Origin of the sequence: Pontibacterium sinense, assembly GCF_015209595.1 — a bacterium.
Classification (GTDB): Bacteria; Pseudomonadota; Gammaproteobacteria; order Pseudomonadales; family Balneatricaceae; genus Pontibacterium; species Pontibacterium sinense.
Genome location: NZ_JADEYS010000003.1, coordinates 1 through 57,671, shown reverse-complemented (window position 1 = coordinate 57,671; position 57,671 = coordinate 1). Strand labels below are relative to the sequence as shown.

Annotated in this window: 49 protein-coding genes and 1 tRNA gene (1 of these 50 running past the window's edge); 7 read left to right on the top strand and 43 right to left on the bottom strand. The window is 49.7% G+C overall.

The genetic code is table 11. The features are described 5' to 3' along the window. The 16 genes from fliP to IOQ59_RS03805 all read right to left on the bottom strand — a co-directional run. A protein-coding gene (gene fliP / locus IOQ59_RS03880) for a flagellar type III secretion system pore protein FliP (RefSeq protein WP_193951951.1) crosses the window boundary here: on the bottom strand, positions 1 to 654 show its 5' portion. The gene continues 87 nt to the left of window position 1, outside the view; the window shows 654 of its 741 coding nt (coding positions 1-654); the start codon lies at positions 652 to 654; its stop codon lies off the left edge, out of view. After that, entirely contained in the window at positions 651 to 1,130 is a 480-nt protein-coding gene (gene fliO / locus IOQ59_RS03875; RefSeq protein WP_193951950.1) for a flagellar biosynthetic protein FliO, read from the bottom strand. Before fliO ends, fliP begins: the two co-directional genes overlap by 4 nt. A gap of 7 nt (positions 1,131 to 1,137) precedes the next feature. Beyond that, on the bottom strand, positions 1,138 to 1,575 hold the full coding sequence (gene fliN / locus IOQ59_RS03870) for a flagellar motor switch protein FliN (protein WP_193951949.1): 438 nt from the start codon (positions 1,573 to 1,575) through the stop codon (positions 1,138 to 1,140). 25 nt (positions 1,576 to 1,600) lie between these two features. Then, positions 1,601 to 2,593, bottom strand: coding sequence for a flagellar motor switch protein FliM (fliM, locus tag IOQ59_RS03865; protein ID WP_193951948.1), 993 nt, complete (start codon positions 2,591 to 2,593; stop codon positions 1,601 to 1,603). Between the two features lie 7 nt (positions 2,594 to 2,600). Then, a complete protein-coding gene (locus IOQ59_RS03860; RefSeq protein ID WP_228050675.1) occupies positions 2,601 to 3,158 on the bottom strand; it encodes a flagellar basal body-associated FliL family protein in 558 nt (185 codons plus the stop codon). Positions 3,159 to 3,253: 95 nt separating this feature from the next. Further along, entirely contained in the window at positions 3,254 to 5,038 is a 1,785-nt protein-coding gene (locus IOQ59_RS03855) for a flagellar hook-length control protein FliK (RefSeq protein WP_193951946.1), read from the bottom strand. 66 nt (positions 5,039 to 5,104) lie between these two features. After that, the gene (gene fliJ / locus IOQ59_RS03850) at positions 5,105 to 5,548 is read right to left on the bottom strand and encodes a flagellar export protein FliJ (RefSeq protein WP_193951945.1); all 444 of its coding nucleotides are present in this window, start codon (positions 5,546 to 5,548) and stop codon (positions 5,105 to 5,107) included. Then, positions 5,549 to 6,916 (bottom strand): flagellar protein export ATPase FliI, encoded by a 1,368-nt coding sequence (gene fliI / locus IOQ59_RS03845; protein ID WP_193951944.1) that lies wholly within the window; start codon positions 6,914 to 6,916, stop codon positions 5,549 to 5,551. Then, on the bottom strand, positions 6,916 to 7,722 hold the full coding sequence (locus IOQ59_RS03840; RefSeq protein ID WP_193951943.1) for a FliH/SctL family protein: 807 nt from the start codon (positions 7,720 to 7,722) through the stop codon (positions 6,916 to 6,918). Before IOQ59_RS03840 ends, fliI begins: the two co-directional genes overlap by 1 nt. Next, a complete protein-coding gene (gene fliG / locus IOQ59_RS03835) occupies positions 7,722 to 8,738 on the bottom strand; it encodes a flagellar motor switch protein FliG (protein WP_193951942.1) in 1,017 nt (338 codons plus the stop codon). Before fliG ends, IOQ59_RS03840 begins: the two co-directional genes overlap by 1 nt. Continuing rightward, positions 8,731 to 10,416 (bottom strand): flagellar basal-body MS-ring/collar protein FliF, encoded by a 1,686-nt coding sequence (gene fliF, locus IOQ59_RS03830; protein WP_228050674.1) that lies wholly within the window; start codon positions 10,414 to 10,416, stop codon positions 8,731 to 8,733. The genes fliG and fliF overlap by 8 nt, the downstream gene beginning before the upstream one ends. A gap of 28 nt (positions 10,417 to 10,444) precedes the next feature. Further along, the gene (gene fliE, locus IOQ59_RS03825) at positions 10,445 to 10,798 is read right to left on the bottom strand and encodes a flagellar hook-basal body complex protein FliE (protein WP_193951941.1); all 354 of its coding nucleotides are present in this window, start codon (positions 10,796 to 10,798) and stop codon (positions 10,445 to 10,447) included. A gap of 185 nt (positions 10,799 to 10,983) precedes the next feature. Beyond that, positions 10,984 to 11,613: a 3'-5' exonuclease gene (locus IOQ59_RS03820; RefSeq protein ID WP_193951940.1), complete on the bottom strand. Its 630-nt coding sequence runs from the start codon at positions 11,611 to 11,613 to the stop codon at positions 10,984 to 10,986. A gap of 3 nt (positions 11,614 to 11,616) precedes the next feature. Beyond that, positions 11,617 to 13,449 carry a putative nucleotidyltransferase substrate binding domain-containing protein gene (locus IOQ59_RS03815; RefSeq protein ID WP_193951939.1) on the bottom strand — a complete coding sequence of 611 codons (1,833 nt, stop codon included), beginning with the start codon at positions 13,447 to 13,449 and terminating at the stop codon, positions 11,617 to 11,619. Between the two features lie 81 nt (positions 13,450 to 13,530). Further along, positions 13,531 to 15,339, bottom strand: coding sequence for a sodium:solute symporter family protein (locus IOQ59_RS03810; protein WP_193951938.1), 1,809 nt, complete (start codon positions 15,337 to 15,339; stop codon positions 13,531 to 13,533). Between the two features lie 36 nt (positions 15,340 to 15,375). After that, the gene (locus IOQ59_RS03805; protein WP_193951937.1) at positions 15,376 to 15,636 is read right to left on the bottom strand and encodes a DUF4212 domain-containing protein; all 261 of its coding nucleotides are present in this window, start codon (positions 15,634 to 15,636) and stop codon (positions 15,376 to 15,378) included. A gap of 275 nt (positions 15,637 to 15,911) precedes the next feature. Between IOQ59_RS03805 and IOQ59_RS03800 the strand changes: the two genes are divergently transcribed. After that, a complete protein-coding gene (locus IOQ59_RS03800; protein WP_193951936.1) occupies positions 15,912 to 19,850 on the top strand; it encodes a hybrid sensor histidine kinase/response regulator in 3,939 nt (1,312 codons plus the stop codon). A 64-nt stretch (positions 19,851 to 19,914) separates the two neighbouring features. Here IOQ59_RS03800 and IOQ59_RS03795 read toward each other — a convergent pair whose 3' ends face one another. From IOQ59_RS03795 to IOQ59_RS03755, 9 genes are all read right to left on the bottom strand, one after another. Beyond that, positions 19,915 to 20,580 (bottom strand): response regulator transcription factor, encoded by a 666-nt coding sequence (locus tag IOQ59_RS03795; RefSeq protein ID WP_193951935.1) that lies wholly within the window; start codon positions 20,578 to 20,580, stop codon positions 19,915 to 19,917. Positions 20,581 to 20,726: 146 nt separating this feature from the next. Next, positions 20,727 to 22,682: an acetate--CoA ligase gene (gene acs / locus IOQ59_RS03790; RefSeq protein WP_193951934.1), complete on the bottom strand. Its 1,956-nt coding sequence runs from the start codon at positions 22,680 to 22,682 to the stop codon at positions 20,727 to 20,729. A 336-nt stretch (positions 22,683 to 23,018) separates the two neighbouring features. Next, positions 23,019 to 24,395 carry a sigma-54-dependent transcriptional regulator gene (locus IOQ59_RS03785; protein ID WP_193951933.1) on the bottom strand — a complete coding sequence of 459 codons (1,377 nt, stop codon included), beginning with the start codon at positions 24,393 to 24,395 and terminating at the stop codon, positions 23,019 to 23,021. 24 nt (positions 24,396 to 24,419) lie between these two features. Beyond that, the gene (locus IOQ59_RS03780; RefSeq protein WP_193951932.1) at positions 24,420 to 25,511 is read right to left on the bottom strand and encodes a sensor histidine kinase; all 1,092 of its coding nucleotides are present in this window, start codon (positions 25,509 to 25,511) and stop codon (positions 24,420 to 24,422) included. A 6-nt stretch (positions 25,512 to 25,517) separates the two neighbouring features. Then, entirely contained in the window at positions 25,518 to 26,954 is a 1,437-nt protein-coding gene (locus IOQ59_RS03775) for a sigma-54 dependent transcriptional regulator (RefSeq protein ID WP_193951931.1), read from the bottom strand. Positions 26,955 to 27,174: 220 nt separating this feature from the next. After that, positions 27,175 to 27,594: a flagellar export chaperone FliS gene (gene fliS, locus IOQ59_RS03770; RefSeq protein ID WP_193951930.1), complete on the bottom strand. Its 420-nt coding sequence runs from the start codon at positions 27,592 to 27,594 to the stop codon at positions 27,175 to 27,177. A 66-nt stretch (positions 27,595 to 27,660) separates the two neighbouring features. After that, a complete protein-coding gene (gene fliD / locus IOQ59_RS03765) occupies positions 27,661 to 29,694 on the bottom strand; it encodes a flagellar filament capping protein FliD (protein WP_193951929.1) in 2,034 nt (677 codons plus the stop codon). Between the two features lie 37 nt (positions 29,695 to 29,731). After that, positions 29,732 to 30,136, bottom strand: coding sequence for a flagellar protein FlaG (locus IOQ59_RS03760; RefSeq protein ID WP_193951928.1), 405 nt, complete (start codon positions 30,134 to 30,136; stop codon positions 29,732 to 29,734). 71 nt (positions 30,137 to 30,207) lie between these two features. Further along, complete coding sequence (locus IOQ59_RS03755; protein ID WP_193951927.1) at positions 30,208 to 32,697, bottom strand: flagellin N-terminal helical domain-containing protein; 2,490 nt, start codon at positions 32,695 to 32,697, stop codon at positions 30,208 to 30,210. 225 nt (positions 32,698 to 32,922) lie between these two features. On the opposite strand from IOQ59_RS03755, the gene fliT reads away from it, so the two are divergent. Continuing rightward, a complete protein-coding gene (gene fliT, locus IOQ59_RS03750; protein ID WP_193951926.1) occupies positions 32,923 to 33,237 on the top strand; it encodes a flagellar protein FliT in 315 nt (104 codons plus the stop codon). A gap of 189 nt (positions 33,238 to 33,426) precedes the next feature. Here fliT and flgL read toward each other — a convergent pair whose 3' ends face one another. The 13 genes from flgL to IOQ59_RS03685 all read right to left on the bottom strand — a co-directional run bounded on the left by flgL (position 33,427) and on the right by IOQ59_RS03685 (position 47,544). Next, complete coding sequence (flgL, locus tag IOQ59_RS03745) at positions 33,427 to 35,268, bottom strand: flagellar hook-associated protein FlgL (protein WP_193951925.1); 1,842 nt, start codon at positions 35,266 to 35,268, stop codon at positions 33,427 to 33,429. Between the two features lie 12 nt (positions 35,269 to 35,280). After that, positions 35,281 to 37,302 (bottom strand): flagellar hook-associated protein FlgK, encoded by a 2,022-nt coding sequence (gene flgK, locus IOQ59_RS03740; RefSeq protein ID WP_193951924.1) that lies wholly within the window; start codon positions 37,300 to 37,302, stop codon positions 35,281 to 35,283. A gap of 48 nt (positions 37,303 to 37,350) precedes the next feature. Beyond that, positions 37,351 to 38,433 (bottom strand): flagellar assembly peptidoglycan hydrolase FlgJ, encoded by a 1,083-nt coding sequence (gene flgJ / locus IOQ59_RS03735; protein ID WP_228050673.1) that lies wholly within the window; start codon positions 38,431 to 38,433, stop codon positions 37,351 to 37,353. A gap of 2 nt (positions 38,434 to 38,435) precedes the next feature. Next, a complete protein-coding gene (locus tag IOQ59_RS03730; protein ID WP_193951923.1) occupies positions 38,436 to 39,527 on the bottom strand; it encodes a flagellar basal body P-ring protein FlgI in 1,092 nt (363 codons plus the stop codon). A 12-nt stretch (positions 39,528 to 39,539) separates the two neighbouring features. Then, positions 39,540 to 40,226 carry a flagellar basal body L-ring protein FlgH gene (gene flgH, locus IOQ59_RS03725; protein ID WP_307726989.1) on the bottom strand — a complete coding sequence of 229 codons (687 nt, stop codon included), beginning with the start codon at positions 40,224 to 40,226 and terminating at the stop codon, positions 39,540 to 39,542. A 22-nt stretch (positions 40,227 to 40,248) separates the two neighbouring features. Further along, positions 40,249 to 41,034 (bottom strand): flagellar basal-body rod protein FlgG, encoded by a 786-nt coding sequence (gene flgG, locus IOQ59_RS03720; protein ID WP_193951921.1) that lies wholly within the window; start codon positions 41,032 to 41,034, stop codon positions 40,249 to 40,251. 28 nt (positions 41,035 to 41,062) lie between these two features. Continuing rightward, a complete protein-coding gene (gene flgF / locus IOQ59_RS03715) occupies positions 41,063 to 41,806 on the bottom strand; it encodes a flagellar basal-body rod protein FlgF (protein ID WP_193951920.1) in 744 nt (247 codons plus the stop codon). 113 nt (positions 41,807 to 41,919) lie between these two features. Then, positions 41,920 to 44,010 (bottom strand): flagellar hook-basal body complex protein, encoded by a 2,091-nt coding sequence (locus IOQ59_RS03710; RefSeq protein WP_193951919.1) that lies wholly within the window; start codon positions 44,008 to 44,010, stop codon positions 41,920 to 41,922. Between the two features lie 9 nt (positions 44,011 to 44,019). Beyond that, on the bottom strand, positions 44,020 to 44,706 hold the full coding sequence (locus tag IOQ59_RS03705; RefSeq protein ID WP_193951918.1) for a flagellar hook capping FlgD N-terminal domain-containing protein: 687 nt from the start codon (positions 44,704 to 44,706) through the stop codon (positions 44,020 to 44,022). A 28-nt stretch (positions 44,707 to 44,734) separates the two neighbouring features. Continuing rightward, positions 44,735 to 45,166: a flagellar basal body rod protein FlgC gene (gene flgC / locus IOQ59_RS03700; protein WP_193951917.1), complete on the bottom strand. Its 432-nt coding sequence runs from the start codon at positions 45,164 to 45,166 to the stop codon at positions 44,735 to 44,737. A gap of 2 nt (positions 45,167 to 45,168) precedes the next feature. Beyond that, entirely contained in the window at positions 45,169 to 45,567 is a 399-nt protein-coding gene (gene flgB / locus IOQ59_RS03695) for a flagellar basal body rod protein FlgB (RefSeq protein ID WP_193951916.1), read from the bottom strand. 161 nt (positions 45,568 to 45,728) lie between these two features. After that, a complete protein-coding gene (locus tag IOQ59_RS03690; RefSeq protein ID WP_371871823.1) occupies positions 45,729 to 46,598 on the bottom strand; it encodes a CheR family methyltransferase in 870 nt (289 codons plus the stop codon). A 4-nt stretch (positions 46,599 to 46,602) separates the two neighbouring features. After that, a complete protein-coding gene (locus tag IOQ59_RS03685; RefSeq protein ID WP_193951915.1) occupies positions 46,603 to 47,544 on the bottom strand; it encodes a chemotaxis protein CheV in 942 nt (313 codons plus the stop codon). A 64-nt stretch (positions 47,545 to 47,608) separates the two neighbouring features. Between IOQ59_RS03685 and flgA the strand changes: the two genes are divergently transcribed. The 4 genes from flgA (at position 47,609) to IOQ59_RS03665 (ending at position 49,373) form a co-directional block, all read left to right on the top strand. Next, positions 47,609 to 48,301: a flagellar basal body P-ring formation chaperone FlgA gene (gene flgA / locus IOQ59_RS03680; protein WP_193951914.1), complete on the top strand. Its 693-nt coding sequence runs from the start codon at positions 47,609 to 47,611 to the stop codon at positions 48,299 to 48,301. Between the two features lie 111 nt (positions 48,302 to 48,412). Continuing rightward, positions 48,413 to 48,730 carry a flagellar biosynthesis anti-sigma factor FlgM gene (flgM, locus tag IOQ59_RS03675; protein WP_193951913.1) on the top strand — a complete coding sequence of 106 codons (318 nt, stop codon included), beginning with the start codon at positions 48,413 to 48,415 and terminating at the stop codon, positions 48,728 to 48,730. A 10-nt stretch (positions 48,731 to 48,740) separates the two neighbouring features. After that, positions 48,741 to 49,226 carry a flagella synthesis protein FlgN gene (locus IOQ59_RS03670; protein ID WP_193951912.1) on the top strand — a complete coding sequence of 162 codons (486 nt, stop codon included), beginning with the start codon at positions 48,741 to 48,743 and terminating at the stop codon, positions 49,224 to 49,226. 70 nt (positions 49,227 to 49,296) lie between these two features. Next, positions 49,297 to 49,373 (top strand) — tRNA-Arg (locus IOQ59_RS03665). A 28-nt stretch (positions 49,374 to 49,401) separates the two neighbouring features. Here IOQ59_RS03665 and IOQ59_RS03660 read toward each other — a convergent pair. Further along, positions 49,402 to 51,006, bottom strand: a complete 1,605-nt coding sequence (locus IOQ59_RS03660; protein ID WP_371871822.1) for a tetratricopeptide repeat protein — start codon at positions 51,004 to 51,006, stop codon at positions 49,402 to 49,404. 291 nt (positions 51,007 to 51,297) lie between these two features. Here IOQ59_RS03660 and IOQ59_RS03655 point away from each other — a divergent pair, with 291 nt between their 5' ends. After that, entirely contained in the window at positions 51,298 to 52,221 is a 924-nt protein-coding gene (locus tag IOQ59_RS03655) for a histone deacetylase family protein (protein WP_193951911.1), read from the top strand. Between the two features lie 103 nt (positions 52,222 to 52,324). Here IOQ59_RS03655 and IOQ59_RS03650 read toward each other — a convergent pair whose 3' ends face one another. The 4 genes from IOQ59_RS03650 to thiI all read right to left on the bottom strand — a co-directional run bounded on the left by IOQ59_RS03650 (position 52,325) and on the right by thiI (position 57,446). Next, a complete protein-coding gene (locus IOQ59_RS03650; protein WP_193951910.1) occupies positions 52,325 to 53,626 on the bottom strand; it encodes a sodium ion-translocating decarboxylase subunit beta in 1,302 nt (433 codons plus the stop codon). Between the two features lie 11 nt (positions 53,627 to 53,637). Continuing rightward, a complete protein-coding gene (gene oadA, locus IOQ59_RS03645) occupies positions 53,638 to 55,425 on the bottom strand; it encodes a sodium-extruding oxaloacetate decarboxylase subunit alpha (protein ID WP_193951909.1) in 1,788 nt (595 codons plus the stop codon). A 54-nt stretch (positions 55,426 to 55,479) separates the two neighbouring features. Next, complete coding sequence (locus tag IOQ59_RS03640) at positions 55,480 to 55,722, bottom strand: OadG family protein (protein ID WP_193951908.1); 243 nt, start codon at positions 55,720 to 55,722, stop codon at positions 55,480 to 55,482. Between the two features lie 263 nt (positions 55,723 to 55,985). Next, the gene (thiI, locus tag IOQ59_RS03635) at positions 55,986 to 57,446 is read right to left on the bottom strand and encodes a tRNA uracil 4-sulfurtransferase ThiI (protein WP_193951907.1); all 1,461 of its coding nucleotides are present in this window, start codon (positions 57,444 to 57,446) and stop codon (positions 55,986 to 55,988) included. Positions 57,447 to 57,671 lie beyond the last annotated feature (225 nt).

Genomic DNA, 57,671 nt, shown 5'->3' with positions numbered 1-57,671 from the left:
GATAATGACCGGGGACAACATCATCATACCCATAGCCATCAAGACACTGGCCACCACCATATCAATCACCAAAAACGGAATAAATAACATAAACCCGATCTGGAAGGCGGTTTTCAGTTCACTCGTCACAAAAGCAGGTACCAGCACCGAAAACGGAATCTCATCGGCACCATTTACTTTAGGCGTCTTAGAGATTTTCATAAACATATCGAGATCACTTTCACGCGTCTGTTTCAGCATAAACTCACGAAAAGGACCACTTGCTGCCTCCAGGGCCTGGAATACCCCCATCTGCTCTTCCATATAGGGTTGAACAGCCTGAGTGTTCACTTTTTCGAGTACTGGCGTCATGATAAATAAGCTGAGAAACATCGCTAAGCCCACCATCACCTGATTCGATGGTGTTTGCTGCAAACCTAATGCCTGACGCAAAATTGCAAAAACGATAATGATTCGGGTAAACGACGTCATCATCATGACCATGGCTGGCAAGAACGTCAGCATGGTCATCAGCGCAAGGATCTGGATGGTTACGCTGTAATTTTCGACACCATCCTCACCTGAAGTCACGCTGATTGCGGGAATACCGACATCAGCAGCAACAGCGGTAGTACTCCAGCCCAGTAAAATGACAACGGCCAATAACGCCCTCAAGAGTCCGATCTCCGCTGTAACGCTTCAACTAACCGTTGCCCAAACGCACCTTCAGGCTCAGCACTGTCCACGACAGGCTCTTCAAAACGAGTAATCAAGTTAACTCTTCCTGGCGCGACGCCCAACAGCATCTGCTCTTTTCCCACTTCAACCAACACGACTTTTTCGCGTGCCCCTAAAGGCAATCCTGTAATAACACGCATATGCCGACCAGTCTGAGTTACGCCTAAAGATCGCCGCGCAATCCAAGCCAACAGAAAAATCAGTGCAATAACAAACAACAAACCAACAAGCAGCTGAAGAATGGCTTCAGTAGAGAAAGGATCAGACACAGTTATAGGTGTCACGCCCCGAGCGGAACTTTCACCTGACTCGGGCGTTTCTGGCGCAGATAAGGCCTCATCAGCCGCTATCGCGTATTGAGCAAAGAGACCGATAAACAGCAAAGAGAGAGCTGAGGATATGCGGCTGAACATAACCACCTTATTTGAGACGCTTAATGCGCTCCTGCGGACTGATAACATCAGTCAGACGAATACCATAACGGTCATTAACTACAACAACCTCCCCGTGAGCAATCAGCGTTCCATTGACCTTCACATCCAACGGCTCACCCGCAACACGGTTCAGCTCGATCACCGATCCCTGATTGAGCTGCAGCAAGTTGCGGATTGCAATATCGGTCTCACCGACTTCCATGGACAACGTCACAGGAATATCCAGAATTACATCCAGCTTGGGATCGTCCACAGGATTTGCATCGTCCCGGAGTTCATCAAGCTCTACAGACTCACCTACACCAGCATCGGCGCTAGCCGCACCTTCAGCTCCTGACTCCGAAGTTAGCTGCTGCTCCATAGCCGCAGCCCACTCATCAGCCATCGCCTGCTGGTCTACGTCCTGATTATTTTCATCGCTCATTCAATTGCTCTCCAGCCACTATCTGCTACTTATCCAGACGTAGCTCTTCTTTCACCTGACCGACAAGCTTGATCGCCAGATTTCCTCGCGAAACACCCAACTTACCTTCAAACACAGGTACTTTATTCACTTTCAGCCGCAAGTTTTCCGGAATTTCCACAGGGATAACGTCCCCCTCTTCCAACTCCAGAACATCTCGTAATGTTAATTCCTTCTCAGCCAAGGTAATCTGCAAATTCATCCGCGCCATTAAAATGTCGCGTCTCATGGCCGTTTGCCAACGCTCATCAGAGTGATCTTCGCTGTTCTGAACCCCAGCTACCAGCTTGTCACGAATCGGCTCCAGCATGGAGTAAGGCATAGCAACATGAAATTCGCCGCTACCATTATCCATATCGACCTGAAAGCTACTGATAACGATTACATCCCCCGGATTGATGACATTAGCCATCGCCGGGTTCACTTCATGTCCCAAATACTCAAAGTCGACATCCATCACTGGCGCCCAGGCTTCTTTCAGGTCATGGAAGAACTGACCAATCACCTTATGCACCAGACGTGTTTCTGTCGGCGTAAACTCGCGCCCTTCAATTTTGGCATGACGTCCATCACCGCCAAAAAAGTTATCCACAAGCTTAAATACCAGCTTGGCATCCATGATAAACAAAGCTGTGCCGCGCAGCGGACTCACCCGCACCAAATTCATACTCGTCGGTACGTATAGGGTGTGTACATAGTCGCCGTACTTCATGACCTGAATACCCCCTACAGCAACATCTGCAGTACGGCGCAACAAGTTAAATAGGCTCAAACGGGTATGACGAGCGAAACGCTCATTGATCATTTCAAGCGTTGGCATCCGGCCACGCACGACTCGGTCGTGACTGGCCAGATCATAGGGACGAACCTCTTCATCGGATTCAGGTTCAGACTCTTCCGATGTTTCTACGCCGCCGTCGTCCACACCGTGCAACAGCGCATCGATTTCGTCCTGAGAGAGGAGGTCTTTTACCGACATCTAAGGATCACTGCATTACAAAGTTAGTAAAGAGCACCGTTTCCACTCCAGGTCTACCGATTTTCTCCATCATAACCTCGCGTACCTCATCAACTGCCTGCTGTCTCAACTCACTACGCCCCTCTTTAGTTTGCAATATTTCAAACTCTTGTGAGGAAAACATTTTGTTGAGACGAGATACAACCACAGGCATATGCAATTTGAGTGCAGCTTCCACTTCCGGGTTACGCGTTTTGGCTTCCACATACGCCTGCATATAGTGGCCACGCCCTGCGCGGGTTTTTTCCTTACTACGCAGTGGCACAACAAACATCGGGCGCCCTTCCATTGAACGAACTTTCACATAGATCGCCGGGCCACGCACCGGCTCAACAACTTCCGCTTCCTTCTCAGCACTTTCTTCCGTATTAGGCTCTGCCAACAAAAGAAAATATGCCGCAGCACCACCGCCACCCAGTACCAACAGCGCAACCACAATAATGATGATTAGCTTCAGTTTGGACTTCTTTTTACCGCCTTCTTCTTCACCGTTTTCAGCCGCTGCAGCCTGATCTTCAGCCATCATCAATCTCCCGTGACAGAGTGCCGAATAATATACTTAAGGGACTATCCCTTTTTACAGCGCTAACTATAACACACTGTTTTTCAGGCTGAAGCTACTCAGGCATAGTAATCAACAAGCGATATTCCTTCTCCATCCGCGGCTATAGAAACCTGCTCTTCCGAACCTGCAGACATGTCATCCCCATTCCCCGATGCGAAGCGTTCCTGACGCCCTTCATCACCCGAACCTGAAGACTGATCGTTCACCGAAGATTCGCCCAGATTTAATCCTTGTTGCTCCATCATTTCTCGCAATCGAGGCATACTTTGCTCCACGGCATCCCGAACCGATGCGTGAGGTGAAACAAAGCTAACGCTGACCTGATCCTGGCCAACCTGAAGTCTGACTTTTAATGACCCCAACTCCGGCGGATCTAACTGAATTTCTGCAACCTGATTATTTTGCGCCGTCATGACCATGATGCGTTCACTCAGAGCATTACTCCAAGGTGCGGAGCCCATTTGTCCCTGTCCCGCCAGAGTGAATGCTGTTTGCGAGGGGGTCATTTTAGCCGCCGCATCCGCGGTGCTTGTAGTTTGAGCCGCTGTACTCAATATAGAAGAGAACCCTCGCCCATCTGCCCGCAGCCCGCTGTCTGCCTTATCTCCACCTCCCGGAGTGCCTTCGCCACTTGCGCGTTCTGCCCGCAATAGGTCAGCAGATTCACCCGATGTTAAGCGCATATCTCCGGTCATAGCAGCTCCGTCTACAGACGCTGCCGGAGGGAGTGATCCAGATACACCCGTGGCATTAGTTGGCGGAGAAACCAGTTGAGTCACCACAGCTCCCGCTCCAGTCGAGCCTTTGTTATCTGCGTTCATCAACGATGGTGATGCGGGTCGATTATCGCCGGTAGCCGAAGACTTAGATACTGTCGTACTTCTCGGCATCTGATCCGTAGTTACAGGCATCACAGGTGCTGCAGGAACAACATTAGGACTATCCATTGAAGGAGGTTGTACGACTTGTTCAGGAGTCTCTGACTGGGATGAAACGCCTGGAACAGCCTCTGAAAGAACACTAAAGCGGGAAGACTGAGTTTCAGTGCCGGTATCTGGTCTATCAATTGTGGTCTCAGAAAACGGAGAGACCGGCAACACTGACTGACTAACGAGTCCTTCGACACTTTTCGTCTCCGATCCCGTTCCTCTCAGAGAAGTAACGACTTCAGATGTGGAAGGCAACGCCCTGTTAGCACCACCTTCATTGACCACAGCTTCCGTAGCAGCATTAGCAGCATTAGCAGCATTAGCAGCATTAGCAGCCATATTATTCGCTGCAGCTTCGAGAGACACGACGCTCACATCAACAGGCGTATTTCCCGTATCACCTTCGATCAACGCATCTGGCCGTGTCTGATGAATCTCTGGCCTTAACTGAGCAGACTGCTCAGTCATAATATCCTGCATAAGCGTCACAACTTCCGGCGCCTGCACATCAAACTCGCTATTGTGCGGAGTCAGACCTAACCACTGGTCTTTAACAACCACACCTTCATGCAGACTTTCGGCTTCACCAAGCACCGGCCCCAACAGATCTCCGTTAGGCGACTCACTTGTTAATTCGGATAGTTCTGGTGCACGACCTTCTGCTGCCAAGCGTGCCTGAATTTGTGCCAACATTTCACCGGACGGTGGCAATCCTTCACCCATCTGCGGCAATGGCTGGCCGTTAGCATCAACCTGAGAGGGATACGCGCCTGCCGTCTGCGCTTGCATAACCGAACCAAACGGAAGTGCTGAATCACCAGCCCCGGAAGCGGGCTGTCCCGGTGCAACTGGCGCAACATTCAACATCCCAAGCAGGCCGGAAGCGCCTGCGTTAGATAGCTGGTTACTCATTTTTCACTCCTGAAACGAAGAACATTGAGTACTACTCAACCAAGAACCAGCAAAAAGGAGGCCAACTTAGATAAAGTTTGATTTGATCATTTGTGCACGCTCGTCAAGCTGCTGCTGTAACTTCTTATCTTCGAGCTTCCGCTCCTGATCCTGCGCCTTATCTACCAGCTTATCCATTGCGACAACCTGGCCGTAACATTGAGTCCAGTGACGTTCAACAGCAGACAGCTCGTTTTCATTCATACGCAGTGCGTTCTTTTGCTGGTTTAACGCCGTCGCTATCTTACGGATAAAGGACTGATAGACCTCAAGCTTCGAGATACCAAATCCCTGACGCCCCGCGTCTTCATATTGACGCTGATAATCGGCAAGAAAGGCTTCCAGCTGTACAATTTGCTGCTTATCCTTTTCCACACGTGCCCGACTGGCTGCCAGCAACTGATCTGCCTGTTTTTTCTTGCGCTCGGCAAGATCAAGCACCACTCTCAAGCGCTGAGATCGCTTTGCCATTTACTGCACCACAGCTGACGTTGGATTTGCATTCGCATTTGGCATCGGTGTTAATACCATTGAAAGTTGCTGAATACAGGGCTGCAGCGGCATAGGGTCAGACATCGACTGACGCAACAGCTCGTTCATAACGGGCATTCGCTCCATTGCAAAATCCGTATCAGGATCACTGCCCCTCACATAAGCACCAACAGAGATCAGATCTTCGTTCTGCCGATACTTTGAATATAGCTGCTTAAAGCGCAGTGCGGTCTTTAGATGATCAGGATGGATAATCTGCGGCATCGCTCGACTGATCGATGCCTCGATATCAATCGCCGGATAATGCCCCTGTTCAGCGAGATGTCGGGACAATACAACATGCCCATCAAGAATCGCACGCGCGGAATCCGCAACGGGATCCTGCTGATCATCACCTTCCGTCAGGACTGTATAGAAAGCAGTAATTGAACCTTCCCCGGGCAAACCGTTGCCTGCCCGTTCGACCAGCTTGGGAATTTTGGCAAAGACCGACGGTGGATAACCTTTCGTCGCGGGCGGCTCCCCCACAGCCAGAGCAATCTCTCGCTGTGCCTGGGCGTAGCGAGTTAGAGAATCCATCAGCAATAAAACGTTTTTACCCTGATCTCGAAAATGCTCAGCAATACGCGTTGTTAACTGAGCAGCCCGCAAACGCATCAAAGGGGAATCGTCCGCAGGTGAAGCAACAACAACCGAACGTTTCAATCCTTCGGTGCCCAAGCTGTGCTCGATGAACTCTTTCACTTCTCGACCACGCTCACCGATCAGGCCCACAACGACGATTTCGGCTTCGGTAAAACGCGTCATCATACCTAATAGGACCGACTTACCCACACCACTGCCGGCAAACAAGCCAAGACGCTGACCACGCCCCACGGTTAGCAAGGAGTTGATGGCCCGAATACCCACATCCAAGGTATCTTTGATCGGATCACGAGATAATGGGTTGATAATATCTCCCGCTAGCGACACCTCATCGACGTCTCTAAGCTCACCGAGAGAGTCGATGGGATTGCCAATACCGTTGATCACCCGCCCCAGTAACGCATCCCCAACTGGTACCTGACCTGAATCGGCCAACGGGTAAACCTTAGCCCCCTGTTTCAGACCCTCGATGGGATAAAGCGGCATCAAATATAAGCGATCGCCAGAAAAACCAACGACTTCAGCTTCAACCGCACTCTTATCATTCAACACGATACGACAACAGTCACCCACAGCTGCCTGAACCCCAACAGCTTCCAGCGTCAGGCCGATCATTCGGGTAATACGTCCTTCGATAATAGGAGACTGTCGCTTGAGCGTCACATCCGCACAGCGAGATAAACGGGACAGAAGGTCAGCCATCAGGCCTCCGGATTCTGTTGGGTCAATGAAGCAAAAAGCTGTTCAGAGAGCAGCTGAAACTGCTGTTGAATATCAGATTCGATCAAACTATCACTGGTGTGCAATCGGAAGCTGCCGGGAGAAATAGAACCATCTGCAGTAACAGATACAGGAAAAGACAGGCGACCCGCAATAGGCTCCACATGCGGTAAGTCGGCGGGTGAAACCTCGATCGTTAACGCACCGCCGCCCTGTGGCAGCTGCTGAAGCGCATCACGAATCGAATTTTGTATAATTTCAGGGCGCGTGTTTAACTCAACATCGATGACTGCACGGGATAACTTAACCACTAAACCCGAGATTAAGGACTCCAATGTTTGTCCCTGCTGCGCCAATGGCTGGTGCAGTGCCTGTACCATTTCAGCCAGATTGGCGACCGCCTGATCAATTTCAGCCTGCCCCTGGGTCAGCGCATCCTGATAGCCTTGCTCTTTCCCTTCGAGCAAGCCTTTTTCTAAACCTTCAGGATATCCCTGCTCTCGCCCTTCAACCAATCCTTGCAATAGACCCTCTTGATGCGCAGCCTTACGGATGGATTCAGCTTCAGATACGGTAACAACGTCTTTAGGGGCTTTTTCACGCTGAAGGGCTAAACCAACATCACGCAGATCAGCTTCAGGTAAAGCGGGCTTTTTCTTTGGCTGGCTTTTCGTTTCAAGTGCCACAAGATGATCACCAGACACTTCCGGCAACGTCCAAGGCGTTAACGCCACCGCATCGGTAGAGCGGATTCGTACATCACCCTCTGATCCGCTTTTATTACTCATCAGATCATCTCATCGCCGCCACCGCCCAGAAGGATCTCACCTTCATCAGCCAAACGGCGAGCAGTAGATAGTACGTCACGTTGCGCTTCTTCCACTTCACTAACGCGCACAGGTCCTTTCGCTTCGAGATCATCCCGCAGCAGTTCTGCGGCTCGTTTAGACATATTGCGAAATATTTTTTCCTGCAGAGCCGTATCAGCCCCCTTGAGCGCCAGAACCAATACATCGGTGGAGACTTCACGCAATATTGCCTGAATACCTCGGTCTTCCACGTCGATAAGATTCTCAAAGACGAACATCATGTCCGAAATCTTATTCGCCATAATCTCGTCGGCTTCCTTAATACCATCCATCACCTCAGCTTCAATATTGCTGTCGATGAAGTTCATGATACTCGCGGCAGACTCCACACCACCCAGATTGGAAACTGTATTGGTTCCTCCTCCACCGGTAAGCTGACGTTCCAAAATGTCGTTTAACTCCTGCAACGCAACCGGCTGGATGCTATCCAGGGAAGCAACACGCATGACAATATCGAGACGGACTTTTTCGTCAAAAAACGAAAGCACAGCCGCGGCAACGTCAGGCTCAAGGTAGGAAATAATAACGGCCTGAATCTGAGGGTGCTCATAATGGATAATTTCGGCGATTTGCCGTGGTTCCATCCAGCGCAGTGTATCCAAACCAGAGGTATTCTTGCTAATCAATATCCGATCAAGCAGCGTTTTAGCCTTTTCCTCGCCCAACGCTTCGTTCAGCATCGCACGGATATAGGCATCGTTGTTGATACCGATGCCGGTCTGATCGCCCAGCAAGCCCAGGAAATCCGTCACTACAGATTCCACTTTGCTTTGGGGTATGTTGTCGAGCGCCGCCATTGCCTGACCAATGCTCTGAACCTGCTTCGGACCTAAGTGCTTCAGGATTTCCGCCGCATCAGATTCCCCCAGACTGATCAGCAAAATCGCCGCCTTATCCAGGTTTGTCAGCTCACCATCTAGGGTTTCATCACTCATCTTCCGCGATCCACTGTCTTACCGCCTGCGCTACTTTTGCAGGATCTTCCGCCACCATACTGCGAATAGCATTAACCTGATAATCAAAGCTTTCATTCGGAGTTGGGAGCAACTCATCATCAGCACCAAACGTCACCTGATCTGCCGCCATACCTGCAGCATCCAACCCTTCCAGCTCAGCTGCGACATCACCTGCCGCGCCTAGACCAGCCACACTACTTGCCGATCCGGTATCCGCAAGATTACGCAATATCGGTCGCAAAATACCAAATACCAGCACCAAGACAAACAGTGCGGCCAGCACCTGCTTAACAATTTCCCACACCCAACCTTGCTGCCAGATCGGTGTCTCTTCCGTATCCATCTTCTGTGCGGCAACAAATGGCGAGTTAATCACATTGACACTATCACCACGGCGGGCAGAGAACCCGACGGCATCCTGCACCAGCAAACGTAAGCGTTCCAGTTCATTTTCTGTCCACGGTGTGCGATTCGGCGCGCCAGTCGCCGGATCGATACCGGACAGATCATCAACCACCACCGCAACACTCAAACGGCGTACCCGCCCCTGCTGATGACGGGTATAGCTGATGGAGCGATCCAATTCATAATTTCGCGTTGCCTGATCCCGACTGCTCCCAGGCTGTTTCGTTTCAGGTGTTGGCTGCCCGATAACACCCGCTCCCCGAGCCTCTTCAGGTACTGCGGTCGGACCAGGTGGCTGATTAGATAACGCACCGGGAATCCCCATCGCTGCCAACGAACCCACACGGCTTTCTTTGTTTGTCTGCTCACTACGTAAGGCAGGCAAATCAGGGTTATAGATTTCGTCGGTTTGCTCAACAGCCGTAAAATCGATATCCGCAGATACTTCCGCCCGAAAACGCTCAGAACCAACAACCGGCATCAAAATGCTGTTGACGCGGTTTAGCAGACGCTCTTCAATTTTCTGAGTATATTCGAGCTGTTTGGCGGCCAGAACAGCCTCTGTGTCAACATCTCGGCTATTCAACAGGCGGCCGCGCTGATCAACAACCGTGACATCCTCAAACCTCAGTTCAGGAATACTGGACGCGACCAAATTCGCAATTGCCGCCACCTGATCACGCTCTAGTTTTCGACCAGCAAACAGCTCGACAAATACCGATGCGGAGGGCTTCCGTTCGTCACGGATAAACACGGAGTCTTTGGGGATAGCGAGGTGCACACGGGCATTACGCACAGAGATCATACTGGCAATCGTTCGAGCCAACTCCCCTTCCAAGCCTCGTCGGTAGCGGGTTGTTTCCATAAATTGGCTACTACCGATGCCCTGATCTTTATCTAATAGCTCAAAGCCAACGGTTTTATCCGCAGTAAATCCTTCCGCAGCCAACTTCAGACGAGCCTGATGCACACTCTCTTGTGGCACTAGAATAGCTCGACCTTCAGAATCAAACTTGTAGGGCACATTGTATAAACGCAGCTGTTCGATCACCTGGTTCGCATCTGCGTAACCCAGATTACTAAATAGCACGCGATAGTCCGGTGACTGAGACCACAATACCACTGCAAAGCCGATAGCAATCGTCGCCGCGAGTCCTACCATCAGACCAATCTGACGGAAGATACTCAGGCGATTAAAGCCAAGTACTGTACTACCTTTATCCATTCCGCTTGCAGTTATACCTTCAGCCATAACTTACTTGCACCCACAAGATGCCAGATCAGATCGGCATCTTCATAATATCTTCATATGCGCTCACCAACCGGTTACGCACCTGAGTCATCGCCTGAAACGACACCGACGCTTTCTGCGCCTCAATCATTACTTGAGGAAGATCCACGGTAGGATCCCCCTTTTCATACGCCGTCGCCAGTTTTTTGGCGGTTCCCTGCACTTCGTTAACGCTGTCCACTGCATGCTTCAGCAGATCACCAAAGCCTGTACGGTCTGTCTTTAGTTCCGCCTGATTTGGCGCAATAGGTGCAGCAGCGGTAATACCCGCGCCACCCTGAGCCTGTGACTGGATCGCCCGCATCTGCATCAGCACATTGTTGATATCAGCTCGATCGACCATTCCTCACTCCGCACTTCGGCAATTTATTGACATTATAGGTAACAGACAGGGGCCTTCAACGTATAACGCCAAAATTACGACAAAAATTTGGCATGAACAACCGTTTAAAGCACCTTTACAGAATATAAATGCAAAAAGCGGACCAATGGCCCGCTTTAAAATTGACGTTGCTGCGTATAGAGAGTTTAACAGTTTACGGCGGGCGGCTCACCGTGTTTCAGGCGAACATACATCAGCGCAACGGTAATCGCATCACCTAACGCCGTATGACGCTCAAGCATTGGTATATCAAGTGACTTAGATATCGTATCAAATCGCAGGTCCACATTCCCGCCAACAAATCGCCACTTTATGATGTCATGATAAACATGGGACAGCTCAACCGCCTTATTAGGCAAACTAAAACCGTATTTCGGGCGAATGAATTTATCTAACATACGAATATCGTAGTTAACGTAATAGCCTAAAATTGGGCGATTACCGACAAACTCCAGCACCTGCTCCAACGCATCTTCCAGCTCAATCCCTTCACTCAAATCACTGGCGCGAATTTTGTGAATTTTGATCGAATCACCAGTCAGCGATTCAGGCGCTTTCAGCTTAATATCCAGACGATCACTGGTCATCACACGGTTGCCTTTAATCTTAACCGCGCCAATTGACAGTATTTCGCCCTGCTTTACATCCAAACTGGTGGTCTCGCAATCCAGCGAAACCACTTCATCACCTTCATAGGATTCGAAGAGGTGGGCATACGGCCCGCCCTTATGATCGTAACGTTCTTTTATTCTTCTTATCGTTCTTGGGATAATCATCGTTTAGCTCCCAAGGTGGTAGCGTAGGGTCAAATGTTTCTTAAATCCTTTTACGATATGCAAGGCATCACGCAAGAGGTCTCGTTCCATTTTATCCAAACAGGCCAGCTCAATGATATTAGGCGTTTGGTCTACGCCACTATCAGACTGATCCATACGCTTAATCTGCTGACGCAAACGCAGCTGAATAAACAAGCTCAGCGCTTCGGTCATTTCACGACCGTGTTTATCCTGCATCTCGCCCAACTCAACCAGCGCTTCTATGCGTTTAAACGTGTTAGTCGCTTTTACCTTATGCTCAAGCGCTAGCGTGCGAACACCATGTACGATAGGGAAAATCCCACCCTTTTTAATATCCAACTGTCCCTTCTCTTTGAGATTCCCAAAGAAGGTCAAAGGCGTATCAAACTCGATGGTCGCTCGCGCAAAATGGGAGAAAAAGACATCGTTATTGCGAAGATAACGCATAAACCAGTTACGGCTCGCCTTGAAGATCGCAGGGTTACCCGCCACCGGCTTGGCATCCACCGCTATCGCCAAATTCATCAGTGCTTCGCCATCGCACTTCTCGGCCCAATCACCCAGCATCTGTGTCCAGTCGCCCAGAGATTTCACCCATTCAGGGTTGGACACCATGATATTACCCGGGCAAGGCGGGAAACCGAATTCAATAAGCGTCTTGCTGAATTCATTCAGCCTGTCCTGCATCTCCGGCCACACCAGACCATCACGATGGATAATCGCATTATCCTGATCAGTCTTCATGATCTGCTCGCCGCGCCCCTCTGACCCCATCACTACCAGGCATACGTGTGGCTGCATATCAGCAGGAATCATAATATCGAACAGCTTAGCCATAATACGGCCATTCATAGCAGCCAACAGATCCATCGCAAAGCGCGTTTTCACACCGTGCGAAACCAATGCCTTAATAAGATCATCCAGGCCTTCCGCAGCCTCATGCAGATCTTCGATCGTCTGGGCACGCTCAATACGTAAACCGATCACATGCGAATGACTGGAGAAATAGCTCAATACATCGGTCAGCTCAACAATCCCTTCAAGCTGATCCCCCTTCATAACAACGACACGCTCAATATGTTGCTGCGTCATGATAATCAGGGCATTAAACATATAATCTTCGGGTTCAATCGTAATCAGCCGGTAGCTCGCCACATCAGCGATATCACCATCCAGAGAAATACGATTGACCACGATTGCATCCAATAGATCGGTCCCCGTCACAATACCGTAACGACTCCCTCTTTTTATCAACATGCAATCCGCTTTCTTTTCCCGCATTAAACGGGTTGCCTCATCAATACTCGTACCTTCCAATATGATCAGCGGTTCACGAATAACCCCACTAGACACTTTGGCGAGCATAAACTCAGCCATATCCTGATCGCCGCCATGCTGAGCAACAATTTCAGATTTCGCCGAGAGGTTTTGCTGAAAATAATCTGCAAAAAGGCTGTTTGAAGACATCAGATCCAAAAGGATCTTGGTGGGCAGGATATGACAGATCGTTTCTTCTTCAGCAATAAAGTTATGAATTGCTTTACCGCGAATAGCCGACCAAGCACCAAAGTAATCTTCATTGGTGTAATGCACAAATACATGATGCTGCTGATCAGACTGACCTTCTTCCACCGCCTCGCTTTCACTCACGCGGCCTTTCAGAATGATAAACACCCCTTCCGGCTCTGTACCCGCGGCTAACAGCACCTCACCTTTTTGATAGTACCCGATATCCAGATTCTGGCGCAGCAGGTTACTCTCACGCTCGTCCAGCAGGTTGAACGGCATGTTATCCATATTAAAAGATGAAGGCATATCCATTTTCTCCCAACATATAAATGAAAAAGGCACACCAACTCGCGCTGGTGTGCCTTAAGAAGTAACTAACTCAAGCGATTAGTGATCGTGAGCAACACCAGCACCGCGAGGGATACGCAGGTCTTCTACGATACGCTGCATTTCCTCTGAAGGAGGAGGAGTCATCTGTGCAACAACTAAAGCAACGATGAAGTGCAGAATCATACCAACAGTACCGAAACCACCTGGGGAGATACCCATGAAGTAGTCAGCAGAGTTACCGCCACCGAATACGAAGTACCACATGTAGCCAACAGTAGATACCAGACCTACCAGCATACCTGCGATCGCACCCTGAGTATTCATGCGCTTGTAGAAGATACCCAGCATCAGAGTTGGGAATACGGACGCACATGCGATACCGAATGCCAACGCCACTACCTGAGCCACGAAGCCAGGAGGGTTGATACCGAAGTAACCCGCAATACAGATTGCTACCACCGCAGCCAGACGAGCGTACATCAATTCCTGTTTATCAGAGATATTCGGGTTGATGGTCTTCTTCATCAAGTCATGCGAGATTGCAGTGGAGATTACCAACAGCAGACCTGCTGCAGTGGACAGTGCTGCCGCAACCGCACCCGCTGCTACCAGAGCAATTACCCAACCTGGAAGCTGAGCGATCTCTGGGTTAGCCAGTACCATGATGTCACGGTCTACGTATACTTCGTTTGCGAACGGCTGTTTAGCAGCATCGAAAGAAGCATCTGTTTTAGCGTTGGAAGTCATGCGCTGACCGTGTTCACCACGCTCATCGATGAATGCAGGCTTACCTTTCTTCGCATCGAACGCAGCACCAGCAGCGTACTGTACAATGCCGTCGCCGTTACGGTCATTCCATGCCAGCAGACCCGCATTTTCCCAGTTTTTAAACCAAGAAGGCATTTCAGCGTAAGCAGTACCCGTGTTCTGTGGACCGTTTACTTCCTGGATCAGGTTTACACGACCGAAACCAGCAACACCTGGTACCGCAGTGTACAGCAGTGCGATGAAGATCAGTGCGTAACCACCAGTAGTACGCGCATCTTTTACGCGAGGTACAGTGAAGAAACGTACGATTACGTGAGGCAGACCAGCAGTACCACACATCAGTGCGACTGTCAGGAAGAAGATATCAATCGTTGATTTCTTACCTGAGGTGTACTGGGAGAAGCCCAAATCAACAGAGAGTTGGTCCAACGTCGCCAATACAGACTGACCGCTTTCCAGAGTCGCACCCAGACCGAACTGAGGCAGGAAGTGACCAGTAATCTGCGCAGACAGGAAGAATGCTGGAACGGTGAACGCCAGGATCAGTACGCAGTACTGTGCAACCTGTGTATAGGTAATACCTTTCATACCACCCAGTACAGCGTAGAAGAATACGATTGCCATACCGACGATTACACCGGTGTTGATGTCAACGTGCAGGTAACGGGAGAATACGATACCAACGCCACGCATCTGACCAGCTACGTAAGTGAAAGAGATTACGATAGTACAAACAACGGCGATGATACGCGCAGTGCTTGAACCGTAACGGTCACCTACAAAGTCTGGCACAGTGAACTTACCAAACTTACGCAGGTAAGGTGCCAGCAGCAGTGCCAACAGTACGTAACCACCAGTCCAACCCATCAGGTAGGCAGAACCATCACGGCCGACGAAGGAGATCAAACCAGCCAGGGAGATAAAGGAAGCTGCAGACATCCAGTCAGCTGCAGTTGCCATGCCGTTAGCGATTGGTGGTACACCACCGCCTGCTACGTAGAACTCTTTGGTAGATCCTGCACGCGCCCAAATCGCAATACCGATATAAAGCGCAAACGAACCACCGATAAAGAGGTAAGTAAGTAAATCGAGACTCATAACAATGCCGTCCTTACTAGATTATTTTTATTGTTGTTATTCGTGAACGTCATACTTTTCGTCAAGCTTGTTCATAGATGCAACATACATCCAGATCAAGACAACGAAGACGAAGATTGATCCCTGCTGACCGAACCAGAAGCCTAGTGGGAATCCAAAGAACTGGATCGCATCAAGCTGTTCGACAAACAGGATTCCGCAGCCATAGGAGGCTACGAACCACACCGCAAGATAGGTGTATATTATGCGCAAGTTTTCTTTCCAGTACGCTTGCGCCTGTTCAGGGCTGATAGACATTGCACCATCCTTATTTTTTTTATGAATAGGTGAAACTAAAGACAGAGTAGAGATTATCAGAGCACTGCCCCAATCAAAGCCCGACTTTAGTCTGATCGTAGTACTTGATTTATATAGCAAAATTTCAGACACGCCCCGTAATTCAAGGGCTACAGCGATTTCAAAAAAGACCTTTGAGTTCAAAGTTCTATACAAAGGTATAAGGCAGGATTTGGGTTCCTTTACAGAAAGAGTAAACTAGAACTTTCAAATTCATATCAAGGAGCGGGCACATCATGTTGTCAGGCTGGACAGTTATCATGATCTCGCTGGCGTATGTCGGACTGCTGTTCGCCATCGCCTATTACGGAGACAAGGCCACCACCCCAAACCGTATCGGCAAGCAGATCGTTTACGCCCTATCTCTTGCGGTGTACTGCTCCTCATGGACCTTTTACGGTGCAGTTGGACGGGCATCAACCAATGGCTGGGAATTTCTCGCCACCTATTTAGGCCCAATCCTTGTATTTATGCTTGGCTGGCAGGTCATTGAAAAGATCGTTCTGGTCAGCAAACAACAGAACATCACCTCAATCTCTGATTTCATCTCTTCCCGCTACGGGAAAAGCCAGCTATTAGCGGTTTTGGTCACCGTGATTGCGGTACTAGGCACCATTCCTTATATCGCAATGCAGCTCAAAGCCGTTGCGATCAGCTTTAGTGCGATCACCGCCGGCAGCGAAACCTCTCTGGGTAAAGGCAGCGATACAGCCCTTTTTGTCGCGATGCTGATGGCAGTATTTGCCATCCTGTTTGGTACCCGGCATATAGATGCAACAGAACACCATGATGGCCTGGTATTAGCCGTCGCGTTCGAATCCATCATTAAGCTCACCGCGTTCATTGCAGTCGGCATCTTTGTCACATATGAGATCTTTGACGGCCCGGCGCCGTTGATTGCCAGCATCAGCCACCAGCTGGCACAAAATCAGAACTTTCACTCTATTCTGCAAGACAGCTTCTTAGTCGAGACGGTATTGGCCTGTGCAGCCGTCATCTGCCTACCCCGTCAGTTTCAGGTCACCATTGTCGAAACCAGCGACATCCAAAACCTGAAACTTGCGCGCTGGCTGTTTCCCCTTTATATGGCACTGCTGGCCATATTTGTACTACCCATCTCAACGGCTGGCCTTTCCTACTTCGACGAATACAGCGCGGTTGATGCTGACACCTTCGTCTTGATGCTACCATTAGCCGAGGGCCACTTTAATCTCGCCACCTTCGCATTCATTGGCGGACTGTCTGCTGCCACCAGCATGGTTATCGTTGCATCGATTGCGCTTTCAACCATGGTCTGTAACGACATCGTCATGCCGTTACTGTTTCGCATATCCTGGCTAAATCTATCCCAAAGCAAAGATCTTGGTGCACTGCTGTTAAAAGTCCGTCGTGTCACGATTATGTGCCTGATGCTACTGGCTTACTTTTATTACCGAATCCTCGGTGATCAGGGATCATTAGCCTCTTTTGGCCTGCTGGCCTTTGTTGCCGTTATCCAGTTCCTGCCCGCAATTATTGGCGGCTTATACTGGAAAACCGGGTCTCGCAACGGTGTTTTTATAGGCATGTCCGCAGGCTTCCTGTTGTGGCTCTACACGCTGGTAATCCCTACGCTGATGGAAGGCGGATTAATTGGCGACAGCTTCCTTGCCAATGGACTTCTTTCTGTGAGCTGGCTCAAGCCCACAGCCCTGTTTGGCATGACAGACCTAGACCCTTTAACCCACGGCGTGCTCTGGAGCTTATCGATCAATATCATGCTCTACATCGCCGTATCCCGATATAGCTCGCGGCGTTTGGTGGACAGGATTCAGGCCAGCGCTTTTGTCGATATCTACAACAAGGATCTGCCGGAAACTTCGCGTCACTATGAACATGTCACCGTCGGCGATCTACAGATGCTGACCGAGCGTTTCTTGGGCATCAGCCGTACACAGCACTCATTTACAGGCTTTGCCCTGCAACGGGGGGAGGAACCCCCACTGTCCGGCGATAAAGCCACCCCGGAACTGATTCAGTTCACTGAACGCTTATTAGCCGGGGTGATTGGTGCCTCCTCCGCACGTATCGTACTTGCATCCATTCTGCAGGGCCGTGATATGCAGATCGGCGATGTAGTTACTATCGTAGATGAAGCCTCTCAGGCGCTGCGTTTTAACCGCTCATTGCTGCAATCAACCATTGAAAACATCAGTCTGGGTATCAGTGTTGTGGACCAGCAGATGCGCCTGGTGGCCTGGAACCGCCCCTACGTGGAGATGTTTGATTATCCGGAAGGTTTGATCTGTGTCGGGCGCCCGATTGAGGAAGTCTTCCGCCACAACGCCATCAAAGGTGAATACGGCCCAGGTGATATAGAAACCCAGGTTAAGAAACGATTAGAAGTGCTTCGTTCCAGCCAACCTCATAGCTATGAACGTTTCCGCCCGGACGGCACGGTACTGGACGTACGTGGCAATCCCATGCCCAATGGCGGTTATGTGAATACCTACATGGATATCACTGACCACAAACAGATCGAGGAAGCCCTGCGTGAAAGCGAGCAGAACATTCGCATCTATACCGACAACGTACCGGTACTGATCGCCTACCTGGACCCGAACCGTCGCTACCTGTTCGTCAACAAAGCCTATGCATCCACCTTTGATCTGGATCGTCACAATATCTCCGGCCAACCCTGCTACAAAGTACTGCCGGAAGACGAATATGAACTGCGCACTCCGTATATTCGTGAAGCGTTAACAGGACAACGACAGCGCTTTGAAACCCTTCTGCCCACCAAAGACGGTAGCATCCGCTACGCCGAAGTAACCTATATTCCACACATCGGCGAATACGGCGACGTACTGGGTTATTTCACCCTGTATCAGGATATTACTGAACGACGACTGGCTGAGCAGGCCCTACAGGAAACCAACGAAACACTGGAACAACGCGTCAGAGAACGGACACATGCGCTTTCGGTAGTGAACAAAGAGCTGCGTAAAGAAAACACTATCCGCGCACTGATGGAGGATGAACTACGTCAGGCTAAATCCGATGCGGAAGCTGCCGATCTGGGCAAAACCCGATTCCTCGCTGCAGCCAGCCACGATCTGCTGCAGCCACTTAATGCGGCACGCCTGTTCTCTTCTGCATTGGCACAAAAAAGTCACAGCGACGAAACCCGGCAGCTTGTGGATAATCTGGACGGCTCACTGAAAGCGGCCGAAGAACTGATCACCGCGATTCTGGACATATCCAAACTCGATGCGGGCGCGCTGGAACCCTCTATCACCGATTTCTGCGTTAGCGACCTATTCAGCACGTTGTCGGTCGAGTTCACCGCCATGGCCTTGGATAAATCCCTCAAATTCCGCTGCCACCCCTGCAAACTGGTTGTCCGCTCAGATCAACAGATGCTGCGCCGTATATTGCAAAACTTCCTGTCTAACGCAATTCGCTACACCCAAAATGGCGGCATTCTATTGGGTTGCCGTAAACGCGGAAATAAACTGAGATTCGAGGTATGGGATACCGGCGTAGGCATTCCACAGAATAAACTCAAAGAGGTGTTTGAGGAGTTTCGGCGCATCGACAACCCTAAACACTCCCAGGTTCAAGGGCTTGGATTGGGGCTCGCCATCACTGAACGCATCGCCCGTATGCTGGAACACCGTCTGCGTGTACGCTCCTGGCCAACCAAGGGCACCGTATTCAGCGTCGAAGTTCCGCTGGGCGTCGCTGAGAATGCCGTCAAACAGAAACCGGAAAACCGTGGTTGGATACGCAGCAAGGGGCTTAATGGTGTACGCGTACTGGTGATCGATAACGAACCAAAAATACTGGAAGGGATGAGCGCACTTCTGGGTGGCTGGTCCTGTGAGGTTGCCGTGGCCATTTCAGGCAATGAAGCGATCGCCCGTATTCAGGAGGAACATTTTGAACCTGACATTATTTTGGCGGATTATCACCTGTCCGAAACCGATACTGGGGTCAATGCACTCAAAGAGATACAGATACTCACCGATCGCGATATACCTGCCATCGTCATCACCGCCGACCGAACGGAAGAGGTTAAAATCGAAATTGCCGAAGCGGGTGCCCAGCTCCTGACAAAACCGATCCGACCGGCAGCACTGCGCGCCATTATCAACAAACTCATCGCTAACGCCCGCGCACTAGCAACGGAATAAAAGCAGACACAAAAAAAGGTGCCATCAGGCACCTTTTACAATCGATCCGAGTTTAAGCGGTATTTTACTCTACATCCGTCTTCGGTGGCTCTACACCAAGACGCTGAGCAGCGATAACAGCCTGCGTACGACTATGAACGCCCAACTTACGCAAAATAGCGGTTACATGAGCCTTAATGGTCGCTTCAGATACATTCAGCTCATAAGCAATCTGCTTGTTCAACAGACCTTCGGTTAGCATCGTCAATACACGGAACTGCTGTGGTGTAAGGGCGGCCAACGCGGCGGCAAATTTCTGATCTTCTTCGCTGACATCACCCAGATTGTCCGCTACTTCTTGCGGCAACCACTCCTCACCTTCGAGTACAGCTTTGATCGCGTCGGAGATGGTTTCCAGTGGTGCAGATTTCGGGATAAAACCAGACGCACCATAATCAAGCGCGCGCTTCATAACATGTGGCTGTTCACTACCCGATACAACAACAACGGGAATCCCCGGATTCTGACCTCGCAGGAACACTAATCCAGAAAAGCCATTCGTACCCGGCATGTGAATATCCAGCAACACCAGATCTGCGTCAGGATTTTGATCTACTGCTTCCTGCACAGCCGCCAATGAATCAGCTTCTACTGTTGCCACACCTGGCACTGCCTGTGCCACTGCCTGCTTCAACGCTGCTCGAAACAGCGGATGATCATCGGCAATAATTATTTTTTGTGCTAGCTGCATGCGTTTACTACCCCCCTCTTACACCTCTGACAGTGCAAGTTCCTGTACTGCAACTTAATCCCGGCTCCATCATAACACCGTTAATACAAAAACTCCCACCAGGCAAAACCGGGTGGGAGTTTCAAGTATCACGCTATCAGGAAAGATTAGCCTTTACGGTTCATTCGATTTTCAATCAGATCATCAACAACCGTTGGATCAGCCAGTGTGGAGGTATCACCCAGCGCACCGAAATCGTCTTCAGCAATTTTACGCAGGATACGACGCATGATCTTACCGGAACGGGTTTTTGGCATGCCTGGCGCAAACTGAATCAGATCCGGAGATGCAATTGGACCGATCTCAGAACGTACGTGCATGCGCAGCTCTTTAAGCAGCTCATCAGACTGTTCAAAGCCAGACTGCAGGGTTACATAAACGTAGATACCCTGCCCCTTCACATCGTGTGGATAGCCCACTACAGCTGCCTCAGCAACCGCTTCGTGTGCAACCAGTGCAGACTCAACCTCTGCAGTACCCATACGGTGACCCGATACGTTGATTACGTCATCCACTCGACCGGTGATCCAGTAGTAACCGTCTTCATCACGACGCGCACCATCACCCGTGGTGTAAACACCTTTATACGTGGAGAAGTATGTCTGGATAAAGCGTTCGTGATCACCCCAGATTGAGCGACTCTGGCCAGGCCAGGAATCTTTCAGTACCAGGTTACCATCAACAGCACCTTCCAGCTCATTCCCTTCCGCATCCAGCAACGCAGGCTGTACACCGAAGAATGGACGGGTAGCAGAACCCGGCTTAGTTGCAGTCGCACCTGGCAGAGGCAGGATCATCATGCCGCCAGTTTCAGTCTGCCACCACGTATCAACGATAGGGCAACGACCCTGACCGATAATACGGTGATACCATTCCCACGCTTCCGGGTTGATCGGCTCACCTACAGAACCCAGGATACGCAGGGTAGACAGGTCAGAATCACCCAGTACATCTTCACCCTGCTGCATCAGTGCACGAATTGCAGTCGGTGCGGTGTAGAACTGGTTAACTTTATGCTTCTCGATAACACGACCGAAACGGCTGTTATCTGGGTAGCTAGGCACACCTTCAAACATCAGAGAGGTGCCGCCGTTCGCCAGAGGTCCGTAAACGATGTAGCTGTGACCGGTTACCCAACCCACATCCGCAGTACACCAGTAGATATCACCTTCTTTGTAATCGAAAGCGTATTCATGCGTCATGGACGCATACACCATGTAACCACCGGTCGTGTGTTTCAGGCCTTTTGGCGCACCGGTTGAGCCAGAGGTGTACAGAATGAACATCGGAGCTTCTGCTTCCATCTCTTCTGCAGCACATTCTGCAGACGCTTCAGCTACCAGATCTTCGTACCAAACATCAACACTGTCGTTCCATGCAACGTCTTTGTCGACACGCTTAACAACAATCACACTGTCAACGCAGGCTTTAGCAGCGTCTTGCTGCAGTGCTTTGTCGACGTTGTCTTTCAGAGGAACAGACTTACCTGCACGCAGAGAGTAGTTTGAGGTCACAACTACTTTGGAGTTTGCACCTTCAATACGCGCTGCCAGTGCTTCCGGAGAGAAGCCACCGAAAACGATAGAGTGAACAGCACCGATACGGGTACATGCAAGCATGGCAACCGCAGCTTCAGGGATCATTGGCATGTACAGGGTAACAACATCACCCTTTTCAACGCCGCGTGCTTTCAGAGCATTAGAGAATTTACATACGCGCTCATGAAGATCACGGTAAGTAATATTTTCAGATTCGCTAGGGTCATCACCTTCCCAGATGATTGCTACCTGATCACCGCGAGTTTCCAGGTGGCGATCCAGACAGTTGTAAGATGCGTTCAGCGTACCGTCTTCGAACCAGCGGATATCAACATTGTGCGGATCAAAGGATGTGTTCTTAACTTTCGTGTACGGCTTAAACCAATCCAGACGCTTACCGGCTTCGCCCCAGAATGCATCCGGGTCGTTTACAGACTGCTCGTACATCGCCAGATACTTATCGTTGTCGATGTGAGCTTCCGCTGCAATTTCAGGAGAAACTGGATATACCTTTTCTTCACTCATCGTGATGCCCTTAGCTGTAAATTATTTTAATTCTTGGAATCCGTTGGCCCTTTTTAGACCTGATAAACAACATCAGGTCCTTATACTTCTTATTCGGGCGTTTCGTGTGTCCGTTAACTGGTAAGTTTTATACCCGTACGGCACTCACCGCCTGAATTAGACATTGGTCTATCCGGCCTAAGACATTGGTCTTGGTTAGGTTTTGGTCACCATCAGGGGTAACCTTACAAGGTCTTTAAACAGAGCTGATCTTGCCGCTAAAAACCCTCTCAGGCCGTTAAATCCACAACTTCAGCGCGCCTTAAACCCTCAAAAAGCGCAATCCCCTAAACGGCCCTACTTTCCAAGCAATCTATCAAGATCCAGACCCGCTTCGCGCATCCGGGCTAATTTGTAACGTAACGTTCGAGGACTGATCCCTAAGTTTTCCGCTGCCGTTTTACGACTTCCACCCGTTGCTTTCAACGCATCGATAATCAGCTGAAATTCGTGCTGCTGAAGATCAGCCCCGAGCTGATTGTTATCATCCGCATCAACGTCTGCCTCAGTATTCTCGAACTGATTACACAGTTCGGAAGTGACCGAGTCAGGGTTGAGTAATAAGTCGGTCGCACTGATTGCCGTACCGGCCTGCATAATCAGCGCACGCTGCACAACATTATCCAGCTCCCGAACATTGCCCGGCCAGTTGTGCTGCGTCAGTGCCTGTTGTGCATCCGCACTGAACGATGCAGGTGCCCGCCCCATCTTGGTACAGTATTTAGCTAACAACCGTTCGGCCAAAGGGACAATATCCGCTCGCCGCTCGCGTAGTGGCTTCCACTGCAACGGAAAGACATTCAGACGGTAATATAGATCTTCCCGAAACTTGCCATCCGCCACATAGGTTTCGAGCTTCCGGTTACTCGTCGCCAACACACGCACATCCAGCTTGATCAGTTTACGGCCGCCGAGCCGTTCAACTTCCTGCTCCTGCAACACACGCAACAACTTAGCCTGTAGGCCCTGATCCATCTCGCTGATCTCATCAAGCAATAGGGTTCCACCATCCGCTTGTTCAAACTTACCCGGTGTGGCGGCATAAGCACCGGTAAACGCGCCTTTCTCATAACCAAACAGCGTCGCTTCCAGCATATTCTCAGGGATAGCAGCACAGTTAATCGCGACAAACGGCGCTTTACGGCGAGAAGAGTGGCGGTGGATATATTGTGCCAGCACTTCTTTACCCGTTCCTGATTCGCCGGTAATCATCACGGTTGAATCACTCGCGGCCACACGACGTGCTAGTTGGAGCAACTGTTTACTGCTGGTTTCGTCAGCAACCGGCTCTTCAGACTCTTCAACACTCAGGGAGCCCTGCGCGTAGCGCCGCACAGCCTCCACCAGAGCTTGCGCCTCAAACGGCTTCATCAGGTAATCGACTGCACCTGCCTGAATGGCCTCGACCGCCTTATGCACCTGTCCAAAGGCGGTAATCAGCATAACGGGCAAACCCGGCTGCAACTGTTTAATCCGCTCCAGCAACTGATGACCGTCAATCCCCGGCATATTAACGTCGGTCACAACCATCTCAACGTGCGTTTCAGCCAACAAACTCAGCGCGGCCTCACCACTTTCTGCCGCCACATATTCGAAACCGGCTAACTCAAGGGTGTCACAGAGCGCTTCTCGCAACGCGCTGTCATCTTCAACAATCAGAATTCGGGCTGTCATATACTCTATCTACCGCTATACCACTCAACCAGCTGACTGCGCTGGCATAATTATTGACGCCGTTGTTCCTTCACCCAGCGACGACTGAAGCTCGAACTGACCGTGATGTGCCATCGCCACAACCTGAGCAACCGCCAAACCAAGCCCGGTACCGTGGGACTTGGTCGTATAAAAGGGCTCCATCGCCCGACTCAGCGTTTCGTCATCCATACCCGGTCCGTGATCTTCAACATTGATCCACAGGTTTCCGCTGTCCGTCGACAAGGACAGGGTGAGTTCAGCTCCTTCGCCTGTCGCCTGCAACGCATTTTCAACCAGATTAATAATCGCCCCTAACAATGCATCTTTGTTGCACTGAATGGATAATCCCGGCGCATGATTAATACAGTCACAATCGGCATCAAACGACGTTAACGGCACATCCAGCTGATCCTCTATATCACTGAACAACTGTTCCGTTGTGAGCTGATCATCCAAGCGGGTTTCAGCACGCGCAAACACCAGCATATCCCGCACCTGCTTTTCGAGGTGAGTCAGACGGGATTTCACTTTAGCAGTAAATTTGGTGCGCTGCTCAAGGGTGATATCTGTGCGCGACAGGTGATCAACGTACAGCAAGGCGGCCGATAAAGGCGTACGTATCTGATGAGCCAGCGATGCCATCATCCGTCCCATCTCAGACAAACGCTGATAATGAGACAGGCGATCCTGTAGCAATCGTGTTTCTGTCAGGTTGGTCAGAAGCACCAGTTGTCCCGGTTCGTTATCCATCGCCCGTGTTGCCAGACTGACCCGACGGCCATCGTGTAATGAGACCTCGTGACCATCATCACTGCGCGGTGCAAAGCAACGCTGGATCACAGCTATCCACAACTCACCGCGCAACTGACTTCCCAACAGCTCCTCAGCGGCCGGATTACAGTCGGAGATCACACCGTCCCCACCTATCTGGATAACACCCGCCGGAAGAAGATCAAGCAACTGACGCATTTTGGAGGCCAGCCGTTTGGACTCATCCGACTCTGCCTGACGCTCTTTTTCTAACTGCTGTTCCAGCTGCAAAACCTGTGTTTCCAGTTCGGCAATTCGAGCTTCTGCCGCAACCCACTTATCCATTAATCATTATTTCCGCTGAATGCCATACTTACGCATTTTCTCAACCAATGTGGTCCGACGTACCTGCAGCTTTTCGGCAGCACGTGCGACCACACTCTCACAACTATCAAGGGCCTGTTCAATTAGCGCCCGCTCCTGTTGCTCTAAATACTCTTTCATATTCAGGCCATGTTCCGGCAACAGGCACTCACCGGAAGTGACCGGTTCCGCTGCCGGACGCTCAGGAATCTGGCCGAAATCCAGTTTCTGTTGATAACGATCGGGATCAGGTTCTTCAATATGTCGGAATTTAGCGGGCAACTCAGAGACACCCACCACCCCATCGGGATACATAATCACTAAACGTTCAACAAGATTGGATAATTCACGAACATTCCCCTGCCAGGGATGCAATTGCAGTGACCGCAGCGCACTCGAGTGGAAAATAACCTTTCCTAAACCTTGAGCATCGGCACGCCGTACCATCTCCTCAAGCAGCACAGGAATATCCTCAATACGTTCACGCAGGGGGGACATTTCGATAGGAAAAACATTGAGGCGGAAGTAGAGATCTTCCCGAAACTCATTCTCTTCGATCATCAACTCCAGATCTTTATGCGTCGCGGCGACGATGCGTACATCAGCATCCAGTGTCTTGGTACCACCCACACGCTCAAACTTCCGCTCCTGAATGACACGAAGGATTTTCACCTGCATATTCAACGGCATGTCCCCGATCTCATCCAGAAACAAGGTGCCGCCTTTCGCCAGTTCAAACCGTCCGGGCCGACTATTCACCGCCCCAGTAAACGCCCCCTTCTCATGACCAAACAATTCGCTTTCCAACAACTCAGCCGGAATAGCGCCACAGTTGATTGGCACAAAAGGTCCACCCTGACGCGTAGAATGCTCATGTAGATTGCGTGCCACGACCTCTTTACCGGTGCCGGATTCGCCGGTAATCAGCACACTGACATCCCGCATCGCGACTTTATTGATCATCGCCCGGACCTGAATCACGGCATCCGAGACACCCAGCACACTGCTGCCATTAGGCGCGATTACCGGCTGTCCGCTGGATTTCTGCTGGCGGTAAACCTGAGCCTTATGCAATAAATCCGTCAGCTCACCGTAAGAGAACTGCTCAGTTAACGCCCCCACCACCATCGGTTTAAGCTCATCGGGCAGCGCCACCAGCTCCTCTCTCGCCAGCCCACACAAGAGCACCGGCATATCGGGGTTGTTTTCGGCCAGCTGGATCAGCATTCGATCTACAGCGATCGGTGTGCGGCAAGCCCCGAGCAACAGCACCGGTGAATCAATGCCGTCCAGTTGATCTGCATTTTGCAGCCAGAGGGGGTAATCGAAATGCTGTAAAGGTAGCTGCAGAAAACCCGCACAGGATGGCAAATAGCCATCTCCGCCGTCATCCACGTACACCAAATTAAGGTTTGATTGAGTCATCACAGTGGCTAAGCGTCAAAAAATCATTAGATGAAGTATTTCACCAAACAGCAGAATGTCAACTTTTTGGCACACCAAAACATTCAATCGTCAAAATCCCTGCTCTCCTGAAGCAAGCGCGGAGGAAGAACTGCCATCAGATCACAATGTTTATGCATAAAAAAATGGCGTGCACCTAAGGAGCACGCCATTTTTCTTAGAGGAAGCGAAACAACTTATATTAAGCGTTTTCAGCAGCAGCCTTGCCTTGCTTAACGTCTTCAGGCATTCCTGCCCAACCCTGCTTAATCTCCAGCATCAGGTTCATGACCTCCTGTACACGCTCCCCATCGTTCTCACGATTAGCCAGCATTAACGTGCGTGTCATGTATTCGTAAAGAGAATCCAGATTACCGGACACCTCTCCACCCTTCTCATGATCCAGGGATCCGCGCAACCCAATCACAATCTCAACCGCTTTATTCACATGCTGGGTACGCTCTTCGATGCTGCCGCGCTCAATTGCACCTTTGGCTTTCGCCATTGCACCCAACGCACCGTCAATCAACATCTCTATAAGCTTATGCGGAGACGCCGTTTCTGCAGTAGCCCGAAGGTCGACATTTTGATACTGCTTTAAAGCATTCAGATTAACACTCATTACTACTGACCTAATCAAAAGAGATGAATAGACAAAGCGGAGTTGATACTCGGCTCTACCAAAAAATTATTTTTTCGCTGTAAATGGCAAGCGATCTACAAGGCCGTCCAACGAATTACCGGAATTTTTCAGAGATGAAAGAATACGTTCCATCGCCTGAAATTGGTTGGTCAAACGTATCTCCAGCTTACTCATTCGGGTATCAAGGTCGGTTTTATCCTCCTTGATACCATCAATCTGCTCGTTGATGTTTTTTTCCCGGGATGCGATACCGCCATCACCCGTCAGGAAGTTATCAATCAGCAGCGATAACTCACCCGCCAGACCACGCCCAAAGGTTACGCTACTAGTCCCCAGACTGCCCGCGCCAACTGTAAAGTTCAAACCATAAGGATCACTATCCACTTTTGGCAAAAGCACATTACCGGCGCCAAATGCAGCTTTGCCATCAATGGTACCTGCCGCATCAACCCCCGCAACTCCGGTTAAGGCATCGGTAATACCCATCTTCGCCATACCCGCACCCGTCGCAGAAAAACTGACCTTAGACGAATCACCGTACTGTCGGGAGACAAATTCGAAATTTCCAGGGGGACTGCTGTTATTATGGATCACATCAACCGCGATACCGGTGGCTTTTAGCTTACTGTCACCGTTAATCAGGCTTTGCAGTTCTGCCGCCATCGCATCCTTTGAGGCATACGCTTTATTGGCTGGCAAAGAGATACTATTCGACTCAGTTCCGTTGACATTGATCGTAAAGCTATAGTCATCTGACGCCGTATTTAAAGAGAAGTTAGCGTCCAACTGGGTTCCATACACATACCCTTTGGCAGGCTCGGCGGTGACTTCTACAACATAAGTGCCCGCAACGGCCTTCTCAACATAAGAGCCTGCCGTTACCGAAATATTAGAATTGGTCGCCGAATAATTTGGCGCAAACAACTCACCGATTTTATCGAAGTTATCTTTGATGGCCGCCTTAAAATCATCCTCAATGATTTCAAGTTTGCCATCTTGCTGTGTACGGACACCTAAATACGTTAACGCATCAAAACTACTATCTGAGCCTGCAACAGACCCCGTTAGCATCTCCCGCAGCTGAGATACCATACCTTTCGCGGTACCATCCGATGAGAGAGAACCTAAGGTTTTGTTCTCATCATCCTCGTCGGCCTTCTTGTTACCCGTGAGGTTCTTCATCGTTTCATAGAGTGTGTTATATGCTTCTACGAAATCCCGAACGGCTTTTTCGCCCGTCGATTTATCTTCTGAAATGGAGAAGTTTATTTTCTCGCCTGCACTGGCTTTATTAACAGAAAAGGTTAACCCCTGAATAACGTCTTCGATCTCATTAGATTCCCTGGAGACTGACAGACCATTCACTTTTAAAGACGCATCAGCAGCAACCTGCTGCTGCTTCATGTGAGTATCGGTTCCATCAAAAGAGAACTGAGATAGCGCACCTGTCGCCGCAATACTAACCGCATTGTTTTCACCCGAAGGCGCCGTAAGAAGAAATTTATACTTACCTTCATCCTGAACAATAGCGGCTTGCAAGCCAGTGTCAGAATCATTGATCTTCTGCACCAGGTCATTCAGGGAATCATCTGCATCCAACTCAATGGTGAGTGATTCTTTATCTGCATTCACGGCAAAGGGATTGTTATTATCTTCGATATAAGCGGCCCAAGAGCCAAATTGAAAGGTAAGAGAGCCTGCCCCTAAAGCGGCGTCCGCATCATCGATTGCAGCTGATGCTAAGCTCTGAGATTGAGCAACCCCAAGCACCTCAACCTGAAAGCTACCAACTTGAGCATCTGCATCCAGCTTTGAGGGTGAAATGATATCAGTATCCGGGAAAGAGACCGCCCGTGCTTTAAACGTATCGGCATCGGATAGGGGTTTTATCGCTGTTTTAAACTCACTTAAGATACTTTTAAAGGTACCGTATCCAGAAATCTGAGTTTCCAACTTGGTCTGACGAGAAGTGAGTAGCTGTTCCTTAGGCCCTTTTTCCGCCTTTACCAAGCCCTCAACCAGGCTTTTAGTATCAATCCCTGAACCTGCGTTCAACGATGATATAACGTTGCTACCCATGATGTATCTCCAGACCTAATTTTGTGCGTTTTCTTTGCTAAGCACGGTCATTAAAAATCACACCTAAAACCCCTTCAAGGTTTTTTGCAAATTTTAATGATTCTTCATTGGGGATTTGACGGATCAGCTGTTCGGTTTTGGTATCCATTACCTTAACAACAACTTCACCAAGCTCTTCATCGACACTGAAGGCAAGAGACCGTTGACCATCCTTCATCAACTCATTCAGACGATCAATCGCCGCCTGTAGTTCTTCAGCGGACACCTGTTCCGACTCCTGAAGCGCTTCTTTCGCGCGGACTTCCTGATCAGAGACTTTCTGAGCCTGTTCAGCTTTCTGAGCTTGCTGGACTTGTTGCTGAGTTTGATCAGCCTGTTGCGAGGATGTTTGCTGTGCTGAGGAGGCTGCACCTGCTGCAGCGTTTACGGATTCGATAGCCATCACTCACCTCCTGTTTGATGGTGGAAACCACCCGGCCTTTGCGACCGGGCAGTTTTAGTTACGGCTGATTATTACTGAAGCAGTGACAGTACCTGCTGTGGAGCAGCGTTCGCCTGAGCCAACATCGCAGAACCGGCCTGCTGTAGTACCTGTGCACGGGACAGGTTGGCAGATTCAGCTGCGAAGTCTGCATCTTCGATACGGGACCGTGCTGCAGACGCATTCTCAGATACGTTGGACAAGTTATTGATAGTGAAGTCCAGACGGTTATTCACCGCACCCAGCTCAGAGCGGGTTTCGTTTACAGACTCCAGCGCATTATCGATAGAGTCGATGGCCGCCTGCGCACCTTCAACAGTCGAGATATCGATATTGGCAACGGCATCAGCCCCCGCATCAATGCCCGCCAACGAACGCTTGTCACCACCAATTTCACCCACGGTATGACCTGTTTTCGCTTCCAAGGTTACTGTACCTTTAGCAGTGACCGCATTCTGTGCAGTTACATCAAAGCTCGCCAGGAAGCTGTCAGAGTTTACCGCAGCATCAACAGTGGCCCCCCCATTAGCAGTAACCTCAACCTCAGTAGTCGCAGCATCGTAGGTCTGCACAGTGATGTTACGGCCATCATCGGCGGTTATCAGCAGTTCCCCGCTGTCATTAACACTGGCGACCAGACCGTTCACATCGGCGCTGCTAGACGATTCAAACGCCGCATTCAGCTGGCCAACCAGATTGCCGCTGGCATCACTGTCCTTAACCTCACCGTCCAGATCAATAAAGTCGCCATTAACCACCAGACCGAAGTTAGCATCCAGAGCTGCGTCAGCCGACACTTTACCTAAATTGGCTTCAGTCTTCGCTGTCGCGACAACTTCGTCTTTCAGGCCTTCGGTATTGTTAATCGACAATGCAGTATGTTGAGCACTGGCGCGATCACCAACAAAAGATTTTTCATTGGTACCGTCGATAACTGGCACATTATCAAAGTCAACGTTATAACCGTTAACGGTCAGATCGCCGTTCGTCATCCGGTCGAAGTTAGTACCGTCAGTTTCCTGAACAGAAGCACTTTGCTCCGTCCCTACGTTGTTAGATGCATTAATAGCTAAAGACGCACTTGTTATACTCGCACTACCAGCATCTGTAGAAACATTTGTAATGTCCAGATCACCTATTGCGCTCAGGACTATCTGATTATCATCTGCCGGATCAATGGCAGCGGTGACGCCAGTCCCCTCCGCAGCATCGTTGATAGCCACAACTAAAGCATCTGCTGTAGTAGCATCTGCAGCGGTTGTAGTGGCTGTAATAGTCGCCCCATTAATATCAAAACTTAGGGCATCGCCACCATTCGAACTAGTTATCTGCAAATCACTCACTGTGATAGCAGCAACGGTCTCCTGCAACGCAACCGTCTCGTTAGCCGCCACTGTTTTTTCGTCCAGCCCAACATATTCGGGGGTATTCCCACCGATCGTGAACTCTTCATTGGAGCGAAGAGTAACTGTACCTGTTGCAACAGAATCGGTTGCTCCAAGGGTAGTAAGATTGGTCACCGCACCATCAGACGCCACTTCGATGTTACGGCCGTCTATAGCAGTAAAAGTCAATACATTAGCGTTATTCTCAGCCCGAACACCTGTTTGCATTGAGAACGTATTTATGTGCTCTGCTAAACCATCGGAGGTTGCAGTAATACCACTGGCTGCTGCCATATCAACCCCATTAATAACAAGGTCACCCGCTTGCAGCGCCGTGGCTGATGATGCACCGCCCAAATTGAGCGTTGCAGTTGTCGCATTAGCTTCCGCCACCACACCCGTCCGGCCCGAGATACTATTAATCGCGGCCGCAGTCGAGATTGCAGATGCAGCATTATCCGACGAGGAAACCGTATCAGAAGAGGTTTCTGATGCCGGAACAGTGACACCATTAAGGGTCAGGTCATCAGCATTCAGGGTACTCAGGCTACCTGAGGCACCACTCTGCGCTGTTGATGTTTCAACCGCCAGTGTAAAGGTACCGTCACCAACCGCACCTTCTCCGCGGCCCAAAGACTTGGCATCCATCTTATCAATTTCAAAACCGATCGTTTCGTTGGCTTCGGAACCTACCTGCAGGTCAATGTTACCCAAACTGCCGTCCAGAACTTTCTGGCCGTTAAAGCTGGTAGTCTCAGAGATACGGTCCAGCTCTTTTATCAGCTGCTGTACCTCAGCGTTCAGCGTGTCACGGTTACCACTGTCGTAAGTACCGTTGGAAGACTGCACGGACAGTTCACGCATACGCTGCAGGATGTTGGTGGACTCATCCAGCGCGCCTTCTGCTGTCTGGATTAAAGAGATACCGTCGTTGGCGTTACGTACCGCCTGGTTCAGACCGTTGATCTGAGAGGTCATACGGTTGGAAATCGCCAGACCGGCTGCATCATCTGCTGCAGAGTTGATTCGTTTACCACTGGTCAGACGCTCCATCGCTTGGTTCTGGTCTGCCTGAGCAGTAGACAGGTTACGCTGAGCATTCAGCGACATGATGTTTGAATTAATTACCATTGCCATGAGATTTTCTCCTCATAATCAGCCTGGTCTGACCGGCCGCTTTTTAAATTCTTGATTGGGTGTTTAATGCTCACCCAACGAATGCTTGATTTAGTTATCGACCACCCGTTTCAGCGCTTTAGCACTTTTTTCCTTTTTATTAGGAGGGCTATTACTCGGTCGTTGATATTACTTATCGGCAGGCGCACACTGTGCTTTACAAACATTTTATGTTGGACTGGATAAATGATTGATCTGGCACAAGAACTTTTCGAACAATCACAAAAATTGCTGTCTCAGGCTGAGGAAGGTGCGTGGGATTTATTGGAAGAAACACAAACGGTTAGAGCTGCGCTGATACGCCAGATTGAAAAACAGCCAACGGCACAGCTCAAAAAAATGGATAGCGAATTAATCTCGCAGCTGCTGCAGGAAAGCAGAGCACTGGAAAAGAAATGTGAACTATTGGTGCGTCAGCGCAGAGATTCGCTCACCTCAGAACATGGCAAAGTATCACGCGGTAAAGCGATGCAAAAAGCTTACGGTTTCAACGGCCGCTGATAAATAAAAAAGCAATCAGCACCTGACTATCATTTGCTGCGACTGAGCCTTTCCAAGTTCCAGGATCCGACTACAACTAGACAGAACAGGCCGTTCACCGGCCCTTTCTCGATTTTCCCCACGTCCCACATCAAAAGGCAGAGCTCGTCTGCCTTACGTTTTACTCTGTACGGTAAGTACAGGCAGTCATTAGCGAATAAAGCTAAACAGACTTAATTCCTGTATTTTCACAAAGCTTGCCTGAGCCGCCTGCAAAATAGCCTCTTCCAGTTTCAGCTCACTGATCGCTTCTGCGAAATCAACATCTTCAAGGCTGGACAGCGCCGTCTTAGAGAAAAGCTTAAAATCTTCATTGGACGTTTTGGTGTTGTCTAATGCGTTAATGCGTGAGCCAATGGTTGTTCGGGCTTCAAGATTGCGCTCCCTGACTTGATCCAACTTACTGAGCGTGTCACTTACTGCCGTTTTCAGCGCGGCACGCTGTTCGTCATTTTCTACCGGAGTCTCAAGAACAGTCGCAAGCTGTGTGGCCACGTTAAGGATATTCTGCCGTTTTTCTTCAGGACGAAACGCCGTTTCAGTGTGCGCAGGCACCTCAAGCTTCACAATATCCTGATCTGTCGGCGCTTTATTTACCGTTAACGAGATCCCCAAAGGGATATTTGGATTGGGCGCATCAGGCCGTTCCAAAGCGATTGTTGTTGGTGTTGCGGGCAATGCAACGCCAGTCATAAAGGCCGCACCACTGCCATCCAAAAGGTCGTAAGTGCTGGCAGGCATATTAAACCGGATGCTGATTTCACCCAGGCCTGCCACAGCAGGCAATACCGCCGTCATATCTGCAGTTGCGGCAGCGTATTGAGTTTTATCAGTCACTTCGATTTTTGAAACCGGTGAAAGCTGCTGCAACGGCAAACCTAAGGTGACACTGTCTCCGACCACCGGCGTACCTAACTTAAGGCGGTAGCCTCCCACCAACAGGTCAGATTCAGGCGTATATTTGATATCAGTTTGAACTTTGCCATCAATGGTGACCGGGTTGCCCAGACTATTGGTCAGATCAAATTCATTGTTCGCGGGATCAAATGTGAGCGTGATATCACCAATGTCGGTATCCAGCGCGGTCGCCGTTTTGGCGTCAGCAACGGTGAGTTCTTTTACACCCTTAAACTGCTGATCCACTACCCAATCAGAAACGGGGGGTTCTGTGAGTTTAAACTGCAAACCCTGAACTGTTACTGTCTCACCTGCCGCGATATCAGGTAGTGCAGTAGGACCATTCACAACTGCGCCATTACTGTCTCGAAACTGATATTGATACGTTGGCACTGATTGGCTCGTATCCAGCTGCACCTCAAACTGCAAATCCCCCTTACCTTTTGCAAAAGCGGCAAAGACATCCTCATCAACCACTTCCATATCAGTGATAAAGGAAGGATTGGCGGGTAAAAACTTAACGCTTACGGCTTCTGTAGCGGCTTCGAAAAGGTATTCGCCTGCATCGTTAGAGGGCACAAACAGCTCTGGTGCCACCTGAATCATTCGCTTGCCGTCATCACCCACGTAGCTGTAACTGCCGTCACCATTGAGTACGTAAGGCTTATCAAAACCCTGACTGCCCGAAAACAGATACTCACCTTGTGAATCCTGGGTGTTCATGAGGCCTGCACTGTATTCCACCAAGCCCCTGATTTCTGTGGCGATCGCCTTTCGATCCGCATCACTGACAATGCCATTACCGGCCTGCAGCGTTAGCTCACGAATACGTGTTGTGGTGTTGTTCAGGCTTTCTAGCACCGTCTCTTCAAGCTCAAGACGACGTTGTGTCACATCGATGTTGTCTTGAAATTTTTCCGTCTGTGCAAGCTCTCGGTTCAGTTTCACAACTTGTGCCGCAGCAACCGGGTCATCAGACGGTTTATTAAGCTTTTTGCCCGTAGCAATCTGATTTTGCAGATCAGCCAGTTTCGACTGGGAGTTCTGCATGTTAGATACAGAGTTCAAAAAGGTCTGACGGGTAGAGATACGCATTTTGAATTCCCCTTAGTTAACACTATTCAGAAGCGTGTCGAACAGCGTCTGCGACGTACTGATCAACTGAGCCGATGCCTGATAGGCCTGTTGAAACTGAATCAGTTTCGCGGCCTCTTCATCCAGGTTCACACCCACCAGCGATGCTTTGCTGTCTTGCGTAGAGTTGAGTACAGCCTCTGACGCGGTACGATTAATAGCCGCAACACTGGTTTTACTCCCCACACGTTCAATCAAGCTACCGTAGATATCTTGATAAGACCCACCTTCGAGCACATCTTTTAACTGCAAATTTGACAGCATAAGTGCATTACGGTTATCCGACACACCGCCTTTGTTGTAGTCGAAAGTAAACTTATCCCCAGCCTTAGGCTGGTTTGTGATGGTAATTTCGTAACCATCCAGCGCAATGGCCTGACCCGGCGTATACACCTGATCCACCAACGGTCCCTGCCCGGTCAGCTTATGCGGCACTGGAGCATTAGGGTCAGTGATGTCATACACCGTATACGTCGATGGCGTGGCATTGTTAAACACAATCTCAACTGGCGGCTTCATCGTTTCTGCCTGAGACTGAAACGTTGCTGCGGCGGGATCAGTAACCTTCACCTCAGCAACACCTGTCCCTGTGTTATCGGCAGATGTACTGATTCTTATAGGGGATGCCAACGCCAACTGACGCCCATCGCTGACCACAGTATCGAAATCAGCCGCACCGGTGCGTACCGGTTGAATCAAAAAGCGATCGCGTGCCTGAAAACGGCTCTGCGCATCCATATTGATTTCGATGCCGTCTACGACGATCTGTAACTCACCTTGGCTAAAATCGGCATAGTAAGCGTCTGACTTGCCCTCAAGCTCTTCTGGTGTATTCACCTTCGTCAGGTTATCGAGCGTAATGCGTTGACCGTCGCTAATACGCTCAATCTCAAGCGTTGAACTGGAATTAAACGTAATTTCGTAGTCGCTGGCCTGCAGCTGAGCAACATCAACGATTTTCACGTACCCCGATGAAAGCTTGGATGCATTGTTGCTGTTGGCAGCCAGACGGCTGGACATTAAGGAAGCGCTGTTAACATCATTAAAGATCAGGCCTCCCAGATTCCCATCCAGATCCATACCGGCCTTATGCTGAGTATTCATGGTTTCTGAAAACGCGATGGCGATACGGCCGAGCTCATTGATCGCAGGGTCCAGAACTTCCTTACGGTACTCCAGCAAGCCACCTAATTTACCACCACCAATACGATCAGTAATCTCCACCGTATTATTAGCAACCTTAACAGCCAGCTGCTTTTTGGTGGGATCCGGATCACCGGTAATAGAGACCAGTTCATTGGATTTATTACCAATTACCAGCGGTTCACCATTGGAGATAAACACCGAATATTCATCACGCCCCTGCTCCAAAACGCTGACGTCGATCAGTTTTGACATGTCTTCAACAAGATTATCTCGCTGGTCGCGCAACTCGTTGGCATCACGCCCGGACGAAATCTCGTAGCTAATCTTGCCGTTAAGGTTAGCAATATCAGACGCGAGAACTGACACCTGATTCGATAGCGTATCAAGGTTGCTGTTAATCGCGTCGTTTTGGCGCATCACCACCGTATTCAAGTCATTGAAGCGTCTTTCCAGCGCTTCTGATTCAGCAACAAACAACTCTCGGTTAGGCAACGATGTCGGGTCATCCACCGCGTTTTGCAGGGCTTTGAAATAGTTATCCATTGCGGTGGAGATGCTGGTATTGCCGGATGCCAGCAAATTATCCAGCTCCCCCGCCATATCCGCATAGACATCGGAACGGTTAAACGACGCGGTATCTGCCCACAATTGCCGGGTCAGAAAGTCATCAGCAATACGAGAGATACTGTCAACCGTCACCCCACGCTGATCGGTCTGCGTCGTAAAGTTTGCCACCTGACGGCTATAACCCGGTGTATTAACGTTGGAGATGTTATGGCCAACGACACTCAGGGCCGTCTTATTAGCCTGCGTCGCCTGTACGCCCAGTCCTAATAAACTAAAGCCCATAGTGCATTCCCCCGATACTGTGCTGATGGCAAGATGAAATCATGATGTTCACCCCTCTCCCTTAGTTGATGGAGCAGAGGCAAAAACGTCACCTGCCAGAATATTTGAGATCTTTTGTGCATATTGTGGATCTGTCGCATATCCAGCCTGTTGCAGCTGATTCAGATACGCAGACGGATCAGCGGTAGACTGCAGCGCTATCTGATAGCGCGGACTGTCTTTCAGGAAACTGATGTAGTCACGAAAGCTCTGTTCATAACCGTCATACGCACGAAATGCCGCCCGCTCACGCTGCGCGACACCATCACGAAACTCCAGTGTACTGGTCACAACACTGTCGCCATCCCAGCGGCTGTCCGCTTTGATGTTAAAGAGGTTATGACTGCTACCACCGTCACCTCGCTGAATCAGGTGCTTACCCCATCCTGTTTCAAGTGCAGCCTGTGCCAGCAGGACTTTGGGGTCGACACCGATCTCTTCAGCAACCGACTTAGCCAATGGCATAAGAGCATCAACAAACTGTTCTGGTGATTCGAAACGCTGTGGATAAGACTGTGCGGATGATGGCTGACGGATTAAATCCGCCTTTTCTGTCTGGGCCGGAGCCGCAGTCAGACTCGATAGCAGCACATCGGGAACCTCCGGTGTCTGCTCACCACTCGTGCTCGCATTTGTCAGCATGGTGTTCGCCGCCAGATTACCCGTCGTATCAAATGCCCGGTTTAACATGCGTTCTGCTTTCGATAGCTGGAAGTTCTTATCCTTGCTCTCATCGTCAGCGCTTTCACCACTCATTGGCAGATCTGCCTGACGAGATAGCTGCTTCACGATGACATCCGCCAAGCCCATTCCACCGCCCTGGGCCAGTTCCATCGTCATCTGGCTATCCAGCATCTCTTCGTAAAACTGGCTCTGGCTGCTGTTCATAAAGTTGTCTTCGCCAAAGCTTTTATTCGCTTCACGCATACTTTTCATGAGCATGGACATAAACACCTGCTCAAACTGCTGAGCCACTTGCTTCAACGCGGCTTCGTTATCATCCTTCGCCAACCGGCTAATTTTGTTCAGCTCGTTGAGTTCGGTATATAACGCACTGTGGTTGCCGCTGCCGCCGGTCGGTTTAATATTCATAATCAGATCACTATCAATTCAGCTTTGAGCGCGCCGGTTTGCTTCAACGCTTCAAGAATTGCCATCAAATCACCCGGTGCAGCCCCGACCTGATTCACAGCTTCAACAATATCCCGCAGGTTCGTACCCGGCGAAAACTCGAACATATGGCCTGAACCTTCGTCGACTTCAATGCCCGTACGTGGTGTCACAACCGTCTGACCGCCCCCTAGAGGATTAGGCTGATTAACATCTTGCTCTTCGGTGATGGATACCGTCAGCCCACCATGAGTAATCGCCACAGGCGACACGCGTACATTCTGACCGATCACGATAGTCCCGGTACGGGAATTAATGATGACTTTGGCAATTTCCTGAGCGGGGGTAACCTGCAAATTTTCAAGCACGGATGCAAAAGAAACACGTTGTGCAGGGTCTCTTGGGGCACGCACCCGAATTGAGGTGGCATCCAGCGCACTGGCAACACCGTCACCCAACAGCCCATTGATCTGCTCAGCAACCCGACGCGCGGTGGTGAAATCAGGATAATTCAGGTTCAACACCATGCTGTCACCCTGACTGAAGGCGTTGGGTACTGCACGCTCTACCGTCGCACCATTCGGAATACGACCGACACTGGGCACATTCAATGACAAACGCGAACCGTCCGCGCCCTGAACACCAAAACCTGAAACAACCAGGTTACCTTGAGCGACGGCGTATACCTGTCCATCTGCGCCTTTGAGCGTACTCATCAGCAACGTGCCACCACGTAAACTCTTCGCGTTCCCCAGTGCCGACACGGTCACATCAATTTTCTGACCGGGTTTGGAAAACGCAGGCAGATCGGTATGGATCGCAACGGCCGCTATATTTTTTGACTGAGGGTCAGTGCCTGGAGGCAACACCAAGCCAAAGTTATTCAACATGTTACGAAACGTCTGAGAGGTGAAACTGGTTTTGTCGCCCGTACCGTCCAAACCCACAACCAATCCATACCCCACTAATTGGTTGGAACGCACACCCGCGATACTCACCATATCTTTCAGACGATCGGCAAACACAAGCGGAGAGATTAAGCTCAGCATTACCAGAACAGATAACAGACGTTTCATCATCAATCTCCTTCAAAGCGGCCAAAATGGACCGATAAAGAAACGTGTCAACCAACCCGATGCATTGGTGTCATTGATTGCACCGTTACCCGCATACTCAATACGCGCATCCGCCAGTTTTGTGGAAGCAATACTATTATCCTGATCAATATCCTGCGGCCTAACCAAACCACTGACACGAATATATTCTTCCCCTTGATTGAGGGTTAACCATTTTTCCCCTCTGACAACTAAACTACCATTGGGCAATACATCATGAACGGTCACTGTAATATTGCCGTTTAGACTATTGCTCATATCCGACTGACCTTCGCCCTCAAACTCAGACTTTGCATTGGGTTGACTAACACCTATCGGGTTGCCGAAAGCGCTCAATCCACGCCCTAAAATGGTCGGCTGAGGTAGGTTAATCTGGGTTTCTTTATCATATGATGTTTTGGCGCTTTTTGAAGACTGGGTACGCTCAGTCAGAAGAACGGTGATAATGTCCCCAATACGCGTAGCACGACCATCTCCGTAGATATCCCGATTGGTTGACACGCTATAGATCGAGCCAGTAACCGGACGGACAGATTGCAGATTTTGAGGGGTAATCGGTGCGTAATAAGGGTTGTTTGGCTTCGCGACTTTTTGCACACAGCCTGTCAGTGAGATCAGAGCCACCAGCCCTACCATCCATTTCACCTGAGTCTTCATCATATTCACCTGCTCGTGCTAATTATTAGAGCTGCTGACTCACGAAGGAGAGCATTTCATCTGCCGTAGAGATCACTTTTGAGTTCATCTCATAAGCGCGCTGAGTCGTTATCATCGTGACCAGTTCCTCTACCGCATTCACGTTAGAGGTCTCCAGCGTTCCCTGACGCAATATACCGCTACCTGCAGTCCCTGGATTGTTAAGGGCCGGCGCGCCGCTAGCTGTCGTTTCCAAAAACAGATTCTGCCCCATAGCTTGCAAACCCGCCGGGTTAACAAAATCGGCAACCTGTAACTGACCGATCTGCGTTGATACAGAACTGCCCGCTGTTGTTACGGACAAAACACCGTCACCACCTGCCGTGAAGTTAGTCGTTTCCGCAGGCAACGTAATAGCCGGCTCAAGCAGATAACCTTCAGCGGTGACAAGCTGATTGTCAGCGTTCAGATGAAACTGCCCATTTCGGGTGTACCCGATCTCACCGGAAGGCAATGTCACCTGGAAAAAACCCCGGCCATTAATGGCCATGTCAAAGGCTTGTTCGGTGACCTCCATCGTACCCGTGCTAAACAGCTTCTGAGTACCTACAACTTTGACACCGCTACCGACCTGCAAACCAGAAGGTAACTGAGAGTCCTCTGCAGACTGAGCCCCCGGCTGGCGCCGGATCTCATACAACAGATCTTCGAATACCGCTCGATCTTTCTTAAAACCAACAGTAGAAACGTTTGCCAGGTTGTTTGAGATAACTTTGAGCGACGTATCTTGTGCACTCAAACCTGTCTTTGCTACGAATAAAGCACCATGCATTTTTTATTCTCCGGTATCCGTTTCTATATCAGCTCAGCTGCAAAATTTTGGTCGCTGCGGTGGAATTATCTTCAGCGGTTTTCATCATTTTGACATGCATTTCAAACTGGCGAGCCAGCGTAATCATGCCTGTCAGCTCGCTGACACCGTTCACATTGCTCGACTCCAGATAACCAGAACGAATCTGCACATCCAACGCGGGTATCAGCGGTTGCTGATTATCGGTACGCATCAAGCCATCCACTCCTTTAAACAACGTGCCAGGCTCTGGCTTCACCATCTTGATCGAATCCACAAGGATCAACTCTGTAGCTGCTGTGCCCTGCTCACGTACAGTAATGCTGCCGTCGTTAGCAATATCGATCTGCTCAATGGGTGGCAAGGTAATAGGCGCACCGCCATTGCCGATAACCGGCAAACCACTGCCGGTCACTATCCGCCCCTGGGCATCAATCTGCAGCTCACCTGCACGGGTATAACCTTCGGTACCGTCAGGGGCCTGAACAGCAATCCAACCTTCACCCTGAATCGCAACATCCAGCTGACGACCGGTTTCAATGAGTGTGCCTGAATCAGTATTGGTTGCCGGACGCTCGCTCATGGCATAAACACGAGACGGATGCCCTTCGCCAAAAACCTGCATAGCGCGGGCTTGCGCCAGATCAGCCTTAAAACCGGTGGTTGTTGCATTGGCTAAGTTGTTGGCATGCGCTTGTTGCGAGAGCATATTCTCTCGCGCACCGCTCATACCTATATAAAGCACTTTATCCATACCCATTCCCATATCGTCAGGATTGCCGCTTCATAGGTATTAGCAATATATGCGCCAAAAACGAAAAAAGAGGCCAAAGGCCTCTTAATTTCGTAGTCAAACAAACTCTGTCGTCAGATCTGTAAAATATTCTGCGTCACTGTATTCAGTGTTTCCAGGGTCTTAGAGTTCGCCTGAAAGTTACGTTGCGCTTCAATCAAGCTAACCAACTCTTCGGAAAGATCCACATTGGATTGTTCAAGCGCTGCAGATCTCAACGTACCGTTCAGCCCCGTGCCGGGCGGGTTGAGAATCGCCTGCCCAGACGTCAGAGAGGCCAACCACTCAGTATCACCGCTAGGCTGCAATCCAGACTGGTTTTCAAATGTCGCAATCGCCACCAAACCAAGATTCTGACGCTGACCGTTACTAAAGCTTGCAACCATCTGCCCCGTTTCTTCAAACGATACGCCGATCAAATCACCTTTGGTGTAACCATCCTGTGTCTGCTTCTTCACGATAGATGCAGAAGAAAACTGACTGGCACCCGTAATATCCAGCTGCAAACCTTTTAGATTATCGGTATCGGTAGGCAGCAAGGTGTCATCTGGATTCGCAGGGTCAGCGCCCAAGATGGTGAGTTTAGGCACCGCACCGCCGGATGCAATGGTTTCACCGTTAATCGATTTCAGCGTCCCGTTGGTCGTATCAAACTTGATAATAACCGGACCCACCTCGGTCTTCTTAGCATCAAAACCCGACTCACCCGGGTCAACGCGCTTACCGACGTTCAACTGTTGAGAGTCATTCAGATAGCTGTACATCCGATAGACACTCATAAAGCTGTTGTCACCTTTTTGCGAAGCGGGCTCTGGCGAGGTGGATGCGCCGGTCAGCAGAGAATTTGTATCTGTCGGTATGAGGTCGTCGACCTCCCCAGCTTCCGCTGTCCAAGTGACGTACACCGTATTAGAAGCCGTATTGTATTGAACCGCTTCAATTTTTGGATTCAGTTCGATGATTTTCTGCTGCGCATTGGCGATAGCTTCACCCACATCATCAGGGCCCATTTTCGTATCGAGCGGAATACTAACGCCACCAAAAGTCAGTGTTGTTTCATTAGCTAGCTTACCCGCTGCCGTAAACTTAACTGGAGTCGCGATACCACTGTCATCATGAATAACAAAGGACTGTATTTTGTTCGCTTTACGAGTTGCAGGCTCTCCGTCTGCAAGATTGGTCGCTTTTAGCTCACCCGTGCCTTCCTGAGCAATGATCAGATCCCCTGTAGCACTGGCTTCAGAGTTAAACTCCATAAACAGAACAGGAGCTGTCGCTGGCGCAGCCGCACCAACTGAAAACCTGATGGTATCTGCGTCAATACGAGGATCTTTTACTTCTAATGCATCAATAGACGCAGCGTCGGGTTTATAAACTTTAGGTGTTAGAGCTGGCAATACTTCTTCCCATTTGATGCCCACACCGGATATGTCTATCTGTCGCGCATTCTTCGCGTTTGGATCACCGGAGTCATCGACCGGAACCTCTCCAACAGCAGCTTGCGTCGGCTGAAACGTGTAAACTTCGCGAACAGGCCGCTGTTCGGCAAAGTTAAACTTAATATTCTGCGCATTACCCAAACTATCAAACGTTTCTATCGTGGAGGTATAGCTGAAAGAGTTAGCGTTGTTCTTGTCGTACACGGCCGCAAGCTTAGAAGAGTCCAGTGTAGAATCTATATTGAAAGACAATCCGATATTTTCAGTTGCATGCGGTAGGCTTTCTTTTTGATCAACCGCCAAATCACGCAAGGGCAGCTGATTACCTTTCGCGTCAAGACCGTATCCCTGCAAGTTCTTACCATTCTTTGAAACGATAAAACCCTCTTTATCCAACTCAAAGGAACCTGCACGCGTATAAGTAACGCCACCCTTACCATCATCTAGCTGAAAGAAACCACTGCCATTAATCGCCAAATCAAGGTTGGAATTGGTGAATTCCACTGTGCCACTACTAAAATCCTGCGCGATACCGCTGACCGTTACACCGGCTCCGGGCGTATTACTGGATCCGGCACCAACAACAGCGGTCGCGTACAGATCGCCAAATTGTGTGCGAGACGCTTTGAAACCAACGGTGCTTGCATTTGCTATGTTGTTGCCGGTGACGTCCAGATCTGTTTGAGCTGATTTCAGACCGGTAATTGCTGTATTAAACCCTGCCATTGTTATCTCCTAAGCTTTACCAAGCTGTCGCACATCACTCATGCTAACGGATCCAGCATCAGTATTAATTGTCATGCCAATACCGCTCTGCCCCAGCGTGACACTGTTAACCGGATAACCAATAAAGCTCTCCGCAACCTTAAACGTATCACCATCTTCGACTTCGGCAACCACACGATATTCACCGGCAGCAGTCCCTTCTTTTTGCCAGACAAAATCATGATCCCCCGCAGCCTGAGCACCTAAGGAAAAGCGATCAACCAACGTTCCGGATTTGTCATATACCGAAATACGCACATCAGATGCACTCGAGGGCAAAGACACGACGCCCTTAACACCCTCTTCACCTGAAACCACGCCCTTATCCGTCTTAATGTATGCGGTTTGCCCGACCATGGACGACGCCTGCAACGCCGCCTGACTGGTCATCAGGGAGCTACTCATTTTCTCCACTGATACATTCAAATTCGCAATGTTTTCCACAGTACTCATACTGGAAATCTGTTGCATAAAATCAGATGTATCAGCCGGACTGGTGGGGCTTTGGTTCTTAAGCTGAGCAATCATCAGCTGCATAAACATATCGCTGGTTTGCTGCGATTCAGATTTCCCAGCCGCCGATGAGTTCTGCGTATTCTTCGTATTGATTTGTTCAAATACGTTGGTGTTTTGGTTTACGCCATTAATATCAGCCATGGCTTATACCCTCAGGTTTCAAATTCTATTACTGACCCAGAGACAAGGTACGCTGTACCATCTGCTTGGCAGTGTTCATTATTTCAGCATTTATCTGGAAAGAGCGTGACGCCGAGATCATGTCCGCCATCTCTTCCACGACATTGACGTTGGGGTAATACACATACCCCTCTTCGTCAGCCATCGGGTGATTCGGGTTGTACTCCTGACGCAATGGCGCATCGCTTTCAACAATACCCAGCACCTCTACGCCTTGCGCCTGAGTTACATCACTCTGTGCAAACGGAGCGTCCAGATCTGCAGCCTTCAACGAAAATACTGGCTTACGCGCCCGGTAGGTTTCGTCTACGCTGGAGCTGATACTCTCAGCATTCGCCAAGTTACTTGCGGTGGTGTTCAGACGCACAGTCTGAGCATTCATTGCCGACCCTGCGATACCAAATACATTACTCAGCGACATGCTTATTCACCCTTAATGGCGGCCATCAAGCCTTTGAATTTTTTGTCTACAAACGTAAAAGAAGACTGGAAAGCCAAGGCATTTTCAGTGTAGCTCGCCATCTCTTCTTGTACTTCTACAGTATTTCCATCCACCGATGCTTGAGACGGGATCCGATACATCAGATCCGCCGCCATATCAGGATTCAGGAACCCAGAGGCGTGACCGCCATCCGTTTTTGCAACCTGCAGCTTAGGGTCACTCGAAATACCTGACAGAACACTTTTAAAATCAATGTCCCGTGCCTGATAGTTCGGTGTATCCGCATTGGCAATATTATTTGCGATCACTTCAGCACGCTGACTACGCAACAACATCGCGTCATCATGAATACCTAGTGCTTTATCGAAAGAAATTGCCATAACCTTGCCTCTGGAATGAATCTAAGACAGAAAAAGCAAAAACAATGCCAATTAGAGAAAAGACCCTATTTACGGGATATTAAGAATTTTTAATACGGTAAAACGAGAGGAATGCGGCAACAACCTACCGCCCTCTTGCCGCCAAGCGGCAAGAGGCTCTATCAGATTGCCTGATAGATAATGCCGGGACGGCAATGGATCATTTTATAACAGTCGTTCAGACCTGACAGGGATTCCGAGGCTCCTAATAACAGGTAACCGCCGGGTTTCAGGGTCTTATGAATTTTTCTGAGGATCTCGATTTTTCGTTCTGTCGAAAAGTAGATCAGAACGTTGCGGCAAAACACAACATCGAACTGTCCCAAACTAGTGTATGAACCCAGCAGGTTTAAACTGTTAAACCGAACCCTGGATTTGATATCAGGATTAACAGACCAGCAGCCGTCACCACGGTCCGAGAAGAAGCGATGCAAACGCTCCTTGGATAATCCTCGACCAATAGCCAGCATTTCATACTCCCCACCTTTTGCCCGGGAAAGCACGTTACTGGAAATATCGGTCGCGACAATCTCAGCCCCACCGCGCAACAACCCTGGATGAAGCTGTTTAAACTCATCCAAGATCATGCTCACCGAATAAGGCTCTTGTCCTGTGGAACAGGCTGCAGACCAGATACGCAAACGTCCCGCCGAATTTTCAGCGACCCGCTCAGGCAAAATTTTGTCTCTCAGTATCTCGAACGGATGCGCATCACGAAACCATAACGTTTCGTTGGTGGTCATCGCATCAATAACCCCCTCTTTTAGCGCCATTCCGGCGGGCGAGGAGAGTCGATCAACAAGCTGAGTCAAGGTCTCACAACCTTGATCCTGCATAATTTTGCCTAATCTGCTCTGCACCAGATATTGCTTATGTCCAGCCAGCAATATCCCACAGCTGTCTTCCAGAAAACGACTGAAGCGCTCAAATTCCTGATTACTAATCTGGAAATTCCGGCGACTCAGCGGCGCAAGAAGATTATCCTTTTCCACAGGCTCAGCTACCACCTTCAACTTGTCTGATACGTCTCACAACCACCTCTGCAAGCTCGTTCGGATCAAACTTGGCAAGGAACCCGTTCGCTCCCACTTTTTTAACCATGGAAACGTTGAATCCACCAGACAATGAGGTATGCAATACAACATGCAAATCCCGAGTACGCTCATCTTCCCGAATCATTGATGTCAGCGTATATCCGTCCATCTCTGGCATTTCGATATCAGAAATAACCATCAAAAAGACTTCATTCGGATCCATCCCTTTGCTCAGCAAACCTTCCAGCAAACCCCAGGCAATTCGCCCATTGTTGGCCGAGGTTACTTTCAGGCCCAGCCCTTCCAGACTGCGGCGCATTTGATTTCGAGCCACCGAGGAATCATCAACGATCAGCACCTGATGCTCTTCGGCTTGTTTACGCACACCAGCATCTGCGACTTCATGACTCACTTCGGTTGACGTTGGATACAGATCCGCGAGGATCTGCTCCACGTCGATAATCTCGATGAGCTTACCTTCATATTCCAAAATCGCCGTCAGATAGTTTTCCACGCCAATTTCAGCTGGAGGCGCATTAATCTGATCCCACTGTGTGTTCAAGATACGATCAACACGGCGCACCAAAAATGCCAGTATCCGACGGTTGTACTCAACGACAATCAGAAAACATCTAACGCGCTCTTCCTTCGGTACAGGATCACGGCCAACGGCCTCAGACAGATCCAATACAGGAATAGTTTCACCACGAATGTGGGCCATCCCTTTGATGGCTGAAGTCTGCCTTGGGACTTCAGTCAAGTCGGGGCACTGCAACACTTCTCGCACCTTGAAAACATTGATACCAAAGCGCTGGTCTGTCTCCAAACCGAACAACAGCAACTCCATCCGGTTCTGACCAACCATCTGGGTTCTCAGGTTTACACTATCGAGGATACCTGACATGATCTCTCTATCCCGTGGAAATTAATAAGACCTTCTAAACAGCTTGCCCTCTCCGGACGACGCCTTGATTAAACGTAATTTAACACGACTTTTGCTGCTGACCACTCTTTTCCTATCAGTTTCAGTAGTACAAGCCGCGAATAATCAAGCCTTGGAAAAAGACGCTAACTCATTCCTTCAAAACCATTTTCAGCAGATTCACCCAGAAGCCAATATTCAAATTAAGCTCAATCCGCTCAGCTCCCGAGTAAAACTAGTAAGCTGCAAACAACCTGTCCAGTTTAAACCGAACAATTCTGGCGGCAGCCGGGTAAGCCTGCGCGCAAACTGCTCTCAACCGCGCTGGCAAATATATATGACGGCCAAAGTTCAGATAACTAAACCTGTTTTGGTCACTAACGCTGCAATTAGCAAAGGACAGACCCTTCAGGCACAGGATGTCACAAGCATAGAAACCGACATCACACGTTTACGCGGAGAGTTCTTCACAGAGTTTGGAGCGATCGCGGGAAAAGCCGCCAAACGAAATCTAAGCGCTGGAAAAGTTATTAAGAACAATATGCTCTCTGAAGCGACTATTGTTCTCCGACAAGACTCGGTAATAATTGAAGTTACTCGTGGCGGCCTTACAATTCGCACCTCTGGCACGGCATTACGTAGCGGAAAAAAAGGAGAACAAATCCCCGTTCGCAATGACAAATCGGGCCGGGTTATTAAAGCATTTGTTATATCTCCCGGTTTAGTCCGTACACCGTAATGGCCCGTGTTGAATCAGCCTGCTATAATGGCAAAAAATCTTATTTTTTTTCTCAAGTTCTTAATCTGAATGCCGATAGCTAAGGCATAACACGTACTGAGGATTGGACGAATGGTAATTGACTACTCGAGCTTGACGTCATCACAGACGGCCAGCTCTCGTGGCAAAGTAGCGCAACCCGCAGGATCTGCCGTTAGCGGTAAAGACAGCGGTGCAAGCAGCACTACACCGTCCAACGCAGGTGATACCGTCAAGCTGAGCAGTACTGCCAAAGCGCTTCTGCGCTCAGAGCAGACACTTAATAGTTCCCCTGACGTGGACAGTGAACGTGTTGAAAAACTAAAAGCAGAGATTGAAGGCGGTACCTACCAGGTCAACAGCCAGAGAGTTGCTGAAGGTATCATGCGCTACGAAAGCCTAATGAGCTGATTCATATCCCATGAATACAGAACAACTGAAACACTTTAATGCCCAGCTTATGCAGGGCATTTCTGTTTTAGAACAGCTGGAAAACCTTCTCAATGCAGAACGCACCGCGTTAAGCAGTCGCCAGCTGGAAGAGATTCAGGACAGTACCGAACAGAAGCAAGCCCTATTGACCCGATACCTTGAGCTCAATAAGGATCGTGTCACATTGCTTCAGAACCTCGGTTACAGCCCTGACAGTGAAGGCGTAAACAACCTGATCGCCACAGCACCACCTACAGCCCAAACAGTGCTTAACGACTCCTGGAGCAAGCTTCAGAACAAGCTGAGTTCACTACAGGAAAGCAACAAAATCAACGGATTGATCAGTTCTCGCAACCTCAAGAACATAGAGCAGCTGCTATCCATCATGAGTGGCCGTAGCGCAAAAGACCGGCTCTACAATCAAAAAGGCTCTGCCGGACACTATCGTGCTCAGAGCAGAATCGGTAAAGCCTGATATTCCCCAACTAGCAGATGACTCTTGGACGCTTTAGCGTTAGAATCGCCGCCGTCATCAAGCAATCTGTGTCCCAGTAGCTCAGCTGGATAGAGCGGTCCCCTCCTAAGGGACAGGCCAGGGGTTCGAATCCTCTCTGGGACGCCATTCCAAGATCGACACCTCCGCTCAACTGCTACCTAAGCAACGCTCCCAAAGGCCCCGGCGGCAAACCATCAATATCCTTCTTTCGTAGAGCCTGCAGCACCTTTTTCTTTTTAAGTGCTTCCGCAGACAGCCTCAACTTTCCTGCCAAGTGCATATTGCGATCAAACATAATTAGGCGAGCATCACGCTTAGCCTTGTCATCACGCGCGAGCTCAAGATACATCTGCGCTAAGTTGCACAGTGCGTCTCCGTTGGCGTAATCATATTCCAACGCTAAACCAAAGTGCCTCAATGCTTGAGATAATCGGCCATTTGAATAGTGCTTTACACCCTGACGGTTAACCTTCAGGCTCATACTTGAATCCCGTTTAACCGCCCCCTCTTTCTCGGTTTTACTCTCAACTTTCTTCTCAGGCCTAGCAACAGGCTGCCCAGACAAGAGGGCTTGCTCTCTACCTAGATCCAGCGGCTCCTCCAAGGCATCATTTTCTCGCTTTGCCTCCACGGCAAACTTCTCCGCCTCAGTTTCTCTCTCTAAAGAACGCGCCATTTCACACTTCAGCAACGCAGCCTTAACTTTAAGCGACTTATCGTCCTTAAACTGAGATGCCGCCTGCAGCAACAACCCTTCAAATCGCCGCTCTGCATCCAGCAACTGGTGCTCATTAACCGAGCCAACACCAAGGCGAAGCACATTCGCCATTTTTAAATAGGGCTCTGGCGATTTATAGCAACTCTTTTGACCCAAAGTAATAGAACGCCTATAAGCCCCTTCAGCGACTTCAAGATGGCGCGTTTGAGTTGCCAAACGCCCCAATTCCATCTGCCGAGGAATCCCCATCGGAGATTTAGACGTCGCCAGCTTTACAATTTCACGCGCTTCATCCAACTCTCCCTGATGCTCATGGGCCAGTGCAAGCATGTCATAGGCCCCCATATATAAGGGGTTTGCGGCAATGATATCTTGCAATAAATTAACCGAATCATCAGGCTGCCCCAAAAACACCAGAGACTCCGCCCAAAATAACCCCGCTTCCTTATCACGAGTACGCCAATACAACTCTTCGGATAACTTACCGAGTTGCTCGTAGCGCTTCAGCTTACTTAGCACCATACAAGCAACAAGCTGAGCCCCATCGTAATCAGGATCATCTGTTGTAAATCGCGTCAGACAGAGACGTATCGCTGCTTCATAGTCTTCAGACTCTATTGCACGATCAATGTCATGAAATCGCGCACGGCGAGTCATCAGTGCGTCAAGACGCCCCTTTAATTTATCAACGGTAAAAGGTTTGGTAATGAGAATATCAGGCTGGCTATCTATAGCGTGCAGTATCGCTTCCTGCGAAGCATCGCTGGTCATAAACACCCAGCTGGCACTGGGCTTCATGTAGCCACGAAAACGCGCCTCTTCAAGCAATTGAATACCCGCAAAGGAGTCACTGACGTTGTGGCCAAGAAGAACGATGTCATAGTCATGATTAGCAATATCAGCTAAAACACGATCACTGACAGTTGTCGCACGAACATTAACGATACCCAGAGAGCGCAACATATAAAAAATGGATGCACGCATATTCCCGCTGCTTTCAACGAGTAAAACACGCTTATCCGAATAATCAACTGTTGCCACTTTCCGTACCTATGCTCACCGCAAGGCTTCCAGACTTACTAAGTGACTGGAAGTATAGGGAAAAGTGTATCAGCTTATAAAAAAAAAGCACCGTACGTAGGGTGAAACGCACGGTGCCAAGACAGTTCTATGCTGTGAAAACTATGCTAACGATTAAGTGCTCGGAATCTAATGACATAGGTCAAAAAAAACACAGCAAAGCCATTCACTGAGTAAAATAAGACGTTTGGATAAGGACAGGGCCAACAGGATTTCTTTAAACTGAAAGAAAAGGCTGAAAACAAAATAGACATGACAACAGCATTTATCTCCCACGAGGACTGTGGGCTGCACAATATGGGCCCTGAACATCCAGAAGCGCCAGTACGCCTGCTTGCTATCCGCAAAGTACTGGAAAAAACAGGTCTGATGGCCGAACTGGATCAACAACAATCTGTGCATGTAACCGCTCAGCAGATCCAACTTGCCCACGCAGAGCTGCACCAAAAGCGGCTTGAAATGAAAGTTCCGAAGGAAGGAATCTTTTATGCCGATGAAGATACCGCACTCTGCCCAGACTCCCTGCATGCTGCAAGCCTTGCGGCTGGCTCCGGGATACTTGCAGTCAATCGCGTATTAGAAGGTAAGGCTCAAAATGCCTTCTGTGCGGTAAGACCCCCGGGCCACCACGCTGAACACAACATCCCTATGGGGTTTTGTTTCTACAACAATATTGCCATTGCTGCTATTCACGCACTTCAGCAACCAGGGATCAATCGCGTTGCCATATTTGATTTCGATGTACATCACGGCAATGGCACTGTGGATATCTTTAAAGACCGCCCTGAAGTGCTGGTTTGCTCCAGCTTCCAGCACCCGTTCTATCCAGAACGCTACAGCGAAATCAAGCGGGATAATATCGTCAACTGCCCGATGGATGCTCATTCTGGAAGCGCAGTCTTCCGACAACTCATAGAAAGCCGGTGGCTCCCTGCGATTCAGGCACACAAACCCGACATGATATTCATCTCTGCAGGCTTCGATGCCCATCATGAAGATCCAATGGCAGATATCAAACTGGATGAAGAAGACTACCGCTGGGTTACCAGCATGCTCGCAGACAGTGCTCGCACATACTCTGAAAACCGTATCGTCTCTATGCTGGAAGGCGGCTACAATCCTGTCTCACTCGCATTCAGTGTGCAGGCGCATATGGAAGTACTCGCCGGACATTAGCCCCTGCGATTAGAAACAGGCGCCTCTGTTAACATCATTTGGCGCCCATTCAGACATAAAAAAAGCTGCCCGAAGGCAGCTTTTTTGTTTTCAGATGCAATGATCAGCTTACGAACTTGATCATCACACCGGCTGCAATCGCAGAACCGATTACACCGGCTACGTTCGGGCCCATCGCATGCATCAACAGGAAGTTCTGAGAGTTATACTCCAGACCAATCTTGTTGGATACACGTGCTGCCATTGGCACTGCGGATACACCTGCAGAGCCAATCAGAGGATTGATGGCATTGCCACCCATCATCTTGTTCATCAGCTTCGCCATCAGGACACCTGCCGCTGTACCGATACAGAATGCAACGATACCCAGCGCCATGATACCCAGAGTCTGAAGATCCAGGAACTTGTCAGCAGACAGTTTGGAACCAACAGACAGACCCAGGAAGATGGTTACGATGTTGATCAGTGCATTCTGAGCAGTATCGCTCAGACGATCTACCACACCACACTCACGCATCAGGTTACCGAAACAGAACATACCCAGCAGTGGCGCAGCATCCGGCAGCAACAGAGCAACCAGAATCAGCAACACGATCGGGAACAGGATCTTTTCCAGTTTAGATACGTGACGCAGCTGGCTCATCTGAATCTTACGCTCAGCTTCAGTCGTCAGCGCACGCATGATTGGTGGCTGAATCAGTGGAACCAGAGCCATGTAAGAGTATGCAGCTACAGCAATTGCACCCAACAGGTGAGGAGCCAGCAAGCTGGTTACGTAGATAGCCGTTGGACCATCAGCACCACCGATGATACCGATAGCTGCCGCTTCCTGGATGTTGAAGTCCATGATGCCCATAGCGGACATGCCGACTGCACCCAGTACGGTTGCAAAGATACCAAACTGAGCCGCTGCACCCAGGAACAGGGTACGCGGGTTCGCCAGCAGCGGACCGAAGTCGGTCATCGCACCTACGCCCATGAAAATCAGCAGAGGCGCAACGGTGGAACCAATCGCAACAGAGTAGAAGTTATACAACATACCGTTGGCATAACCACCATCAAGCGCAGCGTTGATCGCACCCTGATGCTCAGCAGCTGTGGAGCTGTGATAAGCGTGCAGAATGTCGTGAGGATCCGTGCTGGCAATATTCAGCGCAGCAGCCATTGCATTCATGACTTCCGGTACTGCGAAGTGCACGGCATTCTCTACTGCAGAGTACGCCAAGCCCGCTTCCGGGATGTTCGCCAAAATGCCACCGAAACCAATCGGCACCAAAAGCAGCGGTTCGAAATTCTTTTTGATGGCCAGAAACAGAAGTAACAGACCAACAGCAATCATTACGACCTGACCGCCAGTGATGTTATAAGCACCAGAGGCAAGAAACAGTTCGATTAGTTTTTCCATTGAGGAATACCTTACGCCAGAGTCAGCAGGCTATCGCCAACCTGTACGGCATCGCCTTCTTTAACGTCAACAGAAGCTACGGTACCTGCACGAGCGGCACGTACTTCAGTTTCCATCTTCATCGCTTCCAGAATGACCAGAACGTCACCTTCCTGAACTGCCTGACCAGCAGCGACTTCGACTTTCCAGATGTTACCTGCCAGCGGTGCAGGTACTTCTTCAGCATTGCCCGCTGGTGCAGCAGCAGGAGCCGCGGCAGCAGGCGCAGCAGCCGGTGCAACAGCAGTGATATCACCACCTTCTGCTACCTGTACTACATAGTTCTGACCGTTAACAGTGATAGTGTAAACTTCTGGGCCGGATTTCTTAGGTGCAGCCATTGCTTGTGCGTCCTCTAGTGTCGGTGCAGGTTCAAATGCGTCAGGATTACCGCGGTTTTCAAGGAATTTCAGACCAACCTGCGGGAACAAAGCGTAAGTCAGAACGTCATCAATTTCGTTCTCACCAGCAGTCAGGCTAATACCCTTCTCGGACGCCAGACCTTTCAGTTCACCTACCAGTTTGTCCAGTTCTGATTCCAGCAGATCTGCAGGACGACAAGTGATCGCTTCACCGCCATCCAGTACACGTGCCTGCAGCTCAGCATTGTAAGGTGCAGGAGCAGAACCGTATTCGCCTTTCAGAATACCCTGAACTTCTTTAGAGATTGTTTTGTAGCGCTCGCCCATCAGGACGTTGATTACCGCTTGGGTACCCACGATCTGAGACGTTGGCGTTACAAGTGGAATCATACCCAGATCTTCACGTACGCGTGGAATCTCAGCCAGTACATCATCGAACTTATCGGATGCATTCTGTTCACGCAGCTGGTTTTCCATGTTGGTCAACATGCCGCCCGGTACCTGAGCAACCAGGATACGGGAGTCTGTACCACGCAGAGAACCTTCGAAACCAGCGTATTTCTTACGCACCTCACGGAAGTAAGCAGCGATCTCTTCCAACTGAAGCAGATCCAGACCGGTATCGCGATCGGTACCAGCCAGCGCTGCCACAACAGATTCGGTAGCCGTGTGACCGTATGTCATAGACATAGAAGAAATAGCAGTATCTACACGGTCAATGCCCGCTTCAACAGCTTTCAGAATGGTCATATCGGACAAACCGGACGTTGCGTGCGCGTGCAACTGCACTTCCAGATCAGTCTGCGCTTTCAGGCGGGATACCAGGTCAAAGCCATCGTAAGGCGTCAGAATACCTGACATATCCTTGATTACGATGGAGTCAGCACCCATGTCTTCCAGGGTTTTAGCGTACGCGACCCAAGTGTCATTGGTGTGAACAGAGCTCTTGGTATAAGAGATAGTGCCCTGAGCGTGTTTACCGGTGCCTTTCACAGCTTTAATAGCTGTTTCCAGGTTACGCGGATCGTTCATTGCGTCGAAGATGCGGAATACGTCCACGCCGTTTGTTGCAGCACGTTCTACGAACTTGTTTACAACGTCATCAGCGTAATGACGGTAACCCAGCAGGTTTTGACCGCGCAGCAACATTTGCTGTTTGGTGTTTGGCATCGCCTGTTTCAGCAGACGAATGCGCTCCCACGGGTCTTCACCGATAAAACGGATGCAAGAGTCAAAAGTGGCACCGCCCCAACTTTCTAGGGACCAGTAGCCTACCTTATCCAGCTTTTCCGCAATCGGAAGCATGTCTTCAACTCGCATACGAGTAGCAAACAGAGACTGGTGTGCGTCACGTAGTACTACATCAGTAATGCCGAGAGGTTTCTTTGCGTCGGACATGGGTAATGGCCTTCTGTCGATTAATGCAGGTTATTCTTTATTAAGCCGTTCTTATTAGTTTGAACGGTATTTGTGTACCGCAGCGGTCATCACTGCGATCAGCTCATCATTGTTACCAGCAGCGGCAGCCGGAGCTGCTTTTGCCTTAACTGGCTTTGGCTGAGGTTGCTCGGGAGCAATCTTAGCGACCAGCTTTGACATAGCCGTAGTTGCAAATACGAGCAGCGTCAAAAAGACGACAACGAAGCCCATACCGAAGATCATCAAATTGATGCCTTCTGAGACGATATTTTCCATCTATGGATGCTCCTTTCTATAACGAAACCCAACACTGCTTACAGCAAAATCCGCCGAAGGATCACCCGGCAGACGCCGTAGACAGCGCATAAACTGGTTGCAAATGGATCACAATTAAACCTGAAATGCAGATTTCAGGCAACCAAACGGCCGCCATTTTAGACAAAAATGCGCAACTTTTCAGCGTATTGTCGACAGTTTCTGTAAAAATGTTGATCTTTGTTCCGGCCGTCTAAGAGGCAATTCAGCGCCAGACCGCGCGATTACTGAACAGCAGGGCGGAACACCTTGATGTTCTGATACCCACTATCTTGCAGCTGCTGGGCATGCATCTGGCTCATCACGCCCTTTTCACAGTACAGCAAGTATTCTTTTTCAGGCTCAAGACCATCAACTTTTCCACCCAAGCTATAAAACGGGATGGCCAAGATTTCACAACCCGGCATATTCAGAGGTTTCTTCTCTTGCTCGTGAGGTGCGCGAATATCAATAATCACCTGATTCTCAGATACCTTACTCAGCGCTTCCACTTTTGCATGGCTATTAATATCCTCAACAATCTCGTCGATAGAGATCACTTGTGCAGATTGAAGCGCCTTTTCCAAAACCTCTTCGTCGAAATTAGACTCTTCCTCTTCCAGGCGATCTATTTTGGCATGCGTCGTCGGGCGGTCAGAGATCACGCCGCAATATTCAGGCATGCACTTGGCCAAATCGTAAGTACCAATCTGTTTGGACACATCAATAATGTCCTGCTTATCCATAACCACCAGCGGGCGCACCACCAGTTTCTGGGTGGATGCATCGATCAACGCCAGGTTGGGCAGGGTCTGACTGGATACTTGCGCAATACTCTCACCGGTCACCAGGGCATCAATCTTCATACGATTAGCAACCTGCTCACCCGCACGCATCATCATACGCTTTAGTACGACACCCATATGGGAGTGATGCACACTCTGCAAAATCTCACCAACGACCTCTTCAAACGGCACAGTGATGAATTTTACGCGTCCGGAGGAACCGTATTTCTGCCATAAGTACAACGCAATCTGCTTAACACCGATCTCATGTGCCGCACCACCCAGATTAAAAAACAGGAAATGGGTCTTACAGCCACGACGCATCGTCATATAACTTGCAACAACCGAGTCAAAACCACCGGAGATCAGAGACAGCACCTCCTGCTGGCTGCCCAGCGGGTAACCACCGAGCCCCTTAAAGGTGTCACGAATGATATAGAGCTTGTCGTCCTTAATCTCCAGATCCACCCACACCTCAGGGTTATGAACATCCACACCCGCCGCCTCAGTGTGCTCACGCAGGCCGCCACCGACATAACGCTCTAGCTCCGGAGACTTAAAGTCATGCTGGCCCGCGCGCTTCACACGCACCTTGAAGGTCTTACCCTTAATACGGTCAGCATAAGCCTCACGGGTGAGCTGAAATACGCTGTCGAAGTCGCCCAGAGGGTATTCCTGCACTTCAATAAAGTACTGCACACCCGGCGTACGCTGAAGCACGTCAACAATCAGCTCACGCATCTCAGCGTCGTCGCCTGACAGGAAAACTTCGACTTTGTCCCAGTGCCCCTGAACTTTAATATCAGCACATGAGCGCTTAAGAATGTTATGGAGATTGGATTGCAGACGCTGAATCATCCGTTTACGAACGGGACGACTCTTGATGGTAATCTCGGGAAAGAGTTTCGCAATGAACTTCATCGATGTAATGCCCAACGAGGTAAAAAACAGAAGCGGAATTATAAAGCGTTAGAACGAGGTAATACAGAAGCGGGGATATAAAGCGTCAGAACAAGATACTAAAGAATCGGGATATTAATATGTTGGTGCGAAGTGTTTCATAAGAGGAGTGGCGCGCCCGAGAGGATTCGAACCTCTGACCGCCTGGTTCGTAGCCAGGTACTCTATCCAGCTGAGCTACGGGCG

Coding starts and splice junctions, on each gene's coding strand:
- IOQ59_RS03650 (WP_193951910.1), bottom strand. CDS start 53,626: ATGGAAAAACTAATCGAACTGTTTCTTGCCTCTGGTGCTTATAACATC.
- IOQ59_RS03810 (WP_193951938.1), bottom strand. CDS start 15,339: ATGAGTCTCGATTTACTTACTTACCTCTTTATCGGTGGTTCGTTTGCG.
- flgB (WP_193951916.1), bottom strand. CDS start 45,567: ATGGCAATTTCTTTCGATAAAGCACTAGGTATTCATGATGACGCGATG.
- IOQ59_RS03820 (WP_193951940.1), bottom strand. CDS start 11,613: ATGATTATCCCAAGAACGATAAGAAGAATAAAAGAACGTTACGATCAT.
- acs (WP_193951934.1), bottom strand. CDS start 22,682: ATGAGTGAAGAAAAGGTATATCCAGTTTCTCCTGAAATTGCAGCGGAA.
- flgJ (WP_228050673.1), bottom strand. CDS start 38,433: ATGAATATTAAACCGACCGGCGGCAGCGGCAACCACAGTGCGTTATAT.
- fliN (WP_193951949.1), bottom strand. CDS start 1,575: ATGAGCGATGAAAATAATCAGGACGTAGACCAGCAGGCGATGGCTGAT.
- flgL (WP_193951925.1), bottom strand. CDS start 35,268: ATGCGTATCTCTACCCGTCAGACCTTTTTGAACTCTGTATCTAACATG.
- thiI (WP_193951907.1), bottom strand. CDS start 57,446: ATGAAGTTCATTGCGAAACTCTTTCCCGAGATTACCATCAAGAGTCGT.
- IOQ59_RS03855 (WP_193951946.1), bottom strand. CDS start 5,038: ATGAGTAACCAGCTATCTAACGCAGGCGCTTCCGGCCTGCTTGGGATG.
- flgM (WP_193951913.1), top strand. CDS start 48,413: ATGGTAATTGACTACTCGAGCTTGACGTCATCACAGACGGCCAGCTCT.
- fliT (WP_193951926.1), top strand. CDS start 32,923: ATGATTGATCTGGCACAAGAACTTTTCGAACAATCACAAAAATTGCTG.
- fliI (WP_193951944.1), bottom strand. CDS start 6,916: ATGGCTGACCTTCTGTCCCGTTTATCTCGCTGTGCGGATGTGACGCTC.
- flgK (WP_193951924.1), bottom strand. CDS start 37,302: ATGGGCTTTAGTTTATTAGGACTGGGCGTACAGGCGACGCAGGCTAAT.
- fliG (WP_193951942.1), bottom strand. CDS start 8,738: ATGAGTGATGAAACCCTAGATGGTGAGCTGACAAACCTGGATAAGGCG.
- IOQ59_RS03775 (WP_193951931.1), bottom strand. CDS start 26,954: ATGACTCAATCAAACCTTAATTTGGTGTACGTGGATGACGGCGGAGAT.
- flgH (WP_307726989.1), bottom strand. CDS start 40,226: ATGATGAAGACTCAGGTGAAATGGATGGTAGGGCTGGTGGCTCTGATC.
- fliD (WP_193951929.1), bottom strand. CDS start 29,694: ATGGGTAGCAACGTTATATCATCGTTGAACGCAGGTTCAGGGATTGAT.
- IOQ59_RS03755 (WP_193951927.1), bottom strand. CDS start 32,697: ATGGCAATGGTAATTAATTCAAACATCATGTCGCTGAATGCTCAGCGT.
- IOQ59_RS03785 (WP_193951933.1), bottom strand. CDS start 24,395: ATGACAGCCCGAATTCTGATTGTTGAAGATGACAGCGCGTTGCGAGAA.
- IOQ59_RS03655 (WP_193951911.1), top strand. CDS start 51,298: ATGACAACAGCATTTATCTCCCACGAGGACTGTGGGCTGCACAATATG.
- IOQ59_RS03860 (WP_228050675.1), bottom strand. CDS start 3,158: ATGATGGCTGAAGATCAGGCTGCAGCGGCTGAAAACGGTGAAGAAGAA.
- fliF (WP_228050674.1), bottom strand. CDS start 10,416: ATGGCTGAAGGTATAACTGCAAGCGGAATGGATAAAGGTAGTACAGTA.
- fliO (WP_193951950.1), bottom strand. CDS start 1,130: ATGTTCAGCCGCATATCCTCAGCTCTCTCTTTGCTGTTTATCGGTCTC.
- flgC (WP_193951917.1), bottom strand. CDS start 45,166: ATGTCGCTGAGTAATGTATTTGGTATCGCAGGGTCGGCAATGAATGCT.
- IOQ59_RS03795 (WP_193951935.1), bottom strand. CDS start 20,580: ATGCAGCTAGCACAAAAAATAATTATTGCCGATGATCATCCGCTGTTT.
- IOQ59_RS03800 (WP_193951936.1), top strand. CDS start 15,912: ATGTTGTCAGGCTGGACAGTTATCATGATCTCGCTGGCGTATGTCGGA.
- IOQ59_RS03840 (WP_193951943.1), bottom strand. CDS start 7,722: ATGAGTAATAAAAGCGGATCAGAGGGTGATGTACGAATCCGCTCTACC.
- IOQ59_RS03705 (WP_193951918.1), bottom strand. CDS start 44,706: ATGGCTGATATTAATGGCGTAAACCAAAACACCAACGTATTTGAACAA.
- fliS (WP_193951930.1), bottom strand. CDS start 27,594: ATGAGTGTTAATCTGAATGCTTTAAAGCAGTATCAAAATGTCGACCTT.
- flgG (WP_193951921.1), bottom strand. CDS start 41,034: ATGCATGGTGCTTTATTCGTAGCAAAGACAGGTTTGAGTGCACAAGAT.
- oadA (WP_193951909.1), bottom strand. CDS start 55,425: ATGTCCGACGCAAAGAAACCTCTCGGCATTACTGATGTAGTACTACGT.
- flgF (WP_193951920.1), bottom strand. CDS start 41,806: ATGGATAAAGTGCTTTATATAGGTATGAGCGGTGCGCGAGAGAATATG.
- IOQ59_RS03780 (WP_193951932.1), bottom strand. CDS start 25,511: ATGGATAAGTGGGTTGCGGCAGAAGCTCGAATTGCCGAACTGGAAACA.
- fliJ (WP_193951945.1), bottom strand. CDS start 5,548: ATGGCAAAGCGATCTCAGCGCTTGAGAGTGGTGCTTGATCTTGCCGAG.
- IOQ59_RS03640 (WP_193951908.1), bottom strand. CDS start 55,722: ATGGAAAATATCGTCTCAGAAGGCATCAATTTGATGATCTTCGGTATG.
- IOQ59_RS03710 (WP_193951919.1), bottom strand. CDS start 44,010: ATGGCAGGGTTTAATACAGCAATTACCGGTCTGAAATCAGCTCAAACA.
- IOQ59_RS03815 (WP_193951939.1), bottom strand. CDS start 13,449: ATGCCTTCATCTTTTAATATGGATAACATGCCGTTCAACCTGCTGGAC.
- IOQ59_RS03760 (WP_193951928.1), bottom strand. CDS start 30,136: ATGGCTATCGAATCCGTAAACGCTGCAGCAGGTGCAGCCTCCTCAGCA.
- IOQ59_RS03685 (WP_193951915.1), bottom strand. CDS start 47,544: ATGTCAGGTATCCTCGATAGTGTAAACCTGAGAACCCAGATGGTTGGT.
- IOQ59_RS03670 (WP_193951912.1), top strand. CDS start 48,741: ATGAATACAGAACAACTGAAACACTTTAATGCCCAGCTTATGCAGGGC.
- fliE (WP_193951941.1), bottom strand. CDS start 10,798: ATGGTCGATCGAGCTGATATCAACAATGTGCTGATGCAGATGCGGGCG.
- IOQ59_RS03730 (WP_193951923.1), bottom strand. CDS start 39,527: ATGAAACGTCTGTTATCTGTTCTGGTAATGCTGAGCTTAATCTCTCCG.
- IOQ59_RS03805 (WP_193951937.1), bottom strand. CDS start 15,636: ATGTCTATCAGCCCTGAACAGGCGCAAGCGTACTGGAAAGAAAACTTG.
- fliM (WP_193951948.1), bottom strand. CDS start 2,593: ATGTCGGTAAAAGACCTCCTCTCTCAGGACGAAATCGATGCGCTGTTG.